Raw genomic sequence first — 44,421 nt, forward strand, 5'->3', positions numbered from 1 at the left:
ACCCAGTTACCGAGCACTTTTGCGTCTGCTCGCCGGAGCTAATTGACGCAGGGAACGCCGCCACCCGCCGCGATCGGCTTCCCGCGGTCCGGGGTGGGCTCCGTGCTGTCCCAGTAGGACGAACGGGTCGTCGTGGTCGTGGTCGTGGTCGTCGACGTGGTGGCGTCCTCAAGCGGCGGCAGGTAGTAGCCGTCGCCCAGGGTGATCCGAATCCGCCCGGCTTGTAGGCTGGGCTGGCCGGCTGCGTCGATGTTGAGCAGGGCCGCCAGCTTGGCGGCTTCGGTCTGCGCGCCGGGCCCGTAGTCGATGGTCGTGGTGGTGGGCTCGTCGTCGAGCGGGTCGCGAACCTCACCGATGGTGTAGTCGCGCCGCTGCAGCACCTGGGACACCTTGCTGGCCAGCCCGCTCGTCTCTGACGCGTTGACCACATCGATGACGGTGTCGGGATTGGGTGGGGCGCTGGGAGTGGCCGCGGTCGTGGGGGCAGCGGTGCCGGAGCCGAACGCCGCCGCGACCTCGGCCCGGATCGCGGCGGGGTCGATGATGTTGACGTCTTGTCCGTCGATGTTTTCGTACCGCAGCACCGGCAGCGTCCGATACTGCATGTCCCCGCCGGCCAGGGCCTCCATCCGCTGGAACTGATCCTCGCCCCAACCGCCGGACAGCACGATGTCCTTGCGCGCCACCGCGATCAGCCGCTTGAGCTTGGTGAGGTCGGTAAAGGTGCCCGAATCACGGAGTTGGTGCATCACCGACACCAGAAACGCCTGCTGGCGGTGGGTGCGGTCCAGGTCGCCGTTGTCCAGGCCGTGTCGCTGTCGCACGAACGACAGGGCTTGCTCGGCGTTGAGCCACTGGCGACCGGCCGGGAAGTCGGCGCCGGAGTACTCGTCGTAGACGGCATGGTTCAGACACACCTCGACACCGCCGAGGCTCTCGGTGAGGTCGTAGAAGCCGGCCAGGTTGATTTCGGCGAAGTAATCGATCGGAACCCCGGTCAGGTTGCGCACCGCGCGCAGCGTGGCGGCCCGGCCCGCCTCGCGGCCGCGGGTCTCCAGCACCTTCTGGCTGCTGACGCCCTGCTCGATGAGCTTGTCCTCGGTGTGGGCTTTGGTCAGCCCGTACGCCTCTTTGATCTTGATGTGGTTGTAGCCGGGCACCCCGGAAAACGACACCCAGTCGTCGCGGGGGATGGAGAACGCGACGACGCGGTTGTCGGCGCCGATGTGCATCAGGATCAGCGTGTTGGTGTTGTAGCCGCCGACGTCGGAGTCCCCGGCGTGCAGCTTGTCCAGGATCGCGTCGGGCAGTTCGTTGCCGTCCTGATCCTTGCGGGAGTCCAGCCCGATCAGCAGGATGTTCATCTCCCCGCCGGTCGAACGCGGGTCCTCGGCACCCAGCGCCTCGGACACCGTGATCCCGCCCAGGGCGCCGTGGGCGACCCAGTAGCCGGCGCCGGTGAGCAGCACCGCGCCCAGTGAGGTGAGTGTCGCGCAACTCCGGGTCAGGGCCCGTCGGAGGCGGGAGGGCCCCCGGCGATGACGACCGCGCGGCTGGGACATGCTCCCAGTATGGGTTAGCTTGCTGGCTGGCAGGAAAACACGAGGTCAGAGGCGAATAGGCCACCTGCGGGAGGTTGGCTGGGACGGCCGCTAGCCCGCCGCCGTACAGACCGTCCCGGTGGCAGACAGCGGGCGATCCTCGCCAGCGGCAGCGCGGGCTTACGCCGCCCGCAGGATGGCGACCAGGAAGTCGGAGTCGTCGGTGAACGGCCGCAGATCCCAGGTGGACAGCAACAGGTCGGGGACCAGCCCGGCGGTGGTGGCGGCGGCGAAGAAATCCTCGAACGGGTAGCCGAATGCGGCGCCGAAGCCGATCACCACCCGGCCGTCGTCGGCGAGGTGGGCGCGCAGCCGGCTCAGCACGGTGGCGTGGCTGCCCGGGGCGAGGAAGCCCATCACGTTGCCGGCCGACACGATGACGTCGAACGGCTCGGGGATGCCGCGGGCGGGCAGGTCGAGTTCGGTCAGGTCGCCGACCAGCCAGCGCGGCCCGGGATTGTCCTGTTCGGCGGCCTCGATCAGCTCGGGGTCGACGTCGACGCCGACGACGCGGTGCCCGGCGGTCGCCAGATACCCGCCCAGGCGCCCGGGTCCGCAGCCCGCGTCGAGGATGTGGGCGCCGCGGGGCACCATCGCGTCGATGCAGCGGGCCTCGCCGTAGAGGTCCTCACCGGCACGTGCCATGGCCCGGAATCGTTCGATGTACCACTGCGAATGGCCGGGATCGGCCGCCACCTTCTGCATCCAGAGGCTCTGCTCAACCATGCGGCCCATTGTCGCAAGCGCGGTGCGCTGTCCCGCAAGAGGAGAAGGTAACTGGGTCGCGCTACGCTCTTGGTGCCCGCCTCCCTAGCTCAGTGGTAGAGCAACGCTCTTGTAAAGCGTAGGTCGTCGGTTCAATCCCGACGGGGGGCTCCATTGGATCTGTCAGTTGCCTGGTGATGGTTACGGGTTTGACTCGGCCTTGGTGGACTTCCCCTCCTTGTAGACGCTCAAGTCTTGTCGCACCGAAAAGCCGGCGGTAATCGCCTGGCGTGTCCGCTGCAGCGACGCATTCACCGCGCCAGCTCCTTCGGTGGCGATCTTGGCGACTCGATGCAGATGAGCCACCGCCTGAACGGCGGCGCGATGATCCGAATCGGCGGGACCCACGGCGGCATCGGCGGTTTCGCCTTCCCAGTGCGCGCGGTTGACCGCGACGATCGGTGCGAGCTAAGGAGGCGGGTGTGACCCCGAACAGTTCGGCGGTGATTGCCAGCGTGGTGAGACGGCGGCCCTGGTCGCCGCCATCAAACAGCAGCGAGCGTGAAGTTAGGTTCACGCTCACCCGTCGAGTGTGAACCTAACTTCACGTTCGGCGGGGTGGGGTTCGGCGGGGTGGGGTACGGCGGAGCGGTGCACGCTCAGGCGTCGGTGGTCCCGGGGCGGTCGGCCTCGATGATCCGCTGCGAGGACACCGGGCGCGGTGTGGAGCGGCGGCTGCCGCGGCGCGGCCACGTCGGGATGCGTTCGGCCATGCTGCTCAGCGGGTTGACCACCATCGTCAGCGCGATGACGGCCTCCTGCAGGGTCTCGATGGCCGGCTCCAGCGCCTCCATCCCGGGGGCTAGCCGGGCCAGGGTGTCAGCCAGCGCGGTGACCTGCTCCAGCGGCCCGTGCCGCGCGGTCAGCTTGTCGACCAGCCCGCCCTCGGACAACAGCCGCTCGGCCAGCCCGTCTTCGCCCATCACCCGCTCGATCAGGCCGTCCTCGTCGAGCAGCTGATCCACCAGCCCGCCGGGCTGCAGCGCACGCTGCAGCGCCCCGCCCTCCTCGGTCAGCCGGTCCAGCAGACCACCGGGCGCGGTGACCTGGTCCACCACGCCGCCCGGTCGCAGCAGCCGGTCCACCGGGCCGTCCGGCGCCAGCGCCCGGCCCAGCGGGGCGTCGTCGTCGATCAGCCGGGCCAGCCGGTTGGCGCGGTTGATGGCGTCATCGAGGCCCAGGGCGTGCGCCATCGAGTTCGGCGACATGACGGTGGTGTCGCCGCCCAGGGCCCGCTGGGTCATCCCGAGCGCCGCGGAGGCGACACCGAGCCCGGCCTCGGCGGCCGCCAAGCCCAGCCTGGCCGGTGCGGTGGCGATATCCGCCAGGTTCTTACCCAGGTTCATGGCGCCAGTGTATGGGCCGAACGGCGCAGTCGGACGTATCGGCGGACGTAATGACCCACAGCAACTTCACAGATGGTGCGGAGGTTACGTTTACATGGATAGGTCGAAATTGACCCATGGGATCTGATGCCACCCAGGACGCCGTGCCGGAGGCGCGTGTGCTGGTCGTCGACGACGAGACGAACATCGTCGAACTGTTGTCGGTGAGCCTCAAGTTCCAGGGTTTCGAGGTGTACAGCGCGACCAACGGCCCGGCGGCGCTGGACCGCGCGCGTGAGGTCCGCCCGGACGCGGTGATCCTGGACGTGATGATGCCCGGCATGGACGGGTTCGGCGTGCTGCGCCGGCTGCGCGCCGACGGCATCGACGCGCCGGCGTTGTTTCTGACCGCGCGCGACTCGTTGCAGGACAAGATCGCGGGCCTGACGCTCGGCGGCGACGACTACGTCACCAAGCCGTTCAGCCTGGAAGAGGTGGTGGCGCGGCTGCGGGTCATCCTGCGCCGGGCCGGCAAGGGCAGCGAGAAGCCCCGCAACGCCCGGTTGAAGTTCGCGGACATCGAGCTCGACGAGGACACCCATGAGGTGTGGAAAGCCGGCGAGCCGGTGGCGTTGTCGCCCACCGAGTTCACCCTGCTGCGCTACTTCGTGATCAACGCCGGCACGGTGTTGAGCAAACCGAAGATCCTGGACCACGTCTGGCGCTACGACTTCGGCGGCGACGTCAACGTCGTCGAATCCTATGTGTCGTATCTGCGCCGCAAGGTCGACACCGGCGAGAAGCGGTTGCTGCACACCTTGCGCGGGGTGGGCTACGTGCTGCGCGAACCGCGCTGAGCCGAATGGCCACGCGAGTCCGCGGGTTATTGCCGCTGCGGGTGACCCTGGTGGCGGCCACCCTGATGCTGGTGGCGGTGGCGCTGCTGGCACAGGGGCTCGCGGTCAACTCCATCCTCGAGCACACCCTGATCAACCGGATCGACCAGGAGTTGCTCGACGCGTCCGACGGGTGGGCGCAGGCCCCGCCGCAGCACCCGCCCGGTCCGGTCAAGGATCCCAACCCCGCGCGCCCGCCCTCGGATTTCTATGTGCTCGACGTCGAACCCGACGGCCGCACCTGGGCGGTCGTCAACGACCGCAACGCCGAGCCGCTGCTGCCCCCCGGTAACGACGTCGGGCCCGAGCCGACGACCATCGGATCGATCAACGGGTCCCCGGTGCGCTGGCGGGCGGTTTCGGTGCGCGGTGTCGACGGCGGATTGACCACGGTCGCCATCGATTTGTCCGAGGTGGAATCGACCATGAACTTCCTGAACTGGTCCAGGTTCGGGATCGGGATGGTGGTGCTGCTGGTGCTCGGTGCGGCCGGGTACTGGGTGGTGCACCGCAGCCTGCGGCCGCTGGTCGAGGTCGAGCAGACGGCCGCGGCGATCGCCGCCGGCCAGCTCGACCGCCGCGTCCCCGAACGTGACCCGCGCACCGAGGTGGGTCGGCTGTCGCTGGCGCTCAACGGCATGCTGGCCCAGATCCAGCGGGCGATGGCCGCGCAGGAGGACTCCGCGGAGAAAGCCCGCAGCTCCGAGGAGCGGATGCGCCGCTTCATCACCGACGCCAGCCATGAACTACGCACCCCGCTGACCACCATCCGCGGCTTCGCGGAGCTGTACCGCCAGGGCGCCGCCCGCGACATGGAGATGCTGATGTCGCGCATCGAGAGCGAGGCCAGCCGGATGGGTCTGCTGGTCGAGGATCTGTTGGTGCTGGCGCGCCTGGACGCGCAACGACCGCTGGAGCGCCATCACGTGGACCTGCTGGTGCTGGCCACCGACGCCGTGCACGACGCGCAGGCCACCGCCCCCGCGCGCACCATCACGCTGGAGGTCTTCGACGGCCCGGGCACACCGGAGGTGCTCGGCGACGAGGCCCGGCTGCGCCAGGTGCTCAACAACCTGATGTCCAACGCGCTGCAGCACACCCCGGAGTCCGCGGCGGTCATCGTCCGGGTCGGCACCGTCGAGCAGGACGCGGTGCTGGAGGTCGTCGACCAGGGCCCCGGCATGAGCGAGGCCGACGCGCAACGCGCCTTCGAACGGTTCTACCGAACCGACTCGTCGCGGGCCCGGGCCAGCGGCGGCACCGGGCTGGGGCTGTCCATCGTCGACTCCCTGGTCAGCGCGCACGGCGGTCTGGTCACCGTGACCACGGTGCCCGGGTCGGGCTGCTGTTTTCGGGTGGTGCTGCCGCGCATCGTCGAGGCGCCGGCCGAGATCGGTTGACGGCTAGGGAAGTTCGGCCAGTGCCGCGATGATCTTGGCCTGCGCCTCATCCAGCGACTCCGCCGACGGGTTGCGGTCGACGTTGGCGAAGCCGAAGTCGCTGAGGCTTTTGGCGGGGAACACGTGGACGTGCAGGTGCGGCACCTCCAGGCCGGCGATGATGACCCCGGCGCGCTCGGCTCCGAACGCCTTGCACACCGCCTGGCCGATCCGTTGGGACACCGCCATCACCCGGTTGAACACGGCGCTGTCGATGTCTTGCCAGTTGTCGATCTCGGCGCGCGGCACCACCAGCGTGTGTCCCTGTGTCATCGGCTCGATGGTCAAGAACGCGACGACCTCATCGTCTTCGTAGACGAAACGGCCCGGCAGCTCCCGGTTGATGATCATGCTGAAGACGGTGGCCATGGAGTCGAGCATAGGCTCGGGCCGTCAGCCGCCGGTGAACAGCCCGTGCAGTTCGTCCACCGTCCAGGGCGGGGCGTCGTGATGATCCCGCCAGGCCACGAATCCGGTGGCGGGACGGGGGAATTCACCGACGAAACCTCCTGCGGCGATGAAGATTCGCCCGCTCATCGCCGCGGCCAGGTCGCTGGCCAGATAGGTGTACAACGGCGCGACGTAGTGCGGTGGCGCGGCATCCAGCGCGCCCTGCATGCTGGTGTCGTCGAGTAGTCCGCGGCGGTTCAGATCGGTGATGTGCGCGGTGTAGTCCGGCCCGCTGGACAGCCGGGTCTTCGCGCCGGGGCAGATCACGTTGGCGCGCACCCGGTGTTCTTTGAGTTCGGCGGCGATCGCCAGCGTCAGACCGTTGACGGCACCCTTGCCGGCCGGGTAGCCGCTGCCGCCGTAGTCACCGAGGTAGGCGAACGAGCCGGTATTGATGATGGCGCCGCCGCCCCGGGCCACCATTTTCGGTGCGGCCGCGCGACAGGTCTCGAATACGGTGCCCAGGTGCGCGTCGAGGAGCTCACGAAACTGTCCGCTGGTCACGTTCAGGATCGAGGAACCCGCCGGCTCGGCGGTCCCGGCGCAGTTCACCAGGATGTCGACGGAGCCGAAAGCGCCGATGCAGGTCTGGATCAGCGCGTCGGCGACGGTGGGGTCGGCGGCCAAACCCGGATGCGCGACGGCACCGGGAAGCCGGGCTGCGGTGTCGGCGACCGTGTCCGCGTCGCGGCCGTTGACGACGACGCCGGCACCGGATTCGGTCAAGTGGGCGGCGATCGCGGCACCGATACCCCGCGATCCGCCGACCACCACCGCACCGCGGCCGGCCAGCAAACCCGGAATCACTCGTCCTTGCCGAAGGCCATCGCCTCCAGATTCCAGTAGCCGCGCATGTTGGCGATCAGTCCGGCGTCGTTGACCCGGTAGGTGAACACACCACGCACCGTGCTGGTGATGCCGCCGTCAAACCTGCTGTGCAGCACCAGGATGTGGGCGACCTCGTTCGGCGAGCTGGACGGAAACGTCTCCTCGCAGGTGATGGTGAGCCGGTTGGCGGAGATATTGGAGTCGTAGAAGCCGGCGACGGCTTGGATGCCGCGCACCCCGTTGCCGTCCGGGTTGGTCACCGATTTGCCGATCGGGTCTTCGATCACCACGTCGTCGGCCATCAACGCCAGCCAGCCCTCCCGGTCGTGCGCCTGCACGCACCGCCACGACGACTGCGACGCGGCGAGGGCGGGGGTCAGTTCAGCGGTCTGCGACATGGATTCCTCCGGTAGGGCGTGCGGCAAATCAGCGGTCGGCGTCGGTGTAGCGGATGACGCCGCGGATGTTCCTGCCCTCCAGCATGTCCCGGTAGCCGTCGTTGATCTGCTCCAGCTTGTACTGGCGGGTGACCATGTCGTCCAGGTTGAGTTTGCCGGCCTTGTACATCGACAGCAGCTGCGGGATGTCGAAGTGCGGGTTGCCGCCGCCGAAGATGGTGCCCTGCAGGTTCTTCTGCATCAGGGTCAGCATCGCCAGGTTCAGCGACACCTGGGTGTCGAGCAGGCTGCCGATGGCGGTCAGCACGCAGGTGCCGCCCTTGGCGGTCAGGTTGATGTAGGCGTCGACGTCAGCGCCGTGCAGCTCGCCGACGGTGACGATCACCTTGCGGGCCATCAGGCCGGCGGTGACCTCCATGATGCCCATCAGCGCGCTGTCGAGATCGGGGTAGACGTGCGTCGCACCGAACTTCAGGGCCTGGTCACGCTTCCACTCCACCGGGTCGACGACGAACAGATGCCGGGCCCCGGCGGCGATCGCGCCCTGCAGCGCGGCCATGCCCACCCCGCCGACGCCGATCACCGCGACGTCTTCACCGGGCCGGATGTCACCGGCGCGCACCGCCGACCCGTAGCCGGTGGTGACACCGCAGCCGACCAGGCAGGCCACCTCGAACGGAATGGACGGGTCGATCTTCACCACCGAGCTCTTGTGCACCACCATGTACGGCGAGAAGGTGCCCAGCAGTGTCATCGGGTAGACGTCTTGGCCCCGCGCCTGCACCCGGAACGTGCCATCGCTGACCGCGGCCCCGAGCAGCAGGCCGGCGCCCAGGTCGCACAGGTTGCGCATACCGGCCTGACACGACGGGCAGTTGCCGCAGGACGGGATGAACGACAGCACCACGTGATCGCCGACGGCGATGTCCTCCACGCCGGGACCGACCTCGGTGACGATGCCGGCGCCCTCATGCCCGCCCAGCACCGGGAAGCCCGCCATCGGAATCCCGCCGGTGACCAGGTGGTGGTCGGAGTGGCACATCCCCGACGCTTCCATCTGGATCTTGACCTCGTCCTTGCGGGGGTCGCCGATCTCGATCTCCTCGATCGACCACGGCTGGTTGAACTCCCAGATCAGTGCGCCCTTAGTCTTCACCGCGAACCTGCTTTCGTTGGAGGATCTGTGCGTCAGAGTAGTGACGTGCGTCTCAGCGGGTGTGGCCGGGGTCACGCCGTGCCGGCGGGGCTCACCACAGCGGCACCGGCGTCGCGCCCAGCGGGTAATAGCCGGGCAGCTTTTCTCCGGCCAGGCTGCGCTCGATGCGCTTCTGCATGCCCGCGGACAGCTTCCCGGCCGTCATCAGGTCCAGGTACAGCTTCTGGACGTGGCCGAAGTCGAAGAAGTCGCGCTGCCAGGCGATGAGCGGCGACCCGTCTTTATCGGTGAGCCGAAACCAGCTGCCGCCGATACCGTAGATCTCGAACTTTTCGGGGGTGCCGGCCCCAGTATCCGGGCCGGTGGCGACCTGCTTCCAGAAGCCGACGATCTCACCTTGCTTGTCGTCGATGATGACCCGTTGGTAGGGGTACTGCCAGTTGTCCAGGCCTGCCATCTCCAGGCCCAGCGCGATGTCCCGGATCTCGTCGATCCCGACGCACATCACGTCTTCCTTGGGACCGATGTTCCAGCCGTAGGTGGCGTCGTCGGCGTAGAAGTCGGCCAGCGGCTTCCAGTCGCCGGCTGCTTCGGCGTCGCGATTGACCTGCAGCCAGCGCTGCACCCAGTCCTCCAACTGTTCCCGCGGAAACGATGCCATGTCAGTCTTCCTCTCGGATCAACAACGCTTGGGTGGGGCACATCTGCACGGCCCGCTTGATCTCCGGGCGGGCTTCATCGGGCGGGGTGGCGTCCAGGATCTCGACCTTCCCGCGTTTGGGCACCCGGAAGTAGTCCGGTGCCTCCAGTTCGCACATCGCATGGCCCTGACACAGGTCCAGGTCGACCTCAACGCGGTAGCCCATCGGCGGTCTCCTCTAGACGCGGCGGCGGTAGCGCACCTTGGCCGGGCGGGCCAGTTGCACCACCATCTTGGAGTGGTCGTTGCGGTAGGTTTCCGGTGGCTGCGACATCTCGAACTCATACTCCCGCAGCAACACCGAGAAGATCGCCTTGATCTGCATGGTGGCGAACGCCGCGCCCACGCAGCGGTGCCGGCCGGCGCCGAACGGAATCCAGGTCCAGCGGTGGACGACGTCTTCCTCGCGGGGCTCGTTGTAGCGCTCCGGCACGAACGCGTTCGGCTCGGGGAACGACTCCGGTATCCGGTTGGAGACCGCGGGCGAAGCCGCCACCATATCGCCCTCGTGGATCGGGTATCCGCAGACCTCGAACTCGCCCTTGGCCACCCGCATCAGGATGATCAGCGGCGGATGCAGGCGCAGGGATTCCTTGAGGACGTTCTCCAAGTTCGGAATCTGGCGCAGCGCATGGAAACTCACCTCACCGCCGTCGGCGTAGAGCTCGTCGAGCTCGGCAATCACCGCGGCGTGTGCCTCGGGATTGCGCAGCATCTCGATCAGCGTCCACGCCGACGTTCCCGAGCTGGTGTGATGCCCGGCGAACATCATCGAGATGATGATCCCGGTGATCTCGTCGGCGGTGAACCGCGGGTTGCCGTTCTCGTCCGGGATCGACACCATGACGTCGATCATGTCTCGGCGGCTCTTGTCGGATTCGGGATTGGCGAGCCGGCCGTTCATGATGCCCTGCACCAGTTCAACGAGTTTGACCCGGGCTTCGTCGCGGCGCCGGAAGCTCTCGATCGGCAGATACGGATCGACGTAGCACAGTGGGTCGGTGCCGTTTTCCAGTTCGTAGTACAGCTCCGCGAATCGGCTGTCGAGCTCCTCGCGGAACTTTCGGCCGATCAGGCACGCCGTCGAGGTGTAGATGGTCAACTCGGCGAAGAACTCCAGTAGGTCAATCTCACCCTGGTCGCCCCAGTCCGCGATCATCTGGCGCACCTCGCGCTCGATGGTGCTGGCGTGCCGTTTCATGTGCTCGCCCCGAAGTGCGGTGTTGTGCAACATCTCTGCCCGCCGCTCCGGCGGCGCGTCGAACACCACGCCGTTGCCGAAGATCGGGGTCATGAACGGGTAGGCGGCAGCCTGGTCGAGTTCGTCGTCGCCTGACCGGAAGAAGAACTCGTTGGCCTCGGGGCCGGTCAGCAGCACCACCTTGCGGCCGGCCAGGTCGAACCAGCCGACGTCGCCGCACTCGGCGCGCAACCGCTGCATCAACGCGATCGGGTCGGTGCGGAACTCCTCGAGGTGGCCGTGCTCCTCCTCGCCGCCGGAAACCCGCGGGACAACGACTGTGCTGCTGTTCGGGGTGGTCACGTGGGCATCCCTTCTTCGCCGAGCTTCAGTTCGCGGCGGTCGGCCGGTGCATCGGTCAACGGCGCCTCGGGCTGGACCTCCATGGTCACGATGTTGGTGCCGCGGGGGCTTTCGGCGACGAAGGTCACCGCCCGGGCGATGTCGTCCGGGCGCAGGAAGAAGTTGTGCCGGGCCTGGCCCCACTTGGCCCAGTCCTCGAGCATGGGACCGACCTGCTCGGCGGTCAGGCTCCAGCCCATCGACGTCATCGTCGGCCCCGGATGCACGATCGAGGCGCGCACCCCGGTGCCCTCCAACTCCATCTGCAGGTTCTTCACCATCGCCATCAGGCCGGCCTTGGCCGCCCCGTAGGCGCCCATGTGCGGGCGCTGCACCAGACCGGTGTCCGAGCCGATGAAGATGACGTCGCCGCGGCGGCGCTGCACCATCGCCGGCAGTACCGCGGTCGCCAGCCGGTTGGCGCCGATCAGGTGGATCTGCACCTGGGACTGGAAGTCTTCGGTACTCATCTCGTGTACCCGGCCGGGGAGCATGTCGCCGGCACCGGAGACCAGCACCTCGATCGGACCGAGTGCCTCGGTGGCCTTGGTGACGAACGCCTGCACCGATTCGGCGTCGGTCACATCGAGTGGCAGCGCCACCGCCTCGCCGCCGTCGGCGCGGATCTTCTCGACGAGTTCGTCGAGCTTGTCGATCCGGCGGGCGCCGAGCGCAACCGGAAACCCGTGTGCGGCAAGCTCGGTGGCGGTCGCGGCGCCGATGCCCGACGAGGCGCCGGCGACGATCGCGGGTCTGCGGTCCGGATGGGGGTCGAAGCGAGGCATCTAGATGGTCTCCACTGTGATCGGTAGGTGGGCGAACCCGCGGACATTGCTGGAGTGGACGCGGACGGCGTTGGCCTCGTCCACCTGGTAGCCGCGGATTCGTTTGAGGAGTTCCTCCAGCGCCACCCGGGCCTCCATCCGGGCCAGGTGCGCGCCCAGGCAGAAGTGGGCGCCGCTGCCGAAACTCAGCAGGTTGGCCCCGATGTCGCGGCCGATCCGGTACTCGTCGGCGTCGTCGAACACCCGCTCGTCGCGGTTGCCCGAGCCGGCCAGCAGCAGCAGCACATCCCCGTCGGGAATGGTGGTGTCGTACAAGGTGAGATCACCGACGACGGTGCGGGCCAGGATCTGGCTGGAGGTGTCGTAGCGCAGCGTCTCCTCCACCCATGCCGGGATGCGGGAGTGGTCGGCGAACACCGGTGTCAGCTGGTCGGGGAACTTGGCGCCCCAGTAGGCGGCGTTGGCCAGCAGTTTGGTGGTGGTCTCATTCCCGGCGATCACCATCAGGAACAAGAAGCCCATGATCTCCTGGTCGGTGAGCCGGTCGCCGTCGATCTCGGCCTCCAACAGCGCGGAGGTGAGGTTGTCGGCCGGGTTCTTCTTGAACTCCTTGATCATCTCGACGTAGTAGGTCATCAGGTCGGCCGAGGCCTGCATCGCCGAGGCCGGCACATCGGCCACCCCGTCCTCGCGGTGCATCACCCCGTCGGCCAATGCCCGGATGCGGACCCGGTCGGGCTCGGGCACTCCGATCAGTTCGGAGATGACATCCATCGGCAGCTTGCCGGCGAAGTCGGCGACGTAGTCGAAGCTGTCCGATCCCAGCGCGGTGTCGAGGTGCTGTTGGGCCAGCTGCACCACCCGCGGTTCCAGTTCGCGGATGCGGCGCGGGGTGAACCCCTTGGAGACCAGCGCCCGCAGCCGCAGATGGCCCGGATCGTCCATGGCCAGAAACGACATCACCAGATGTGCATGCTCGTTTCGCGACACCGGGTCCAGCGAGACGCCGTACTTGTTGGACAGTGCGGTGCTGTTGCGGAACCCGCGCCAGACGTCGGCATGCCGGGACAGCGCCCAGAAGTTGCGGTCGTCATTGCGGTACAGCGGCGCCTCGTCGCGCAGCCGCCGGTAGTACGGATACGGGTCCTCGTGGAAGTCGTAGTCGTAGGGATCCAGGATCACGTCGCTGGTCTGTGTGCTCATCGCTGCTCTCCGTCGCGGGACAGGATCAGGCCGACGACGTAGCCCAGCCGGTCGGCGATCTGGTGGTAGGTGAACGCACCGCTGCCGGCGTTGACCAGCGCCCCGAAGAACGTCATCTCCAGGGCGGCGACGGTACGGGGATCAGCGTCCGGACCGATCGCCGAGGTGATGCGGCGGTGGATCTCCGCGCCGATCCGGTCGCGGACGGTGCGCACCGCGGGGTCGGCTCCACCACCCAGCAGGGCGGTGGTGCAGGCGGCGGCCACCTCGGGTTCGTCGGCGACGACCAGCGCCAGGTGACGCAGCGCCTGGTCCACCCGGGCCGGCATCGCCTGGTTGACGTCGGTGAAGTAGGGGACCTGGCGAACCAGATCCAGGTATACCTCGGCGATCAGGTGGTTCTTCGACGAGAAGTAGGTGTAGGCCGTGGCCGGGGCCACCTTGGCGCGGGCGGCGACGGCCCGAACGGTCAGCTCGGCGTAGGAGGTTTCGCGCAGCATGTCCACGCCGGCGGCCAGGACCTTGCGAAAGGTCTCCTCTTGCCGCCGGTTCCGTGGCGTGGCGTCATCGCCGATCGCGACCACTGCATCACTGGACACGTGTCCAAGCTATCGGATGGCGCCCGGAGGAGGCAAGCCCGTCCGGTAAAAAGCAATGCTATCCGGGTATTTACCGGTATCAGCAGCGGACGCTTGCGGTCGCGGCGGGTCTGCGGCTAGGGTTCGAATCGGGCATGAGTCAGACACATGTCCAGTCGAAGTGAGGTGAGGTATCGATGGCGCTACTGGCCGACGGGACAAGCCGTCTGCTCATTGACGGAGCGATGCGGGCCGGTGGGGCGGGCACCTTCGCGACCATCAACCCGGCCACCGAAGAGGTGCTGGGCGTTGCGGCCAACGCCGACGCCGCTGACATGGACAGCGCGATCGCGGCCGCGCGGCAGGCCTTCGATGAGACCGACTGGTCGACCAACACGGAGCTGCGGGTGCGGTGCGTGCGCCAGTTGCGCGACGTGCTGCGCGAGCACCTCGAGGAATTGCGGGAATTAACCATCGCCGAGGTGGGCGCTCCCCGGATGCTCACCGCAAGCGCGCAGCTCGAAGGGCCGATCGAGGACCTCGGCTTTGCCGCCGACACCGCGGAGTCCTATCCGTGGACGCAGGATCTCGGGGATGCCGCCCCGTTGGGTATCGCCACTCGGCGCACGATTGCGCGGGAGGCGATCGGCGTGGTGGGTGCGATAACGCCGTGGAACTTCCCGCACCAGATCAACTTCGCCAAGCTGGGTCCGGCGTTGGCAGCCGGCAACACCGTCGTGCTCAAACCGGCGCCGGACACACCGTGGTGCGCCGCCGTGGTGGGTCAATTGATCGCCGAGCACACCGATTTCCCGGCCGGCGTGGTCAACATTGTCACCTCCGACGACCATGGGGTCGGTGCGATGCTCGCCAAAGATCCTCGCGTCGACATGGTTTCGTTCACCGGCTCCACCGCCACCGGCCGCAGCGTGACCATCGACGCCGCGACGAGCCTCAAGCGGGTGTTTCTGGAGCTCGGCGGCAAGTCGGCCTTCGTGGTGCTCGACGACGCCGACCTGGGTGCCGCCGCCGGCGTGTCGGCATTCTCGGCGAGCATGCACGCCGGACAGGGCTGCGCGATCACCACCCGGCTGGTGGTGCCGCGGGCCCGCTACGACGAGGCTGTTGCCATCGCGGCGGCCACCATGGGATCGATCAAACCGGGCGATCCGACCGCAGCCGGCACCGTCTGCGGTCCGGTGATCTCCGCGCGGCAGCGCGACCGGGTGCAGAGCTATCTGGATTTGGCTGTGGCCGAGGGTGGTTCGTTCGCCTGCGGCGGCGGCCGGCCGGCGGACCGCGACACCGGATTCTTCATCGAGCCGACGGTGATCGCAGGGCTGGGCAACGACGCGCGGGTGGCGAGGGAGGAGATCTTCGGCCCGGTGCTCACCGTGATCGCCCACGACGGTGACGACGACGCGGTGCGCATCGCCAACGACTCGCCGTACGGCTTGTCGGGCACTGTGTTCGGCGCCGACCCGGAGCGGGCCGCCGCGGTGGCGGCGCGGCTGCGGGTGGGCACCGTCAACGTCAACGGCGGTGTCTGGTACTCCGCGGACGCCCCGTTCGGCGGGTACAAGCAATCCGGCAACGGCCGCGAGATGGGGCTGGCCGGCTTCGAGGAGTACCTGGAAACGAAAGTGATCGCGACGGCTATTTGATCGAGGTGCGCCGAGTGTCGGGTTGTGGCACGCGAAACGGCGTACGGCGTGTATTAACCCGACACTCGAAGGGACATCATGAAATTTGACGACAAGGTGGCGATCGTCACCGGATCCGGTGGCGGTATCGGGCAGGCCTACGCGGAGGCACTGGCCCGTGAAGGTGCGGCGGTGGTGATCGCCGACATCAACGTCGAAGGCGCGCAGCGGGTTGCCAAGCAGATCGTCGCCGACGGTGGCAAGGCGCTGGCCGTGCGGGTCGACGTCTCCGACCTGGAATCGGCGCAGGCCATGGCCGACGCGACCGTGGCGGAATTCGGCGGGATCGACTACCTGGTCAACAACGCCGCGATCTTCGGCGGGATGAAACTCGACGGCCTGTTGACCGTTGACTGGGACTACTACCGCAGGTTCATGAGTGTCAACCTGGACGGGGCGCTGGTGTGCACCCGGGCCGTCTTCGGCCACATGGAGCAGCGCGGCGGCGGCGCCATCGTCAACCAGTCCTCCACCGCGGCCTGGGTTTACGCCAACTTCTACGGGTTGGCCAAGGTCGGCGTCAACGGGTTGACTCAGCAGTTGTCCCGCGAGTTGGGGTGGCGCAAGATCCGGATCAACGCGATCGCACCGGGTCCGATCGACACCGAAGCCAACCGCTCCACCACCCCGCAGGCCATCGTCAAGCAGATGGTGCAGACCCTGCCGCTGGCGCGGATGGGCACGCCCGAAGACCTGGTCGGCATGTGCCTGTTCCTGCTGTCCGATGAGGCCAGCTGGATCACCGGGCAGATCTTCAACGTCGACGGCGGACAGATCATCCGATCATGAGCACTCCCGAGATCCCGGCGCTGGGCTACATCGGGCTGGGCAACATGGGCGCGCCGATGGCCAAGCGGCTGGTCGACTGGCCGGGCGGCGTGACCGTCTATGACCTACGGGCCGAGGCGATGACACCGCTGGCCGAGGCGGGCGCCAGCCTGGCCGACAGTATTGCCGACGTGGCCGGCGCCGACATCATCAGCGTGACCGTGCTCAACGACGAGCAGGTCCGCGACGTCGTCGCCGAACTGGCCGCCCACGCCAAGCCGGGCACCGTCATCGCGATCCACTCGACGATCCGCGACACCACCGCCGCCGAGCTCGCCGCGGAGCTGAAGCCGCAGGGCATTCACGTCATCGACGCGCCGGTCAGCGGGGGCGGCGGCGCGGCGGAAAAGGGCGAGCTGGCGACCATGGTCGGCGCCGAGCGTGACGTGTACGAGCGGATCAAGCCGGCGTTCAAGATGTGGGCGTCGATGGTGATCCACGCGGGAGAGCCGGGCGCGGGAACCCGAATGAAGCTGGCCCGCAACATGTTGACGTTCACCTCCTACGCCGCTGCGTGTGAGGCGATGAAGCTGGCCGAGTCGGCCGGTTTGGATCTGCAGGCGCTGGGCCGGGTGGTCCGGCATACCGATGCGCTGACCAGCGGGCCGGGAGCGATCATGGTCCGCGAGGACATGACCACGCTGGAACCCGGTCACTGGCTCTACGACGCATTCACCCACACCCGCGGGCTGGGCGAGAAGGACTTGAGCCTGGCGCTGGCGCTGGGCGAGGCCAACGGCGTGGAGCTGCCGCTGGCGCAGGTGGCGCTGGCCCGGCTGGCCGACGGACTCGGCGTCCCGCACACCGACAAAGGAGACAGCGATGGATGAGTTGCGCCGCACCGGGCTAGAGAAGATGAACGAGGTGTACGGCTGGGAGATGCCCAACGTCGAGGGGGACGCATACTTCGACCTGACCGTCGACCACCTGTTCGGCAGCATCTGGACCCGACCCGGATTGTCGATGCGCGACAAGCGCATCATGACGCTGACGGCGGTGACCGCCGTCGGAAACCGCGACCTGGCCGAGATCCAGATCAACGCCGCGCTGCTCAACGGGGAGCTCACCGAGACCGAACTGAAGGAGATGGCGGTCTTCGTCACCCACTATCTCGGATTCCCGCTGGGCTCGGCACTCAACGGCGCCGTCGAGGCCGTCGTGGCCAAGCGCCGCAAGGCGGCGGCGAAAGGTGCCGCGGAGGACCGCAAGGCCAACGTCGATGCCGCGGTCAAGATGCACTCAGGCGAGCGGGACTAGCTGGCGCGAGCACTAGCTGGCGCGAGCACTAGCTGGCGCGAGCAGACGCAAATGTGCCCCAAACAACGGGTTTTAGGGCACATTTGCGTCTGCTCGGCGTTATTTGGTGAGTGCCGCACCCACCCAGCGATGCAGGTAGGCGCGCAGCTGGTCGCCGGTGCGTGGCGGGCGCCCCGGATCGATGACGAACGACTGGACGATCCGCAGCAGGTGCTCGGCCAGCTCATCGACGTCGGCGTCGCTGAATCCGGCTGCCGTCCAGTCGACATCGAGTTGGCGCAGGATCGATTCGGCAAACTGCAGCGCTGCTTCTGAGGTGACGTCGGGGGTGAACGCGTTGTCGCGGGCGGGCGCCAGCAGCAACCCGATGTGCTTGTCGTGCGGCAACCATTCCAGTGCGGTGGCGATGGCCTCGGTCACCGCGTCGGCGGGGTCGGTGACACCGGCCAGCAGTGCCACCAGGCGGTCCCGGAACCCGTTGGCCGCCAGCGTTGCCGCAGCCACCAGCAACGCGTCGGTGCTGGGAAAGTAGCGGTACACCGTCTGGCGGGTCACGCCCAGGGTGCGCGCCACGTCGGCGATCGACAGGTCGGCGCCCCGGGCCTCGATCACCTCACTGGCGGCGCACAGGATGCGCGCCACGGCTTCCTCGTCGGTGGACGGCGCCGCACCGCCCCACCCGTGAGTGCGCATCAGGAGTGATACGAGACGTGCAGATCCTTGATCCCGTTGATCCAGCCGGACCGCAGCCGCTGCGGCTCGGCCAGCGTGGTGATGTCGGGGATCTGGTTGGCGATCTCGTCGAGGATCAACCGGATCTCCATACGGGCCAGGTTCGCGCCGATGCAGTAGTGCGTGCCCTGGCCGCCGAAGGCCAGGTGCGGGTTGGGGTTACGCAGGATGTCGAACTCGAACGGCCGGTCGAAGACGTCCTCGTCGAAGTTGGCCGAGCTGTAGAACAGGCCGACACGCTGCCCCGCCTTGATCGCTACGCCACCGACCTCGGTGTCGACCTTGGCGGTGCGCTGGAAGCAGTGCACCGGGGTCGCCCACCGGACGATCTCGTCGACCGCGGTCTCGGGCCGCTCCCGCTTGTAGAGTTCCCACTGCTCGGGATGCTGGGCAAAGGCGTTGATGCCGTGCGTCATCGCGTTACGGGTGGTCTCGTTGCCGGCCACCGCCAACAGGATCACGAAGAACGCGAACTCGGTCTCGCCCAGCGACTCGCCGTCGACATCGGCCTCGATGAGCCGGGTGACGATGTCGTCGGCCGGGCAGCGGCGCCGCTCCTCGGCCATGTTGTAGGCGTAGCCCATCAACTCGGCGTTGGCCACGATGGGATCGGTGTCGAAGTCCGGGTCATCGGTGTTCATGATCGCGTTGGTCCAGTCGAACAACCTCTCGCGGTCCGTCTCAGGAACACCGATCAGGTCGGCGATCGCCAGCAGCGGCAGCTTCATTGCGATATCGCCGACGAAGTCGCCGCTGTCTTTTTCGGCCGCAGCTTTGACGATCTCGTGCGCGGCCAGCGCGAGCTTCTCCTCGAGTACCGCGACCGAGCGGGGAGTGAACAGCCGTGACACCAGCTTGCGCAGCCGGGTGTGCTCCGGCGGGTCATGGTTGATCAGCAGCGCCTTGGTCAGGTCGAGCTGCTCGGCGGTCACCCCGTCGGGCAGCCGCATCACCGCGCCCTTGGCGTTGGTGGACCACACGTCGTTGTCGCGGGAGATGTCCTTGATGTGCTGGTGCTTGCTGATCACCCAGTAGCCGCCGTCGTCGAAGATGTTGCTGCCGGCGGGCTGCTCGTTCCACCACACCGGCGCGGTCTTGCGCAGCTCGGCGAACTCGGTGACCGGGATGCCGTGCAACAGCACGTCGGGGTCGGTGAAGTCGAAGCCGGGGCCGAACGGACAGCCATTCTCTGTTGTCGTCAAGGAACACCTCTCTGTGATGCACGGCACAACTGAGTTAGACCATACACTAGATTGTCAAGTGTATGACCGTAGTGTGGTGCAGGTGCGCGTCCTCGTGATCGGTTCCGGTGCCCGTGAACATGCTCTGCTGCTGGCGCTGAAAAGAGATCCGCAGGTCGAGGCGGTTGCGATCGCACCCGGCAACGCCGGCACCGGGGCGATCGCCGACCAGCACGACATCGACGTCAGCTCCCGGGAGGCGGTCGTCGCGCTGGCCCGTCAGATCGAGGCGGACCTGGTGGTGATCGGCCCCGAGGTGCCGCTGGTGCTGGGGGTCGGCGATGCGGTGCGGGCGGCCGGCATCGCATGCTTCGGCCCCGGCCAGGACGCCGCCCGCATCGAGGGCTCCAAGGGGTTCGCCAAAGACGTGATGGCCGCGGCCGGCGTGCGTACCGCGCGCAGCGAAACCGTGGACAACCCCGCGCATCTGGACGCCGCCCTGGACCGGTTCGGCCCGGCCGCCGGGGAGGCCGCCTGGGTGGTCAAGGACGACGGGCTGGCCGCCGGCAAGGGCGTGGTGGTGACCGCCGACCGGGGCGCCGCGCGGGCCCACGCGGCCGGGCTGCTCGACGGCGGGCATCCGGTGCTGCTGGAGTCCTTCCTGGATGGCCCCGAGGTGTCCTTGTTCAGTGTGGTCGACGGCGAGACCGTGGTGCCGTTGCTGGCGGCTCAGGACTTCAAGCGGGTGGGCGACGGCGACGCGGGCCCCAACACCGGAGGCATGGGCGCCTACGCGCCGCTGCCCTGGCTGCCCGCGCAGGCGGCGGACCGCATCGTCGCCGAGATCATCGAACCCGTTGCCGCCGAGATGGTTCGGCGTGGTTGCCCGTTCTCCGGCCTGCTGTATGCCGGGCTGGCGATGACGTCGAACGGGCCGGCGGTGGTGGAGTTCAACTGCCGATTCGGTGACCCCGAGACGCAATCGGTGCTGGCGCTGCTGGAATCGCCGCTGGGTGGGCTGCTGCATGCCGCGGCCACCGGCCGACTGGCCGAGTTCGGCCCGCTGCGCTGGCGTGACGGCGCGGCGGTGACGGTGGTGGTGGCCGCCGAAAACTATCCGGGACGACCGCGGGTTGGTGACGTCATCACCGGCGCCGAGGCCGACGGTGTGCTGCACGCCGGGACGGCGCGCCGTGACGACGGGGCGTTCGTGTCCAGCGGCGGCCGGGTGCTGTCGGTGGTGGGCACCGGTGCTGACCTGAACGCGGCCCGCTCCGACGCCTATGCGAAGGTGGCGTCAATTCGACTGCCGGGCGGTCACTTCCGCACCGACATCGCGTTGGCGGCCGCCGAGGGCCGGATCGCCCTGTAGCGCGAGCAGACGCAAACGTGCCCGGTAACGTTGTTACTAAGGCACATTTGCGTCTGCTCGCCGGAGAGACGTCAGGCCGTGAGCAGCGGGGCGGCCCAGGTCAGCTCGGCCGGCAACTGCGAACCCCAGAATCCCGGGTCATGCCCGCCGGGCGGGAAACCGCCCGCCGGCGGGGTGGGCAACTGGGCGACGAACTGCTGGGTCGCGGCGTAGAACGGGTCGCCGGTGCCGCAGTCCACCCGGATCGGGATCGACGCCAGCGCGGGCATCCCGAACACCGAGTTCGCCGCGAAATCGTCGGCGCCGTCGAACGCGCCCGGCGCCGCCGCGCCCGACGACAGCCACAGCGCCGGACTGACCGCGCAGATCGCCGCGGTGCGGGCCGGCCCGAGCCGGCCGCCGAGCAGCAGTGCCCCGTAGCCGCCCATCGACCAGCCCAGGAACCCCACCCGGGAGGTGTCCAGGCCCTGGCCGTCCAGCAGCGGGAGCAGCTCGCCCAGGACCATCGCCCCCGAATCCTCGCCGGACGCGCGTCGGTGCCAGTAGCTGCCGCCGCCGTCGACGGCGACCACCGCGAACGGCGGCAAACCCGCGGCGACGGCCTGCGCCAACCCCTGCTCGACACCGCCGGCCATCACCGTCGCCGCATCACTGCCTTTTCCGTGCAGCGCGATCAGCGGCCGCAGCGCGGTCGTCTGACCCGGCGGTCGCGCGATCGCCCAATTCGTCGAAATCCCACCGCGCGCCGCTGACACGAACGAACCGGTCGTCATCGTCGGCGCGGCGACTGCGGCAGGTTCCAGCGGCGGTGGGGGAGCCAGCGGTGCCGGCGCGGCGGGAGCCGGGGGGCCGGCATGTGAGGGTCGGGCCGTGACCAGCGTGCCCAGCACGCAGGCGCCCGCGGCGCCGGCGGCCGCACTCGCACCCAGCCGCAACAGGGTGCGGCGGCTCAGCTCGGACATGGCCGTCATCATGCCAGGGATGTCGGGGCCGGTGCCGTTTGACCGAAACGGCAATGCGGCACCGGCCTGACTGGCAGCATGAATAGCCGTGACAGGAGCGGTCACGCCCAAGGGGGAACGCCGACGGTATGCGCTGGTCAGCGCTGCCGCCGAGTTGCTGCGCGAGGGCGGTTTCGAGGCTGTGCGGCACCGGGCGGTGGCGCACCGGGCCGGCTTGCCGCTCGCGTCCACCACCTACTACTTCTCTTCGCTCGATGACCTGATCGCCAGCGCCGTCGAACACATCGGGATGCTGGAGGTGGCCCAGCTGCTGGCCCGCGTCGCCGATCTTCCCCGCCGCCGCCGCGGCACCGAGGCCACCGCCGACGTGTTGATCGACCTGCTGGTGGGCGACGAGGACGGCCCTCTGCTCACCGAGCAGCTGATCTCGCGTTATGAGCGCTACATCGCGTGCGCCCGGCTGCCGGCATTGCGCGACATCCAGCGTCGCATCCTGCACCAGCGCGACGACGCCGTCGTCGAGGCCATCGACCGTTCGGGCCGGCTGGTTCGGCCCGAACTGCTGTCGGCCTTGGTCTGCGCGGTCGACGGCGCCGTGGTGGCTGCCCTGGTCGATGACGGGCAAACTCCCCGCGACGCCGCGCGGGACACGTTGATCGATGTCATCGACGTGCTCGCCCCACTCGATCAGCCGATCGTCCTGGTTTGACCATCGGCCGGTCATCGGCATCGCAGCCCGGCGAGCCCCAGCTGCGCCGGGTGATGGGGCCCGGGCTGCTGCTGCTGTTCATCCTCGGCGACATCATGGGCACCGGCATCTACGCGCTGACCGGTGATGTCGCCGCCGAGGTCGGTGGCGCGGCATGGCTGCCGTTCCTGCTGGCATTTCTGATCGCCGCGGTCACGGCGCTGAGCTACCTGGAATTGGTCACCAAATACCCGCAGGCCGCCGGCGCGGCGCTGTATGCGCAGAAGGCGTTCGGCAGCCCGTTCGTCACGTTCCTGGTGGCCTTCGTGGTGATGTGCGCCGGCATCACCTCGGCGGCGACGGCGGCGCGCTTCTTCGCTGCCAACTTCCTCACCGCATTTCACTTCGGCTGGGGCACAACCGACGTCCTGGTGGTGGCGCTGCTGTTCATGGCGGCACTGGCCGCGGTCAACCTGCGCGGGGTGGGGCACAGTGTCAAGCTCAACGTCGGTCTGACCGTCATCGAGATCAGCGGCCTGCTGCTGGTGATCTTCGCCGGGCTGTGGGCGTTCACCGACGGCACCGACATCGATGCGTCGCGGCTGATCGCGTTCGACACCCCGGGAGACAAGAACGTCGTGCTGGCCGTCACCACCGCAACCTCGCTGGCATTCTTCGCGATGACCGGCTTCGAGGATTCGGTGAACATGGCCGAGGAGGTCCACGACCCGGCCCGGGTTTTCCCCAAGGTCCTGCTGTCGGGTCTCAGCATCGCCGCCGTCGTCTACGTCGTGGTGGCGATGGTCTCGGTGGCGTTGGTCCCCGTCAGCCAGCTCAAGGCCAGCCAGGCCCCACTGGTCGACGTGGCCCAGGCGGGCGCCCCCGGGCTGCCGATCAAGGACATCCTGCCGTTCATCTCGATGTTCGCGGTGTCCAACACCGCGCTGATCAGCATGCTGATGGCCAGTCGGCTGATCTACGGGATGGCCCGGCAGCGGGTGTTGCCGCCGGTGCTGAGCGTGGTCAGCCCGGTTCGTCGGTCGCCGTGGGTGGCGATCCTGTTCACCACGGCGATCGCGTTCGCGGTGATCCTCGATGTCACCGTCGTCGCCAGCGGAGACGCCGTCGAGATCCTCGGCGGCACCACGTCGCTGCTGTTGCTGGCGGTGTTCGCGATGGTCAATGTGGCGGTCCTGGTGCTGCGCCGCGACGCCCGGCGAACCGGCCGGCACTTCACCACGCCGACGGTGCTGCCGGTGATCGGGTGCGCGGCCTCGTTGTATCTGGTGACACCGTTGTCCGGCCGGGAGGGACAGGAGTATTTGCTGGCCGGGGTGTTGATTGCGGTCGGTGTGGTGCTCTCGCTGCTCACCGCCGCGTTCACCCGTCAGGCGGGGCCGCGCCGTGCAGGCATCACCGATGCCGCGAGCCTGGCCGAGACGCCGGAGTAGGGGCGGTGCTGATGGCGAACCGCAGTGCGCCGTCGCGCACCGGGCCCTCCCTCAACCGCGCGACATCCACCTCGTAGGCGTGCCGGACCTGCCACGGCCCGCGGGTACCGCTGCGCGGGAACTTCGCGATCGCCCGCTGGACGTAGCCCGAGCTCATGTCCATCAACGGCACCCGCTCCATGCCCGGGTCGTCGAGGATCGGGACCACGGTGTCGTATCCCTGGGCGTCCATGTGGTCGAGCAGCCGACAGAAGTGCTCACAGACCAGATCCACCTTGAGCGTCCAGGCGATGTTCGTGTAGCCCAGGGCGAACGCGAGGTTGGGCACGCCGGAGAGCATCATCGCCTTGTAGGCGACGGTGTCCGGCAGGTGCACGGGCGCTCCGTCGACGTGCAGCGCGATCTTACCGAACGGCGACATGTTCAGCCCGGTCGCGGTGACGATGATGTCGGCCGCCAACTCCTGCCCCGAGTCCAACCGGATGCCGGTTTTGGTGAACCGGGAGATCCGGTCGGTGACCACCGACGCCCGCCCCGACGAGAAACACTTGAACAGATCCCCGTCGGGCACCATGGCCAGCCGCTGTTCCCACGGGTTGTAGCGCGGGCTGAAGTGGGTGTCGACGTCAAAGTCCTTGGGCAGCTGGCGGGCCACGTTGGCGATCAGCAGCCGGCGCATCAGCGTCGGGAACCGCATGCAGGCCTTGAACACGGTGCGGCTGAGCAGAATGTTCTTGCGCCGGATGATCTTGTACGCCCGGTCGTGGCCGAGCACTCTGTTCAACACGTTGGCCAGCGGGTCGGAAGCCGGAAGCGACAACACGTAGCTCGGTGAGCGTTGCAGCATGGTGATGTGACTGGTGGAGTCGGCCATCGCCGGAATCAGCGTGACCGCCGTGGCGCCGCTGCCGATGACCACCACCCGCTTACCGGCGTAGTCCAACTGCTCGGGCCAGTGTTGGGGATGGATCACCGGTCCTTCGAACTCGTCGACACCGGCGAACTCGGGGATGAAGGGCTGCTCGTAGTCGTAGTACCCGGTGCCCAGAAACAGCCACCGCGCCCGGAATTGCACCGACTGACCGGCGTGCTCGGCCGTCACCGTCCACGCCGCATCCGGCGAAGAGAACTCCGCCGAGCGCACCTGGTAGCCGAACCGCATATGCCCCGCCAGGCCGTTCTCCTCGACGACCTCACGCAGGTAGTTCAAGATGATGTGTCCATCGGCGATCGACTTGCGATCGGTCCACGGCTTGAAGCCGAAGCCGAACGTGGGCATATCCGAGTCAGATCGGATACCGGGGTATTTGTGCAGGCTCCACGTCCCCCCGATTTCGGCGCGCCCGTCCAGCACCACGAACGACGTCGCGGGCCGGCGGGTCTTGAGGTGATAGGCGATCCCGATTCCAGAAATCCCGGCGCCGACCACGAGAACGTCGACGTCCGTCGTAGGAGTGGTCACGGGCGGCATCTCCTGACGCTGGGCGGGCGGCGAACGGGTTCACGGTAACGGTGCGCGCGCCGGCATCCTATGGTCCGCCGCCCTGATTTTTTGGCCAAATATGTGCGGCCACATACCTCGTCGATACAGACTCGACCGCATGGATGTGCCGTCGGAGGAGATCGTCGAACTGATGGGCCAGGTGGCCGAGTTGATGTTGGCCGACCTCGACGATCTGGTCGCCGAGATGGATGCGGCGGAGATCGAACTGAGCCCGTTCATGGGTGCTGACGCGGCGTTGACGGCGGAGATGTCGGCCAGCAACCGGGCCAACGCGGCGCGCCTGTTCAGCATGTTCGCTCGGCGTGACGGTCGGGTATCAACGATCGATGTCCCGCCCGAGGCCTTGGATGTGGCCCGGACCGTCGCGCGGCGCGGCGTGGACCTCGATGTCATCTTCCAGTCCTATCGCCGTGGGCAGAACATCGCCTGGCGGCGCTACATGGCGCACGCCACCAGCCTGGCGTCGGCCGGTCCGGTGTTGCTGCAGCTGTTGGAAATCTCGTCGCAGTTGACGTTCGAATACGTCGACCAGGTGGTCAGCCGTGTCATCGCCGAGGCGCAGCGCGAACGCGAGGAGGTGCTCGGAGGTGCGTTGGCGCGGCGCACCGAAACGGTGCGGCTGATCCTCGACGGTGCCCCGATCGACAGCCGCCGGGCCAGCGAGCGCCTGGGCTACGAGCTCGAGCGCCGGCACACCGCCCTGGTGCTGTGGGCCCCGCCGCCTGGCGAAATCCAGGGCGCGCTGGAATCGGCCGCCAACGTCTTGGCGCGGGCGGTCGGCGTCCGTCGACCGCTGACGTTGCCGGCCGGAACCTCCACACTGTGGGCGTGGTTGATCACCGAGTCCACCCTCCAGTTCGATGCTCTGCGCGACGCGGTCAGCCAAGCCCAGTCGAATATCCGGGTTGCGGTGGGCCCCACCCGCCCCGGTATCGCCGGCTTCCGCCGCTCCCACGTCGCGGCACTGGCCGTGCAACGGCTGCTCGCGGTGCACCCGGACGGGCCGCGGATCGCGTTCTACCACGACCTGGAAGTGACCGAGCTGGCTGCGCAGAACATGGATCGGGCAGCCGAATTCGTTTCCACCACACTGGGGCCGCTGGCCGAGGACACCGCGAGCGCGGCGCGGCTACGCGAGACCCTGCGGGTGTTTCTCGACGTGGCCGAAAACGCGCCACGCGCGGCCGCCCGCCTGCATACCCACCGCAATACCGTGCTGCAACGGGTGGCGCGGGCGGCCGAACTGCTCGGCTGCCAGCCCGGCGAGCGCAGGCTGGCGATCGAGCTCGCGCTCGAGCTGGCGCACCAGATCGGTCCCCGCGTGCTGACCCGAGCCTGACCCATGCTCAGTCGTGGACGATGATGCCGCGAATGTTCTTGCCGTTGCGCAGATCCTCGTAGCCTTGGTTGACGTCTTCGAGGCGGTAGCGGGTGGTGATGAGTTCGTCGAGTTTGAGCTGGCCGGCATCGTAGAGACGCAGCAGACGCACAATGTCGTACTGCGGGTTGGCCGAGCCGAACAGTGTTCCCTTGATCGTCTTTTCCATCAGCGCCATTATCGTCCCGGACACGTGGATGGTCAGCTTCTCCGGGTTGGCCAGGCCGGTGACCACGACCACGCCGCCCTTGCCGACGGCGTCGAATGCCGCCGAGATGACGTCCTCGTCGACGACACCGACGGTGACGATGGCCTGGTCGGCGCCCTGGCCCCAGGACAGCTCGTTGATCTTCTCGGCGGCTTCGGCTGCGGTGGCAAAGGCATGTGTGGCACCGAATTTCAGCGCCATGGTTCGCTTGAACTGGACCGGGTCGACGACCACCACGTACCGGGCGCCGGAGTGCACCGCACCCTGCACCGCGTTGATGCCGATGCCGCCGACACCGTAGATCACCGTGATGTCGCCCGCGCGGACGTTCCCGGCGTAGGTGGCGCTGCCCCAGCCCGTCGGTACCCCACAGCCCGCTAGCACGGCGGTCTCCAGGGGCAGCCAGTCGTCGACTTTCACCACGGAGTGCTGGGAGATCACCGCCCGCTCGGAGAAGGTGCCCAACATGCAGAACGCGCCGATATCCATTGCTCCGCTGTGAAATCGGAAGGTACCGTCCGGCATGCAGCCGTCCAGAATCGTGGCGCCCATATCGCAAAGGCTTTGCCGGCCGGTGGAGCAGTACCGGCAGGTGCCGCAGTTGGGGATGAAGCAGCACACCACGTGATCGCCCGGCTTGACCTTGGTGACCCCGGAGCCGACTTCCTCGATGATGCCGGAGCCCTCATGCCCGCCGACGATGGGATACCGCGGCGGTAGGTCGCCGTCGGTGAGATGCAGGTCGGAATGGCACAACCCGGCGGCGGTGTAGCGGATCAACACCTCGCCCGGACCGGGACCGTCGAGGTCGAGTTCCATGATCTCGTACGGCTTTCCGGCTTCCAGCAACACCGCTGCGGTGGTCTTCACGGCCCTCTCCTTACAGATTGGTTGTTGTTGGCCTCCCGCCGGGATCGCCCCGGGCGGGAGGCCACGCTTCAGCAGCGGGGGATCAGCCCAGCCCGGAGAACAGGTCGGTCAGCATGGTGCTGAAGTCGGCTGCCTGCACCGACACCGACGACGCCATGGTGTTGGTCAGCGTTTCACTGAGCGTGTCGTTCAGCTCGGACAGCTGCGCCCACAGGGTGTTGGTCAGATCCGTGCCGTCCGTTGCGTTCAGCAGCGCCACCCCCAGGTCGTCGCGAGCGTTGAGGAAGCCGGCAGTGATGCTGGTTGCCGGATCGAACAGCGCGTCGTTGAACAGCGTCCCGAAGGAGTTCAGGCTGGCCATCAGGTTCGACGAGTCCGACCAGTAGTCGCTGGTCTGCATCGCGGCGAAGGTCTGCTCGGTGAGGTGCTGAAATTGCAGCCCGGCCAGGAGGGTCGGCAGCTCGATGTCCTTCAGCGCCAGCGGCAGGTTGTTCACCAGCGCATTGAAGCTGCCCTCCGGGTGCTCGAACACGTTGGTGAACACGTTGGTCCAGTTGGGGCCCAGCTCTGCGGTGAGCATCCGGTCGAAGACCGAGGGCACCGAGTCCTGCCCGCCGAACAGCTTGTCGAACGTGTCCGCGCCGATCGCGTCCTTGATCTGGCCGATCTGCAGGTTGTCCCACAGCCAGTTGATGTTCGACGACTGGTGGAACGAATAGCCGTACTCGAGCAACCGCTCCTGGGCCAGCGCCGCGTACTCCTCCGGGGTGATGGTGGGCATATCCGCCGGCAGGTAATCCTTGAGATCGTCGATCGGCACCACGGTGGTTTGGATGTCGGGGTTGGTGATTTCCCCGGTCACGTCTTGCCAGCGCAGCAGGACGCCGCCATGGGTGAGGTCACCGATGTTCACCCAGTTGGCGTAACCCGGGTTCTCGCCGCTGAGGATGTAATAGGTGTAGCCGTCGTCGCCCTGGAAGATTTGGGTGCTGTTCAAGCTGCCGGTCACGCTGGCGAACGGAACGTACTGCCCCCATTCGTTGGTGACCTGCAAGCCGTGGTACGCGGCGTCGATCTCGGGCACCTTGAGCACTAGCGCCTGACCGGGCTCCAGCGCAAAGTTACCCATGCTGCTGACCTGACCCGGCAGGGTCAATCCCGGGATGTTGGCGGCGGTATCGCCGAGCTGGCTGAACTCGTTCGGGTCGTTCAGCAGCGGGTACTGGATCTGGTGATAGTAGGTGTCCGACATGTTCACCAACGGCAGCACCTTGCCGCTGATGCCCAGGATGGTGGCGATCTGGGTGTCGTTGAGCCACGGAATGACGTTCTCCGCACCGTCTTTGACGATGTCGACGTCGTTGTGAATCTGGCCCCAGTCGCCGACCGTGTCGCGCACCAGCAGCGAGGTCGCCCCGGCGCTGCTGAACCAGTTGGCGCCGTTCCCGGGGTCGGTGGCGCTCACGATGATGGTGTAGCTGCCGTCCGCGTTGGGGGTCGCGTTGGCGAAGCTGAAGCTTTGCAGCGGGGCGAAATTCGATTGCGCGACGCTGCCGGAATAGGTTGCCAGCCCCCCGCCGATGGAACCATCACCGGGGTTGACCGTGACGGTATAGCTGCCGTTCGGGTCCAACGGCATCAGACCGTACTGGTTGTCCGGGTTGCCGTAGATCAGGTACGACTGCGGGTCGGCCGCCGAAGCGTTCCACATGAACGGGGCCGAGGTCTGGGCGGTGCCGTCGAGGACCGGCAGTTCGCCCAGGCCGGGGAATTTGAGGGTGCCGCTGTTGAATTGGGCCAAGATGATCGCCAGGGTTGTCGCTGACATGTTCTGGACGTACTGCGGGAGCATGCCGTCCGACGACTGGTGGTCGATGAAATCGAACAGTGGGCTGTTGGCGTCGAGGTCGGCGATGCTGGCCTGGGCCTGCTCGATCGCGGCGACCGCGCCTTGCAGGGCGGTGGCATCGGCCGTGGCGTGCGGGGCCACCAGCATCATCGCCAGCGCGCCGGCTCCCATGGTGGATGCCACGCCGGCCATCTGAACGACTCGGCGCACCGTGCGGCGGCGTTCTGCGCGGTTGGCGGGTGCGATCGTCGATGCGTGCGACGTGGCGATGGCGTGTGACATGGGGTCCTCCGTGGTTCTGTGATACCTGAGTCGGGCTGTGTACGACGGCCCGGTTCATCCGCCGTGCCGCTGAGTTTCAACTGACCGTGGATCGAGTGACGAGCCGCGGTCCATGGCATGGCGTGTGATGCGATTCACGCTAAAGCGGCCGCAACCTTAACGGGATGTGCATTCGCTCAGGATTCTCACGGGCGTATGTGTGGCTGCACATACAAACCGGGGTTCTAGTTCGAGCTGCGGTTGAATCCGCCGTCTTGGCACTGTCGTGGCGTCTTTCCGAACCAGCGCTGGCAGGACCGGTTGAGCGCACTCTGCTCGGTGTAGCCGAGCAGGACGACGACCTGCCGGATCGGCAGCCCCGGTTCGGCGAGGTACCGCATCGCCTGGCGGCGGCGTTCCGCATCGATAATCTCTCGGCCGCCAACGCCTTCGACAGCCAAACGGCGTTGCAGCGTCCGCGGATGCATTGCCAGTTCGGCCGCGATGACATCGATGCTGCACTGCCCGGTGGGCAGCAGTCGGCGCGCCAGTTCGGTCACGCGCGCCGCCAGCGGTGACGTGTTCGGCAGGTAGGTGGACTCCAGATACCGGGTGGCGATGCGCCGGGTATCGGGGTCCGCATTCTCGATACGCCGTTCGGCCAGATGGACCGGCAACTCGAACCCGCACCAGGTCTGCCCGAAGCGCACCGGGCAACCCAGCGCCTCCTGGTAGGCGTCGTCCGGACCATGTTGGTTGTGCATGAACGAGATCGCGTCGGACCGGGCGTCTGGTCCCCCCAGCAACCGCAGGATGCGCACCGCGATACCCATACTCAGCTCGTAGGACTGTAGGGGGTAGGGAATCCCCCGTTCGATCACCTCGTAGGTGAACGTGATGCCTCGCTCGGTTCGCCGTTCGGTCAGTTCCAGTGCGGGGGAATGGATGTAGAGATAGCGCGCGATTGCACTCAGACCGCTCAGCAGGGTCTGGGCGTTTCGGGCAATCACCGCCAGCGGACCGAGGATGTGCAGGCCCTGCAGGGACGAAAGGCGCAGACCGAAGTCCGGGCACCGGAGTTCATCGGCGGTGGCTTCCAGCATCCGAACGAATGCTCCGACCGGAACGAATGCGTCCTCCCGGCGTTCGGCCTCGGCCGGGAGGTGGAACCGTGACAGCAAATCCATCGGGTTCCCGCCGAGGTCGCGGACCAGCTCGTCGTAGCCCCAGGTGGCCGGCGCGCGGATGAAACTGCCCAGCGACGCCACGTCCACCACCTCCCTTGTCGGAAAATGATAAAAGAGTGTCGGGAATTGTCAAGACCGGTGCGGTCGCCGGTGGTGATGATCGTGGCGTGATTTCGAAAAGCATCGTCCGGCCGATAGCCGGGCTCAGCGCCAAGTTGGGTGTTCACCCAGGAAAAGGGCGCGATCGCGTAAGCCAGTTCGCGGGCAAGGTCGTCGTCATCACCGGCGCAGGGTCGGGTATCGGCAAAGCGCTCGCGCTCAACCTCGCCGCGAAAGGCGCGAAGCTGGCCCTCTCCGATATCGACGCAGAGGGCCTTATGGACACGGCGCGTCAAGCCGAAGCGCTGGGAGCACAGGTGAAGTCCGACCGGCTCAATGTGACCGAGCGGGCGAAGGTAATGGCCTACGCCGAGGACGTGGTCGCGCACTTCGGCCGGGTTCACCAGGTCTACAACAACGCCGGAATCGCATACAACGGCGACGTCGAGAATGCGACGTTCAAGGACATGGAACGGGTCATGGACGTCGACTTCTGGGGCGTCGTCAACGGGACCAAAGCATTTCTGCCGCACCTGATTGCGTCGGAGGACGGACACATCATCAACGTCTCGAGCCTGTTCGGCCTGATCGCGGTCCCAGGCCAAAGCGCTTACAACGCGGCAAAATTCGCGGTACGCGGGTTCACCGAGGCGTTGCGGCAGGAAATGCTGATCAGCGGCTACCAGGTCAAGGTGACCTGTGTGCATCCAGGCGGCATCAAGACCGCGGTTGCCCGCAACGCGACCGTCTGCGACGGCGAAGACGTGCAGACCCTTGCCCAGTTCTACGACAAATACCTGCTGCTGCATTCGCCGGAGATGGCGGCAGAGACCATTCTCGATGGCGTACGCAAGGGCAGCGCCCGGGTCGTGATCGGCTGGGAGGCACGCGCTCTCGACGTGCTGGCTCGGGTTGCCGGGCCGGGGTATCAGCGCCTGACAGCCGCGGCCGCCGCACGATTCTTCCCGTGGATCCGGGGAGCCGGCGCGAACACCGGAGGCGTCCGTGTCATCAGCCACTGAGTTTGCAATCCGGGCCGACGTCCGGTCTTTCCTGGATCGTAGGAAGCAGCTTCTCATCGGCGGTCAGTGGGTCGATGCGGTGTCTGGGCGCAGGTTCGCTACGCATGATCCAGCTACCGGGGCCGTGCTGGCCGAGGTCGCCCACGCGCAAGCCGACGATGTGAACCGTGCGGTGACCGCGGCCCGTGCGGCGTTCGATGACGGTCCGTGGCAGTCGATGAAGCCCAACGAGCGCGCGCAACTGCTGTGGCGGGTAGGCGACCTGATCGCCGAGCGGGCAGCGCAGTTCGGTGAACTGGAGGCATTGGACAACGGTAAGTCTGCCGGAGTGGCGACGGTGGTAGACGCCGGCTTGTCGGCGGACGCCTTCCGCTACTACGCAGGCTGGGCCACCAAGATCACCGGCACCACGGTCGATGTGTCCATGCCGTTGGTTCCGGGTGGGCGATTCCACGCCTACACGTTGCGGGAGCCGGTCGGCGTATGCGGGTTGATCGTGCCGTGGAACTTCCCGCTGCTGATGGCGGCGTGGAAGCTGGCGCCGGCGCTGGCGGCCGGCAACACCGTCATCCTCAAACCGGCTGAACAAACACCGCTGACGGCTCTGCTGCTCGGCGAAATATTCTGCGAGGCAGGCTTTCCCTCTGGGGTGGTGAACATCGTCACCGGATACGGGGACGTCGGCGCCGCACTGGCCGCGCACGACGGAGTCGACAAGGTCGCCTTCACCGGGTCCACCGAGGTCGGCAAGCTGGTCGTGGACGGTGCCCGCGGCAATCTGAAGAAGGTGTCGCTGGAGTTGGGCGGCAAGAGCCCCAATGTCGTGTTCGCCGACGCAGATTTCGACGCCGCCGTCGCCGGTTCGCTCAATGCCTGGCTGTTCAATCACGGCCAATGCTGCGTCGCCGGAACACGGTTGTTCGTGGAAGACACGATCTTCGCCGATTTCACCGACGCCGTCGCGCAGGCCGCGTCCAAAGTGAAGATCGGTCCGGGCCTGGATCCGGCCACCGAACTCGGCCCGCTGGTCTCGGCCGACCAGTTCGACAAGGTCACCGGCTATCTGCGGGACGGATTGGCCGCCGGGGCTCGCGCGCTGACCGGCGGAAAACGCCACGGCGAGCATGGCTTTTTCGTGGAGCCCACGGTGTTTGTGGATGTGCGCCCGGAGTTCAGCATCGTGCGCGAAGAAATCTTCGGACCGGTCGTGGCGGCCCTGCCGTTCAACGCCGACGCGGGCATCGGTGCCGCGGTGCAGGCGGCCAACGACTCGAACTACGGCCTGGCGGCCGGTGTGTGGACCCGCGACATCTCCAAAGCCCACCGGGTCGCGCGCGCCTTGAAAGCCGGGTCGGTGTGGGTCAACCAGTACAACGGCTTCGACACTGCGATGCCGTTCGGCGGCTACAAGCAGTCCGGGTGGGGCCGTGAACTCGGGCCGGACGCATTGGATCTGTACCTGCAGACCAAGTCGGTCAACATCGCACTTTGAGGGAGAAGTCGAATGAATCCGTCGTTTGATGTGTTCAAGCTGCCGCAGGAGCATGACGAGTTGCGGGCGGCGATTCGGGCGTTGGCGGAGAAGGAGATCGCTCCGTATGCCAAGGATGTCGATGAGAACGCGCGGTTCCCCGAAGAGGCGTTGGTGGCGTTGAATGCGTCGGGGTTCAATGCGGTGCATGTGCCTGAGGAGTTTGGTGGGCAGGGTGCGGATTCGGTGGCGGCGTGCATTGTGATCGAGGAGGTGGCTCGGGTTGATGCGTCGGCGTCGTTGATTCCGGCGGTCAACAAGTTGGGCACGATGGGGCTGATTTTGTCGGGGTCCACTGAGTTGCAGGCGCAGGTGTTGCCGTCGTTGGCGGATGGGTCGGCGATGGCGTCGTATGCGCTTTCGGAGCGTGAGGCCGGCTCTGATGCGGCTTCGATGCGCACCCGGGCGCGCGCCGACGGGGATGACTGGATTTTGAACGGGTCGAAGTGCTGGATCACCAATGGTGGGAAGTCGACGTGGTACACGGTGATGGCGGTGACCGATCCGGATCTGGGGGCTAACGGCATTTCGGCGTTCATGGTGCATGCCGATGATGAGGGTTTCACCGTGGGTCCCAAGGAGCACAAGTTGGGGATCAAGGGGTCTCCGACGACGGAGTTGTATTTCGAGAATTGCCGCATTCCCGGGGATCGGATCATCGGGGAGCCGGGGACGGGGTTTAAGACGGCGTTGCGGACCCTGGATCACACCCGGCCCACGATCGGGGCGCAGGCGGTGGGGATCGCTCAGGGTGCGTTGGATGCGGCGATCGCCTACACCAAGGATCGTAAGCAGTTCGGGAGTGCGGTCAGTGATTTTCAGGGGGTGCAGTTCATGATCGCCGATATGGCGATGAAGCTGGAGGCCGCCCGGTTGATGGTGTATCACGCTGCTGCGCGTGCTGAGCGTGGGGAGACCGCGCTGGGCTTCATTTCGGCGGCGTCGAAGTGTTTTGCCTCCGATGTGGCCATGGAGGTCACCACCGATGCGGTGCAGTTGTTCGGCGGTGCCGGCTACACCACCGATTTCCCGGTCGAACGCATGATGCGCGACGCCAAGATCACCCAGATCTATGAAGGCACCAACCAAATCCAACGAGTCGTCATGAGCCGAGCTTTGCTGCGCTGACCAGCGTCCAGGTGTAGCCGAAGGATTCGAGGAACGGAAAAGGAGGACGCCGTCGTGGCTAGCAGTGACAAAGCTCGGGCCGGGCGCGTGCGTCCTCGCGCCAAGACGCTGTTCCGCACCAGCCCGGTCGACCACTTGATGTCGCTGAGTGAATCATTCGCGTCGGTACCGGTCGTCGGCAAACGGCTTGCGCCGCTCGGCGCACTGACTGCGGCCGCCATGTGGGTCGGAGGACGTGCACCCGGTATCGCATCCGCCGCGGTCAGGGGAATGCTCACACCGGAGCGAGGTGCGGGCGGCGGACGGCACTCCCAGCTCGCCGAAGAATTGTGCGAGGCCGCACTACGCGGCATCGTGCCAGCCGAACGGCTCGAGACCGGCTGGCCTGCACCGGATCGGCTGGCACCGGTGTTGAGGTACCGCCGCCAGCGTCGCCAATATCTGTACCAAGCCTCGGTGCGGTACGGAAACGCGCCCGAACAGGTGCTGGACATCTGGCGACGGCCCGAACTGCCCGCCACGCCGGCGCCGGTGCTGGTATTCGTGCCGGGCGGCGGATGGGTGCACGGTCGCCGTGCGCTGCAGGGCAACGCACTGCTGAGCCACCTCGCCGAACAGGGCTGGGTGTGCCTGTCGATCGACTATCGCGTCTCGCCCCGCCATCGCTGGCCGCGTCACCGCGACGACGTCAAGACCGCAGTCGAGTGGGCACGGGCCAATGCGGAAAGCTTCGGTGGCGAAACCGATTTCATCGCGGTCGCCGGTGCCTCGGCGGGCGGACATCTGGCCGCGCTGACCGGCCTGACCGACACCTCGGTGGGCGCGGTCGTGGGTCTCTACGGACGCTATGACTGGGAGGACCGCTCGACCCCGGAGCGGCGCCGGTTCATGGACTTCATCGAGCGGGTTGTCGTAAAGACGCGCTACGAGGACCACCGGGAGCAGTTTCGGGCGGCGTCGCCGATCGCGCAGGTCGGACCGCAGGCCCCGGCATTCCTGGTGGTGCACGGCACCGCCGACACCATTATCCCGGTGGCCCAGGCGGCGGAGTTCGTCGAACGGCTGCGGGCGATTTCGCGGTCACCAGTCGGCTATCTGGAGCTTCCCGGCGCACACCACGGGTTCGATGTGACCGACGGCAGACGAACCCCGTCGGTGGTCACGGCGATCGGGCTCTTCCTTGGCGAGGTTCATCGCTCCTACCGGCTGGACCGCGGGGATTCCGGGGCCGAAGCCCGCCCGAGAAACGTAGTGCGGAGGAAATGATGGAACGACTCAATGGAGTCGACGCATTCATGCTGGGCATGGAGACACCGAAGGCGTATATGCATACGTTCAAGGTGGCGATCATCGATCCGTCCACCGATCCCGACGGATGGTCCTTCCAGAAGTTCTGCACCGAGGCGGGACGCCGGCTGCACCTGATGCCGCTGCTGCGGTGGAAATACCTCGACTCACCGCTCGGCCTGAATCATCCGTACTGGGTTGAGGATCCCGACTTCCAGCTGGTATACCATATTCGCCGCGTCGCCTGCCCGCCGCCGGCCGATCACAAGAGTTTGTGCGAGTTCATGGCCGACATCTACGCCTACCAACTCGACCGCAGCCGGCCGCTGTGGATGATCTGGGTGGTCGAGGGACTCGCCGACGGCAAGGTCGCCCTCGTCATGCTCGTGCACCACGCGTACGTGGACGGCGTCGGCGCCTCCTGGCTGATGCAGCGGTTCTACCAGCCGCAGCCGAGCGTGAAATCCGAGGATCCCCCGGCCTACAACCCGGCACCGCTGCCGTCTCGGCTGACCCGCTTGGGCTGGGCGGTGCGCGACTTTCCCGAGGTCGCCATCGCCAACATGCCGAAGGTAGGCAAAGGGCTGTGGAGCACGTTCATGCTGGAGCGCAAACGGAAGGCGGCGGGTGCGCCGCCGCATCCCAAGGCGGGGATGATGCGGCGGACACCGCTGAACATCACCTTGAGCGCCGGGCGCACCTTCGTCTGCGACAGCGTCCCGCTGGACAGCTTCATCAGGGTGAGCAAAGCGCAGCACGTCACCATCAACGACGTGTTCAGTACGTGTGTGGCCGGAGCGGTCCGACGCCTGCTCATCGACCTTGACTACCAGCCGGATGAGCATCCGCTGATCGGCGCGACCCCGTTCGCCGGCGAACGGCCCGCCGGGATGGAAGGTCGGGGCAACTTCGCGACCCAAGACTTCTGCTGGATCCGCAGCGACATCGCCGATCCGCTGCAGCGGTTGCAGGCCAGCCGTGAGGCCAACCTCGAGATGAAAGAACACATCAAAGCGGTCAAGGAGGCCGGCGCCGACATCAGCGCGCTGATGCAGATCGTCCCGCCATGGGGAATCACGCTGATCCGCAAGGCGATCCATCGCAAGGGCGGCAGTTTCGGCCTGTTCGGAAATCTGGTGCTGTCCAACGTACCCGGTCCGAAAGATGCGCTGTACCTGGATAACTGGAAGCTCGACAACTGGTTCTCCACCGGCCAACTGGCCGATGGCACCGGACTGAACATCACCATGTGGAGCTACTGCGGGCGGGCGAACATCTGCATGCTGATGGACCGCGAGGTGCTGAAGGACGGCTGGCAGCTGTTCGGCTACTTCGTCGACGAACTGAATGCGCTGCTGGCCGTGTCCGACGATGAGGAGGCCACCCGATGAGCGGGATTAGTCCGATGGACCTGTCGTTTCTGTTGTTGGAGAACGCGAACCGGCCGTTTCATATGGCCGCGATGACGATCTACCAGAAGCCGCGCGGACAGGAAGCCACGTTCGGGCCACAACTGTTCGACGCCTATCGCCACAGTCAGGCGGTCAAGCCGTTCACCAACAAACTCAAATGGCTGGGCTCCGACATCGCGGCATGGGAGACCGTCGAGCCGGACATGGAGCATCACGTCCAGCAGATCGATTTGCCCGCGCCGGGCACCGTGGAACAGTTCTACGAACTGGTGTCCTCCCTCAACGCAGGGCTGCTCGACCGCAGCCGGCCGCTGTGGGAGTGCTACATCATCGATGGCCTGGAAAACGATCGCCTCGCCATCATGATCAAGGTGCATCACGCGCTCATCGACGGTGAGGGCGGGCTGCGGGTGATGCGCAACTTCATGAGCGACAGACCCGACGACGAACGGCTGGCCGCACCCTGGATGGCAAACGAGAACGGCCGCAAGTCACGGCGTTCCCGTCCCAACCCCTCCCAGGTGCAGCGCCTTCAGGGAATGCTGAAGGGACTGGCGAAGCTGCCCGCTGACGTCATCGGGATCGGCAACGACATCGTCGACTTCAGCGCGCAATCGCTGAACCTGAAATCGCGAATGGCGGCGGTTCCGTTCACCGCACGACGAACCTTGTTCAACAACACCGCGAAGTCGGCGGCACGCTCCTACGCCGACACCGGATTGCCGTTGGCCGACGTCAAGGCCGTGGCCGTCGCGACCAACACCTCCGTCAACGATGTCGTGATGGCCGTCATCGACGACGCCCTGCACAGCTATCTACGCGAACATTCGGCGTTCACAGACCGTCCGCTGGTGGCGTTCATGCCGATGTCGCTGCGCGAGGAACCCGGCGGTTCAGCGAGGCTCGCCGGAGGCGAGGCGAAGCTGGGACCGCCGCATGAGCTCGGCGGTTCGGGGGGTAACCAGGTCAGCGCCGAACTGATCGCGCTGGGTGCCCCGCAGGCGAGTGTCGGCGAGCGGCTGCGTCAGATCAACGCCATGACAACGCAAGCCAAGGACAAAGGCCGTCGTATGCAGACGACGTCGCGGCAGGTCTATGCATTGCTGTTGGCCGGCAGCCTGGCGGTGTCGGACGCCGTGCCGGGGTTCGGCAGTGTGCCGAGCGCCAACCTGGTGATCTCGAATATGAAAGGGCCGGCCGAGCAACTCTATTTGGCCGGTGCGCCGCTGGTCGCGTTCCTGGGCTTGCCGATCCTGCCGCCGGGTGCCGGACTCAATGTCACCTTCGCCAGCGTGACCGACACCATCCGCATCGCCGTCGGCGCCGCACCGGAAGCCGTGGCCGAGCCTTTCCGGCTGACCGGGCTGATCGATGACGCTTTCGGGCGGCTGCAGACCGAGGTCGGTGCCGCAGCAACCACAACCCGGCCCAAGACCTCGCCCAGAACCCGGAGGACTCCATGAAGAACATCGGGGCCATGCTCAGACAGCGTGCCGTCGTCACCCCTGCACTCGAGGCGTACGTCGAACCGTCGTCGTCTGCGCGGCTGGACTACACGCAGCTCAACGAGCTGGCCAACCGCTGCGCCGCCGTACTGATCTCGCTCGGCATCGGCAAGGGCGACCGGGTGGCGCTACTGATGCCCAACAGCGTCGAATTCTGTTGCCTGTTCTACGGTGCCGCCAAGATCGGGGCTGTTGTCGTACCCCTCAACACCCGGCTGGCCGCACCGGAACTGGAATTCATCCTGTCCGACAGCGGCAGCAAGGTTCTGGTATACGGCGACGATTTCACCGCGGTCGCCGACGCCGTGCGGGCGGGCGGCGCCCACCCCAGCAGCATCACCGGCTGGGTGCCGGTATCCGGTGGCGCCGATTCGCTGCGCGAGCGCCTCGCGGCCGCGGACGCGGACGAACCCGGCGTCGAATGCGGCGGCTCGGACAACCTGTTCATCATGTACACCTCGGGCACCACCGGAAATCCGAAAGGTGTTGTTCACACGCATGACTCGGTGCACTCGGCGGCGACATCCTGGTCTTTGACCGTCGATGTCCGGGCCAAGGACCGGGTGCTGCTGCCGCTGCCGATGTTCCACGTGGCGGCGCTGACGACGGTCATCTTCTGCGCAATGCGCGGCATCACGCTGATCTCGATGCCCCAGTTCGATCCGAGCACGGTGTGGACGCTGATCGTGCAGGAGCGGGTCACCATCGGTGGTGCGGTGCCGGCGATCCTCAACTTCATGCGCCAGGTGCCCGGGTTCGACGAACTCGACGCGCCCGACTTCCGTTTCTTCATCACCGGCGGGGCCCCCATGCCCGAGCCGCTGATCAAGCTGTATGCCGCCAAGAACATGCAGGTCGTGCAGGGCTATGCGCTCACCGAATCATGCGGTGGCGGAACGCTGCTGCTCGGTGACGACGCCTTGCGCAAGGTGGGCTCGGCGGGGCGGGCCTGCATGTTCGCCGACATTCGGGTGCGCGGCGACGACGGGGTGATCCGCGAAGGCGGGGACGGCGAAGTCGTCATCAAATCCGACTTCCTGCTCAAGGAGTACTGGAACCTCCCGGACGCCACCCGCGACGCCTTCGATGACGGGTGGTTCCGCACCGGAGACATCGGTGAGATCGATGGCGAGGGCTACCTTTACATCAAAGACCGCCTGAAGGATATGATCATTTCCGGCGGCGAGAACATCTACCCCGCGGAGATCGAGAATGTCGTGATCGGCATCCCCGGCGTCAGCGAGGTGGCGGTGATCGGGCTGCCCGACGAGAAGTGGGGGGAAATCGCCTGCGCCATCATCGTTGGCGACCAAGGCCAGCTCAGTGAGCAGCGCATCATCGATGCGTGCGGCACCCAGCTGGCGCGCTTCAAGGTACCCAAGAAAGTCATCTTCGCCGAGGCGATCCCACGCAACCCGACCGGCAAGATCCTCAAGAGGGTGCTGCGCGAGGAATACATCCGCTGACCGCGCTACGGGTCGGTGTCGCTGCCGAGCGCGCGCCGAATATCGGTCAACCCGCGTTGCGCCGCGTCGAGAAGTGCCGCGACGTGGCCGATCTGCTCGCGCAGCGCGTCGATGTCCGGTTGTGGCACCGGGGCCCCGCGGGGCGCCAAAGCCATGTCGTGTGGAAGCGTCGGTGTGACGATGTACCCGGTCGCGAAGTCGCCGTAGATCGTCACATCGTCGGGTCGGTGATACCAATACAGCGCCACGTACGCGCACACCACGGCGTCGACGGGATCCTCGTCCCGATCGAGTTGGCCCGGTCGGGTAGCGGCGGCAATCCGTCTGCGCAGCTCCACCCACGACACGTTGTGGTTCACCCGCAGCCGCGGTGTCGCCGTGTCGAGTCCTTCGATCAGGGTCATCAACTGCAGCAGCTCACGCTGGCGGTCCTCGAACGTGCCCCGCTTGTACTTCAGGGTCTTGGGTAGGCCGAACAGCGCGACGGTGGCCGGGTGCGGATACACCTCGACCGCCCGCCGTGTCGCCGTGGACGCAGGATTCATGTCCAAACCGAGCGCCGCCGCGATCCGCGCGCCGCGCGGATCGACGAACTCTGGTCGCTCGGTGTAGGCGGGTCGTGCGCCGGCCTCGAATCGCTGGAAGTCACGGTTGAGCGCCGTCTCGCAAGGTCGATACCCGCTCGAGTTCTTCACGATCAACGGCGCATCGATCGCCACCAGGCAGTCGCCGCCGACAAAGGGTGCCACCGCTGCCTCGATACTGGCGTCGTCCTGCACGGCACTGACATGCAGCAACCGGCCGTCGGCGTCCACTACCGCGACACCGGTGCGGTTCTTCTCACCCCAGGCGAGATCGAGCCCAACGAAGTACATCCGTCCACTGTGCCCCAGCGCGACCGTAAGCTGTGTCGTTGTGAGTATCCCCAACGTGCTGGCCACCCGGTATGCCAGCGCCGAGATGACGGCGATCTGGTCGCCGGAGGCAAAGATCGTCGCCGAGCGGCGGCTGTGGATCGCGGTGCTGCGCGCCCAGGCCGAGCTGGGTGTGCCGGTGGGCGCCGAGGTGATCGGCGACTACGAGCGGGTGCTCGAGGATGTCGACCTGGGCTCGATCGCCGCGCGCGAACGGGTCACCCGCCACGACGTCAAGGCCCGCATCGAGGAGTTCAACGCGCTGGCCGGCCACGAACACGTGCACAAGGGGATGACCAGCCGGGACCTGACCGAGAACGTCGAACAGCTGCAGATCCGTCGGTCCCTGGAATTGCTGTTCAACCACGGCGTGGCGGTGGCGGCCCGGCTGGCCGAGCGGGCGGTCAGCTACCGCGACCTGGTGATGGCCGGGCGCAGCCACAACGTCGCCGCCCAGGCGACCACCCTGGGCAAGCGGTTCGCCAGCGCCGCCCAAGAGACCCTCATCGCGTTGACCCGGGTGCGGGAACTGCTCGATCGCTACCCGCTACGCGGCATCAAGGGCCCGATGGGCACCGCCCAGGACATGCTGGACCTGTTCGACGGTGACGCCACCAAGCTGGCCGACCTGGAACGCCGCATCGCCGAATATTTGGGTTTTGCAACCGTATTGACCAGCGTCGGACAGGTCTACCCCCGGTCGCTGGACCACGACGTGCTCTCCGCGCTGGTGCAGTTGGGTGCCGGCCCGTCATCGCTGGCCCACACCGTGCGGCTGATGGCCGGGCACGAACTGGTCACCGAGGGATTCGCGCCCGGGCAGGTCGGGTCGTCGGCGATGCCGCACAAGATGAACACCCGCAGCTGCGAGCGGGTCAACGGGCTGCAGGTGGTGCTGCGCGGCTACGCCTCGATGACCGCTGAACTGGCCGGTGCGCAGTGGAACGAGGGCGACGTGTTCTGCTCGGTGGTGCGCCGGGTGGCGCTGCCTGACGCGTTCTTCGCCGCCGACGGACAGATCGAAACTTTCCTGACGGTGCTCGACGAGTTCGGTGCCTACCCCGCGGTGATCAGCCGTGAACTGGACCGCTACCTGCCGTTCTTGGCCACCACCAAGGTGCTGATCGCGGCGGTGCGGGCCGGGATGGGCCGCGAAGCCGCCCACGAGGTGATCAAGGAACACGCGGTCGCTACCGCGTTGGCGATGCGTGAGGGCGCCGAACCCGACCTGCTGGACCGGTTGGCCGCCGACGTGCGCCTGCCGCTGGACCGGGCGGCGATCGACACCGCACTGGCCGATAGGCAGGCGTTCACCGGCGCCGCCGGTGACCAGGTGGACCAGGTGGCCGCGGCGGTGGACGCGCTGGTGACCCGCTACCCCGATGCCGCCGCATACTCCCCGGGCGCGATCCTGTGACCGCCCCCGGCGCCCTGTCCGGGATCGACTTCACCGACCTGGACAACTTCGCCGCCGGGTTCCCGCACCATCTGTTCGCCATCCATCGCCGCGAAGCTCCGGTGTACTGGCATGAGCCGACCGAACGAACCCCTGATGGTGAAGGGTTTTGGTCGGTGGCGACCTACGCGGAAACCTTTGAGGTGCTGCGTGACCCGGACACATTCTCATCGGTGACCGGCGGTGACCGACCGTTCGGCGGCACCTTGCTGCAGGACCTGTCGATCGCCGGGCAGGTGCTCAACATGATGGACGACCCGCGGCACGGTCAGATCCGCCGGCTGGTCAGCTCCGGGCTGACACCGCGGATGATCCGGCGCGTCGAAGACGACCTGCGTACCCGCGCCCGCAGCCTGCTCGACGGAATCGAGGCCGATGCGCCGTTTGACTTCCTGGTCGACGTCGCCGTGGAGTTGCCGATGCAGATGATCTGCATCCTGCTCGGCATCCCGGAATCCGACCGGCACTGGCTGTTCGAGGCGATCGAGCCCAGCTTCGATTTCCGCGGCTCCCGCGAGGCCGTCGTCTCCCGGCTGTCGGTGGAGGAGGCCGGATCCCGGATCTACAACTACGGCCAGGAACTGATCGCCGCCAAACGCACCAATCCGACCGACGACATGCTGTCGGTGGTCGCCAACGCCACGGTCGAAGACCCCGAGGCGTCGAGCTTGTCCGACATCGAGCTGTATTTGTTCTTCAACCTGCTCTTCAGTGCGGGTGCCGAGACCACCCGCAACGCCATCGCCGGCGGGATGTTGGCCCTGGCCGAGCACCCCGACCAATTCCGGTTGCTGCGTAGCGATCCCAAGTTGCTGCCGAGCGCGGTGGAGGAGATTGTCCGGTGGACGTCGCCGTCACCGTCCAAGCGGCGCACCGCCACCCTCCCCGTGACGCTGGGCGGCCAGCAGATCGAGGCCGGGCAGAAGGTGCTGGTGTGGGAAGGCTCGGCCAACCGCGACCCGGCCGTGTTCGAGAACCCCGATCACTTCGACGTCACCCGTAAACCCAACCCACATCTGGGTTTCGGTCAGGGTGTGCACTTCTGCCTGGGGGTCAACCTGGCCCGCCTCGAGCTGCGAGTGCTCTATGAGGAACTGCTGGCCCGCTTCGGCGAGGTGCGGGTGGTGGCTCCGGTGGAGTGGGCGCGCAGCAACCGGCACACCGGTATCCGGCACATGATGGTGCAACTGCGGTGATCTTGGTGCACGCTGTGTGAGGGTTTTGCTCGAACGCGTGAAGTAACGCCCCTGGGACGCTACGACTGAGGATGCACTCGTCCAGCCTTCTTTTCGCGAGACCCTCACGAAAATCGCGCAGAACGACGGCCTGTACATCGCCGGATGGACAGCCATGTGATCTGGTGGGTGACGTGCCCGCGTTCGGCTTTTGGTGATGATGTCCTGACCGGCAACGCTGCAACGGCCATGGCGGGTGTGTGTAACGACGGTACGGGTTTGCGTGCGG

At 67.0% G+C, this 44,421-nt stretch carries 41 protein-coding genes and 1 tRNA gene; 20 read left to right on the forward strand and 22 right to left on the reverse strand.

Annotation, left to right across the window (positions count from 1 at the left end; genetic code table 11):
- Positions 1 to 38 precede the first annotated feature (38 nt).
- Together AC5Y36_RS22400 and AC5Y36_RS22405 are read right to left on the reverse strand one after the other, a co-directional pair.
- Positions 39 to 1,562: an LCP family protein gene (locus AC5Y36_RS22400; RefSeq protein ID WP_500043166.1), complete on the reverse strand. Its 1,524-nt coding sequence runs from the start codon at positions 1,560 to 1,562 to the stop codon at positions 39 to 41.
- A 159-nt stretch (positions 1,563 to 1,721) separates the two neighbouring features.
- Entirely contained in the window at positions 1,722 to 2,327 is a 606-nt protein-coding gene (locus tag AC5Y36_RS22405) for a class I SAM-dependent methyltransferase (protein ID WP_500043167.1), read from the reverse strand.
- Between the two features lie 78 nt (positions 2,328 to 2,405).
- Here AC5Y36_RS22405 and AC5Y36_RS22410 point away from each other — a divergent pair.
- A tRNA-Thr gene (locus tag AC5Y36_RS22410) sits at positions 2,406 to 2,480 on the forward strand.
- Positions 2,481 to 2,507: 27 nt separating this feature from the next.
- On the opposite strand, the gene AC5Y36_RS22415 is transcribed toward AC5Y36_RS22410, so the two are convergent.
- Both AC5Y36_RS22415 and AC5Y36_RS22420 read right to left on the reverse strand, forming a co-directional pair.
- Entirely contained in the window at positions 2,508 to 2,714 is a 207-nt protein-coding gene (locus tag AC5Y36_RS22415) for a hypothetical protein (protein ID WP_500043168.1), read from the reverse strand.
- A 251-nt stretch (positions 2,715 to 2,965) separates the two neighbouring features.
- Positions 2,966 to 3,712: a hypothetical protein gene (locus tag AC5Y36_RS22420; RefSeq protein ID WP_500043169.1), complete on the reverse strand. Its 747-nt coding sequence runs from the start codon at positions 3,710 to 3,712 to the stop codon at positions 2,966 to 2,968.
- Between the two features lie 116 nt (positions 3,713 to 3,828).
- On the opposite strand from AC5Y36_RS22420, the gene AC5Y36_RS22425 reads away from it, so the two are divergent.
- Both AC5Y36_RS22425 and AC5Y36_RS22430 read left to right on the forward strand, forming a co-directional pair.
- On the forward strand, positions 3,829 to 4,548 hold the full coding sequence (locus AC5Y36_RS22425; protein WP_500043170.1) for a response regulator transcription factor: 720 nt from the start codon (positions 3,829 to 3,831) through the stop codon (positions 4,546 to 4,548).
- 5 nt (positions 4,549 to 4,553) lie between these two features.
- Positions 4,554 to 5,987 (forward strand): sensor histidine kinase, encoded by a 1,434-nt coding sequence (locus AC5Y36_RS22430; protein WP_500043171.1) that lies wholly within the window; start codon positions 4,554 to 4,556, stop codon positions 5,985 to 5,987.
- A gap of 3 nt (positions 5,988 to 5,990) precedes the next feature.
- Here the strand turns inward: AC5Y36_RS22430 and AC5Y36_RS22435 are convergent, their stop codons facing one another.
- The 10 genes from AC5Y36_RS22435 to AC5Y36_RS22480 form a co-directional block, all read right to left on the reverse strand.
- Complete coding sequence (locus AC5Y36_RS22435; RefSeq protein WP_500043172.1) at positions 5,991 to 6,395, reverse strand: HIT family protein; 405 nt, start codon at positions 6,393 to 6,395, stop codon at positions 5,991 to 5,993.
- A gap of 24 nt (positions 6,396 to 6,419) precedes the next feature.
- Positions 6,420 to 7,250, reverse strand: a complete 831-nt coding sequence (locus AC5Y36_RS22440) for an SDR family NAD(P)-dependent oxidoreductase (protein WP_500043200.1) — start codon at positions 7,248 to 7,250, stop codon at positions 6,420 to 6,422.
- Between the two features lie 29 nt (positions 7,251 to 7,279).
- Positions 7,280 to 7,702 (reverse strand): ketosteroid isomerase family protein, encoded by a 423-nt coding sequence (locus AC5Y36_RS22445; protein ID WP_500043173.1) that lies wholly within the window; start codon positions 7,700 to 7,702, stop codon positions 7,280 to 7,282.
- 28 nt (positions 7,703 to 7,730) lie between these two features.
- Positions 7,731 to 8,858, reverse strand: coding sequence for an NDMA-dependent alcohol dehydrogenase (locus AC5Y36_RS22450; RefSeq protein WP_500043174.1), 1,128 nt, complete (start codon positions 8,856 to 8,858; stop codon positions 7,731 to 7,733).
- Positions 8,859 to 8,949: 91 nt separating this feature from the next.
- On the reverse strand, positions 8,950 to 9,519 hold the full coding sequence (locus tag AC5Y36_RS22455; protein ID WP_500043175.1) for a nuclear transport factor 2-like protein: 570 nt from the start codon (positions 9,517 to 9,519) through the stop codon (positions 8,950 to 8,952).
- A gap of 1 nt (position 9,520) precedes the next feature.
- Complete coding sequence (gene fdx / locus AC5Y36_RS22460; protein WP_500043176.1) at positions 9,521 to 9,724, reverse strand: ferredoxin Fdx; 204 nt, start codon at positions 9,722 to 9,724, stop codon at positions 9,521 to 9,523.
- Positions 9,725 to 9,736: 12 nt separating this feature from the next.
- Positions 9,737 to 11,101, reverse strand: a complete 1,365-nt coding sequence (gene cyp51 / locus AC5Y36_RS22465; RefSeq protein WP_500043177.1) for a lanosterol 14-alpha demethylase — start codon at positions 11,099 to 11,101, stop codon at positions 9,737 to 9,739.
- Complete coding sequence (locus tag AC5Y36_RS22470) at positions 11,098 to 11,925, reverse strand: SDR family oxidoreductase (protein WP_500043178.1); 828 nt, start codon at positions 11,923 to 11,925, stop codon at positions 11,098 to 11,100. The genes cyp51 and AC5Y36_RS22470 overlap by 4 nt, the downstream gene beginning before the upstream one ends.
- Positions 11,926 to 13,128: a cytochrome P450 gene (locus tag AC5Y36_RS22475; RefSeq protein WP_500043179.1), complete on the reverse strand. Its 1,203-nt coding sequence runs from the start codon at positions 13,126 to 13,128 to the stop codon at positions 11,926 to 11,928.
- Positions 13,125 to 13,727: a TetR family transcriptional regulator gene (locus AC5Y36_RS22480; RefSeq protein ID WP_500043180.1), complete on the reverse strand. Its 603-nt coding sequence runs from the start codon at positions 13,725 to 13,727 to the stop codon at positions 13,125 to 13,127. Before AC5Y36_RS22480 ends, AC5Y36_RS22475 begins: the two co-directional genes overlap by 4 nt.
- 176 nt (positions 13,728 to 13,903) lie before the next feature.
- Between AC5Y36_RS22480 and AC5Y36_RS22485 the strand changes: the two genes are divergently transcribed.
- The 4 genes from AC5Y36_RS22485 to AC5Y36_RS22500 all read left to right on the forward strand — a co-directional run bounded on the left by AC5Y36_RS22485 (position 13,904) and on the right by AC5Y36_RS22500 (position 17,494).
- Complete coding sequence (locus AC5Y36_RS22485) at positions 13,904 to 15,370, forward strand: aldehyde dehydrogenase (RefSeq protein ID WP_500043181.1); 1,467 nt, start codon at positions 13,904 to 13,906, stop codon at positions 15,368 to 15,370.
- 78 nt (positions 15,371 to 15,448) lie between these two features.
- Entirely contained in the window at positions 15,449 to 16,198 is a 750-nt protein-coding gene (locus AC5Y36_RS22490) for an SDR family oxidoreductase (protein ID WP_500043182.1), read from the forward strand.
- On the forward strand, positions 16,195 to 17,067 hold the full coding sequence (locus tag AC5Y36_RS22495) for an NAD(P)-dependent oxidoreductase (RefSeq protein WP_500043183.1): 873 nt from the start codon (positions 16,195 to 16,197) through the stop codon (positions 17,065 to 17,067). Before AC5Y36_RS22490 ends, AC5Y36_RS22495 begins: the two co-directional genes overlap by 4 nt.
- Positions 17,060 to 17,494, forward strand: coding sequence for a carboxymuconolactone decarboxylase family protein (locus tag AC5Y36_RS22500; RefSeq protein WP_500043184.1), 435 nt, complete (start codon positions 17,060 to 17,062; stop codon positions 17,492 to 17,494). Before AC5Y36_RS22495 ends, AC5Y36_RS22500 begins: the two co-directional genes overlap by 8 nt.
- Before the next feature lie 99 nt (positions 17,495 to 17,593).
- On the opposite strand, the gene AC5Y36_RS22505 is transcribed toward AC5Y36_RS22500, so the two are convergent.
- Positions 17,594 to 18,187, reverse strand: coding sequence for a TetR/AcrR family transcriptional regulator (locus AC5Y36_RS22505; RefSeq protein WP_500043185.1), 594 nt, complete (start codon positions 18,185 to 18,187; stop codon positions 17,594 to 17,596).
- Positions 18,187 to 19,428, reverse strand: coding sequence for a cytochrome P450 (locus AC5Y36_RS22510; protein ID WP_500043186.1), 1,242 nt, complete (start codon positions 19,426 to 19,428; stop codon positions 18,187 to 18,189). The genes AC5Y36_RS22505 and AC5Y36_RS22510 overlap by 1 nt, the downstream gene beginning before the upstream one ends.
- Positions 19,429 to 19,510: 82 nt before the next feature.
- Here AC5Y36_RS22510 and purD point away from each other — a divergent pair, with 82 nt between their 5' ends.
- Entirely contained in the window at positions 19,511 to 20,779 is a 1,269-nt protein-coding gene (gene purD, locus AC5Y36_RS22515) for a phosphoribosylamine--glycine ligase (protein WP_500043201.1), read from the forward strand.
- A gap of 71 nt (positions 20,780 to 20,850) precedes the next feature.
- Here purD and AC5Y36_RS22520 read toward each other — a convergent pair whose 3' ends face one another.
- Entirely contained in the window at positions 20,851 to 21,753 is a 903-nt protein-coding gene (locus AC5Y36_RS22520; RefSeq protein ID WP_500043187.1) for an alpha/beta hydrolase-fold protein, read from the reverse strand.
- 76 nt (positions 21,754 to 21,829) lie between these two features.
- Here AC5Y36_RS22520 and AC5Y36_RS22525 point away from each other — a divergent pair, with 76 nt between their 5' ends.
- Together AC5Y36_RS22525 and AC5Y36_RS22530 are read left to right on the forward strand one after the other, a co-directional pair.
- On the forward strand, positions 21,830 to 22,450 hold the full coding sequence (locus AC5Y36_RS22525) for a TetR/AcrR family transcriptional regulator (protein WP_500043188.1): 621 nt from the start codon (positions 21,830 to 21,832) through the stop codon (positions 22,448 to 22,450).
- A 53-nt stretch (positions 22,451 to 22,503) separates the two neighbouring features.
- A complete protein-coding gene (locus tag AC5Y36_RS22530) occupies positions 22,504 to 23,880 on the forward strand; it encodes an APC family permease (RefSeq protein WP_500043202.1) in 1,377 nt (458 codons plus the stop codon).
- Here the strand turns inward: AC5Y36_RS22530 and AC5Y36_RS22535 are convergent.
- On the reverse strand, positions 23,843 to 25,351 hold the full coding sequence (locus AC5Y36_RS22535) for a flavin-containing monooxygenase (protein WP_500043189.1): 1,509 nt from the start codon (positions 25,349 to 25,351) through the stop codon (positions 23,843 to 23,845). The two genes, AC5Y36_RS22530 and AC5Y36_RS22535, sit on opposite strands and share 38 nt — an antisense overlap.
- 130 nt (positions 25,352 to 25,481) lie before the next feature.
- Here AC5Y36_RS22535 and AC5Y36_RS22540 point away from each other — a divergent pair, with 130 nt between their 5' ends.
- Positions 25,482 to 26,723 carry a PucR family transcriptional regulator gene (locus AC5Y36_RS22540; protein ID WP_500043190.1) on the forward strand — a complete coding sequence of 414 codons (1,242 nt, stop codon included), beginning with the start codon at positions 25,482 to 25,484 and terminating at the stop codon, positions 26,721 to 26,723.
- Positions 26,724 to 26,730: 7 nt separating this feature from the next.
- On the opposite strand, the gene AC5Y36_RS22545 is transcribed toward AC5Y36_RS22540, so the two are convergent.
- From AC5Y36_RS22545 to AC5Y36_RS22555, 3 genes are all read right to left on the reverse strand, one after another.
- On the reverse strand, positions 26,731 to 27,840 hold the full coding sequence (locus tag AC5Y36_RS22545; RefSeq protein WP_500043191.1) for an NDMA-dependent alcohol dehydrogenase: 1,110 nt from the start codon (positions 27,838 to 27,840) through the stop codon (positions 26,731 to 26,733).
- A gap of 82 nt (positions 27,841 to 27,922) precedes the next feature.
- Positions 27,923 to 29,971 (reverse strand): hypothetical protein, encoded by a 2,049-nt coding sequence (locus AC5Y36_RS22550; protein ID WP_500043192.1) that lies wholly within the window; start codon positions 29,969 to 29,971, stop codon positions 27,923 to 27,925.
- 224 nt (positions 29,972 to 30,195) lie between these two features.
- Positions 30,196 to 31,209, reverse strand: coding sequence for an AraC family transcriptional regulator (locus AC5Y36_RS22555; RefSeq protein WP_500043203.1), 1,014 nt, complete (start codon positions 31,207 to 31,209; stop codon positions 30,196 to 30,198).
- Between the two features lie 143 nt (positions 31,210 to 31,352).
- Between AC5Y36_RS22555 and AC5Y36_RS22560 the strand changes: the two genes are divergently transcribed.
- The 7 genes from AC5Y36_RS22560 (at position 31,353) to AC5Y36_RS22590 (ending at position 40,587) form a co-directional block, all read left to right on the forward strand.
- Complete coding sequence (locus AC5Y36_RS22560) at positions 31,353 to 32,258, forward strand: SDR family NAD(P)-dependent oxidoreductase (RefSeq protein WP_500043204.1); 906 nt, start codon at positions 31,353 to 31,355, stop codon at positions 32,256 to 32,258.
- A 7-nt stretch (positions 32,259 to 32,265) separates the two neighbouring features.
- Positions 32,266 to 33,750: an aldehyde dehydrogenase family protein gene (locus tag AC5Y36_RS22565; protein ID WP_500043205.1), complete on the forward strand. Its 1,485-nt coding sequence runs from the start codon at positions 32,266 to 32,268 to the stop codon at positions 33,748 to 33,750.
- Positions 33,751 to 33,762: 12 nt separating this feature from the next.
- A complete protein-coding gene (locus AC5Y36_RS22570; RefSeq protein ID WP_500043193.1) occupies positions 33,763 to 34,917 on the forward strand; it encodes an acyl-CoA dehydrogenase in 1,155 nt (384 codons plus the stop codon).
- A 138-nt stretch (positions 34,918 to 35,055) separates the two neighbouring features.
- The gene (locus tag AC5Y36_RS22575) at positions 35,056 to 36,183 is read left to right on the forward strand and encodes an alpha/beta hydrolase fold domain-containing protein (RefSeq protein WP_500043206.1); all 1,128 of its coding nucleotides are present in this window, start codon (positions 35,056 to 35,058) and stop codon (positions 36,181 to 36,183) included.
- On the forward strand, positions 36,183 to 37,595 hold the full coding sequence (locus AC5Y36_RS22580; RefSeq protein WP_500043194.1) for a WS/DGAT/MGAT family O-acyltransferase: 1,413 nt from the start codon (positions 36,183 to 36,185) through the stop codon (positions 37,593 to 37,595). Before AC5Y36_RS22575 ends, AC5Y36_RS22580 begins: the two co-directional genes overlap by 1 nt.
- Positions 37,592 to 39,079, forward strand: a complete 1,488-nt coding sequence (locus AC5Y36_RS22585; RefSeq protein ID WP_500043195.1) for a wax ester/triacylglycerol synthase family O-acyltransferase — start codon at positions 37,592 to 37,594, stop codon at positions 39,077 to 39,079. Before AC5Y36_RS22580 ends, AC5Y36_RS22585 begins: the two co-directional genes overlap by 4 nt.
- Complete coding sequence (locus tag AC5Y36_RS22590) at positions 39,076 to 40,587, forward strand: acyl-CoA synthetase (protein WP_500043196.1); 1,512 nt, start codon at positions 39,076 to 39,078, stop codon at positions 40,585 to 40,587. The genes AC5Y36_RS22585 and AC5Y36_RS22590 overlap by 4 nt, the downstream gene beginning before the upstream one ends.
- Before the next feature lie 5 nt (positions 40,588 to 40,592).
- Here the strand turns inward: AC5Y36_RS22590 and AC5Y36_RS22595 are convergent, their stop codons facing one another.
- Entirely contained in the window at positions 40,593 to 41,462 is an 870-nt protein-coding gene (locus tag AC5Y36_RS22595) for a DUF429 domain-containing protein (RefSeq protein WP_500043197.1), read from the reverse strand.
- A gap of 40 nt (positions 41,463 to 41,502) precedes the next feature.
- Here AC5Y36_RS22595 and purB point away from each other — a divergent pair, with 40 nt between their 5' ends.
- Together purB and AC5Y36_RS22605 are read left to right on the forward strand one after the other, a co-directional pair.
- A complete protein-coding gene (gene purB / locus AC5Y36_RS22600) occupies positions 41,503 to 42,918 on the forward strand; it encodes an adenylosuccinate lyase (protein WP_500043198.1) in 1,416 nt (471 codons plus the stop codon).
- Positions 42,915 to 44,153, forward strand: coding sequence for a cytochrome P450 (locus tag AC5Y36_RS22605; RefSeq protein ID WP_500043199.1), 1,239 nt, complete (start codon positions 42,915 to 42,917; stop codon positions 44,151 to 44,153). Before purB ends, AC5Y36_RS22605 begins: the two co-directional genes overlap by 4 nt.
- Positions 44,154 to 44,421 lie beyond the last annotated feature (268 nt).

This window comes from Mycobacterium sp. NGS50, assembly GCF_059812545.1.

What these genes read in the sequence shown, in the direction of transcription:
- AC5Y36_RS22400 (WP_500043166.1), bottom strand. Translation starts at nt 1,562, where the DNA reads ATGTCCCAGCCGCGCGGTCGTCATCGCCGGGGGCCCTCCCGCCTCCGA.
- AC5Y36_RS22405 (WP_500043167.1), bottom strand. Translation starts at nt 2,327, where the DNA reads ATGGTTGAGCAGAGCCTCTGGATGCAGAAGGTGGCGGCCGATCCCGGC.
- AC5Y36_RS22420 (WP_500043169.1), bottom strand. Translation starts at nt 3,712, where the DNA reads ATGAACCTGGGTAAGAACCTGGCGGATATCGCCACCGCACCGGCCAGG.
- AC5Y36_RS22425 (WP_500043170.1), top strand. Translation starts at nt 3,829, where the DNA reads ATGGGATCTGATGCCACCCAGGACGCCGTGCCGGAGGCGCGTGTGCTG.
- AC5Y36_RS22430 (WP_500043171.1), top strand. Translation starts at nt 4,554, where the DNA reads ATGGCCACGCGAGTCCGCGGGTTATTGCCGCTGCGGGTGACCCTGGTG.
- AC5Y36_RS22435 (WP_500043172.1), bottom strand. Translation starts at nt 6,395, where the DNA reads ATGGCCACCGTCTTCAGCATGATCATCAACCGGGAGCTGCCGGGCCGT.
- AC5Y36_RS22445 (WP_500043173.1), bottom strand. Translation starts at nt 7,702, where the DNA reads ATGTCGCAGACCGCTGAACTGACCCCCGCCCTCGCCGCGTCGCAGTCG.
- AC5Y36_RS22455 (WP_500043175.1), bottom strand. Translation starts at nt 9,519, where the DNA reads ATGGCATCGTTTCCGCGGGAACAGTTGGAGGACTGGGTGCAGCGCTGG.
- fdx (WP_500043176.1), bottom strand. Translation starts at nt 9,724, where the DNA reads ATGGGCTACCGCGTTGAGGTCGACCTGGACCTGTGTCAGGGCCATGCG.
- AC5Y36_RS22470 (WP_500043178.1), bottom strand. Translation starts at nt 11,925, where the DNA reads ATGCCTCGCTTCGACCCCCATCCGGACCGCAGACCCGCGATCGTCGCC.
- AC5Y36_RS22475 (WP_500043179.1), bottom strand. Translation starts at nt 13,128, where the DNA reads ATGAGCACACAGACCAGCGACGTGATCCTGGATCCCTACGACTACGAC.
- AC5Y36_RS22485 (WP_500043181.1), top strand. Translation starts at nt 13,904, where the DNA reads ATGGCGCTACTGGCCGACGGGACAAGCCGTCTGCTCATTGACGGAGCG.
- AC5Y36_RS22490 (WP_500043182.1), top strand. Translation starts at nt 15,449, where the DNA reads ATGAAATTTGACGACAAGGTGGCGATCGTCACCGGATCCGGTGGCGGT.
- AC5Y36_RS22495 (WP_500043183.1), top strand. Translation starts at nt 16,195, where the DNA reads ATGAGCACTCCCGAGATCCCGGCGCTGGGCTACATCGGGCTGGGCAAC.
- AC5Y36_RS22500 (WP_500043184.1), top strand. Translation starts at nt 17,060, where the DNA reads ATGGATGAGTTGCGCCGCACCGGGCTAGAGAAGATGAACGAGGTGTAC.
- AC5Y36_RS22505 (WP_500043185.1), bottom strand. Translation starts at nt 18,187, where the DNA reads ATGCGCACTCACGGGTGGGGCGGTGCGGCGCCGTCCACCGACGAGGAA.
- AC5Y36_RS22520 (WP_500043187.1), bottom strand. Translation starts at nt 21,753, where the DNA reads ATGATGACGGCCATGTCCGAGCTGAGCCGCCGCACCCTGTTGCGGCTG.
- AC5Y36_RS22530 (WP_500043202.1), top strand. Translation starts at nt 22,504, where the DNA reads ATGGGGCCCGGGCTGCTGCTGCTGTTCATCCTCGGCGACATCATGGGC.
- AC5Y36_RS22535 (WP_500043189.1), bottom strand. Translation starts at nt 25,351, where the DNA reads ATGCCGCCCGTGACCACTCCTACGACGGACGTCGACGTTCTCGTGGTC.
- AC5Y36_RS22540 (WP_500043190.1), top strand. Translation starts at nt 25,482, where the DNA reads ATGGATGTGCCGTCGGAGGAGATCGTCGAACTGATGGGCCAGGTGGCC.
- AC5Y36_RS22550 (WP_500043192.1), bottom strand. Translation starts at nt 29,971, where the DNA reads ATGTCACACGCCATCGCCACGTCGCACGCATCGACGATCGCACCCGCC.
- AC5Y36_RS22570 (WP_500043193.1), top strand. Translation starts at nt 33,763, where the DNA reads ATGAATCCGTCGTTTGATGTGTTCAAGCTGCCGCAGGAGCATGACGAG.
- AC5Y36_RS22575 (WP_500043206.1), top strand. Translation starts at nt 35,056, where the DNA reads ATGTCGCTGAGTGAATCATTCGCGTCGGTACCGGTCGTCGGCAAACGG.
- AC5Y36_RS22580 (WP_500043194.1), top strand. Translation starts at nt 36,183, where the DNA reads ATGGAACGACTCAATGGAGTCGACGCATTCATGCTGGGCATGGAGACA.
- AC5Y36_RS22585 (WP_500043195.1), top strand. Translation starts at nt 37,592, where the DNA reads ATGAGCGGGATTAGTCCGATGGACCTGTCGTTTCTGTTGTTGGAGAAC.
- AC5Y36_RS22590 (WP_500043196.1), top strand. Translation starts at nt 39,076, where the DNA reads ATGAAGAACATCGGGGCCATGCTCAGACAGCGTGCCGTCGTCACCCCT.
- AC5Y36_RS22595 (WP_500043197.1), bottom strand. Translation starts at nt 41,462, where the DNA reads ATGTACTTCGTTGGGCTCGATCTCGCCTGGGGTGAGAAGAACCGCACC.